Source organism: Streptomyces prunicolor NBRC 13075 (genome assembly GCF_000367365.1).
GTDB classification, from domain to species: Bacteria; Actinomycetota; Actinomycetes; order Streptomycetales; family Streptomycetaceae; genus Streptomyces; species Streptomyces prunicolor.
On record NZ_BARF01000059.1, the window covers coordinates 1 to 54,670 of the forward strand.

Genomic DNA, 54,670 nt, shown 5'->3' on the forward strand with positions numbered 1-54,670 from the left:
GGAACGGGTTCCGGGTGATCCGGGCGACGGTCCGCGGCTCACTGGGTCAGCTACTGATCCACTGGCACATGAGCGTCGGCCCGAACCCGGTGGTGGCGGAGGTGTTGAGGGCGCCGCCGCTGTTCTGCCAAGCGACGAGTTCGACGTAGTCACCGACGCTCAACGCCTGCGAGGTGGATACGCCCCCGCACCAGGAGTTGGAGGCGAACCCCGGGGCCTGGACAACGCCGCCGCGGGCGTTGGCGCCGTTGACGTTGATTCCCAGCTTCCTGTTGCCGGTGGCGCTGGTGGCGATCGCCGCGGTGCCCAGGAGCAGGTAGGTGCCGGCGACCTGGATGGTGTAGCGGGAGGTGTTGGTGCTGGTGCTGTGCCCGTTGTCGCTGTCGTAGTCCTCCGTGTCCAGGGTCAGCGGGATGTCGGCCGTCCCGGTCGCGAGGGACTGAGCGCTGGACGCGTACCCCTTGAACCTCGGCACACCGTTGGTGCCGGAGCCCATGAGGAAATCCATGGTGGCCTTGATCTGCGCGGCCCACAGGGCGCCGGTCAGATAGTTGCCGGGCGCCTCGCTGGCTGAGACTGGCACCGTGCGGGTCACGGGAACCTCCGATGGTCAGTAGGCGAAGGCGATGTTGTCGAACTGGCAGACGGAGTCCCATGTCGTCGGGTCCGTCGTCCCTGCGGGCAGCGGTTCACAGACGGTGTCGCCCGTCGTGTGGGATTTGGTGGTGGCTGCGGTGAGGGTGATGACCGCGGTCGTCCAGCCCGCGCTGGTGGCGGCGACCGACTGCACCGTGACGGTCTCCTGGTTGGCCGTGTTCTGGCCGAGGACGAGCTGCTGACCGGAGGCGAGCTGCGCGGCGAGCGCGTTGGTGTTGTCGTGACTCGCGTTGACCGTGATCGTGGTGACGCCCGAGCTGGGCGACGTCGCCAGCGTGGTGTGCCAGGCGCCGAAAATGCCGTACGGGGTCAGGTCCGCGGGACTGCACTGGAGCGTCTGCGCTGCTTCGTTGTCGTCCCCGAAGTCCCACTGGATGTTCTCGACGAAGCAGTCGACCTGCGTGACAGCGCCTCCGGGCGTCCGGCGCATCAGCCGGACGCGTGTGCCGAGTTCCAGCGACAGGCACACGGGCCACAGCGCGGGAAGCGCCGAGGGATGCAGCTTGACCGAGGTGACGCGCTGCGCGGGCTGCTTGTACCTCGAGATGAGGTAACCGGCCGCGTCCTGGCACTCGTTGGGATCCCCCGAGTTGATCGTGCGCGTCATCGTCCGGGCGAAGTAGCTCGAGAGTGAGGTGTCGTCTGTCGCGTAGAAATTTTGGCTGGTGCCCTCCTGCGTGACCGTGACCTGGTTGGACAGGTGGGTGCTGTCGTAGTCCAGCTCGCAGCTCTCGTACGGCCACTCGCCGGCGTTCTCGCCGAACACGTAGACCGGCGTCGTGGCGTTGTAGCGGGCCGAGCGCGCCTTGAACTGAAGGGCCCCGGCGCGGTCCACAAAGTGGGCGCCATTCTCGGTGTCGACGACGCCCTGGAGCGCGGTCATCGCGTCCTGGCCGTCGATCGCGGCCGGCCCCATGTTCGTGGTGAGACCGGTCTGGAGCCCGTACGCCCCGGAGTATCCCGCGTAGCGGAGGATCCGGGCGTACCGCGCGTCGGACGACTCGCCTGCGCACGCCGATTTCCACGCCGCGTACAAGTTGGTGATCTGGCTGGCGCTCTGGGCGATGTTCGCGAACTCCGCGACGAAGGAAATGTCTCCCTTGAAGTTGTACGTCGTACCGTTACCCACGGTCGCGTCGACGAAGCCGCCTACGTTGTCGCTGATCAGCCCGGTGGGGGTGTTGGTGGACGGCACGCTCCCGATGTACGCGGCGGTGGCGCCGTCTTGCGAGACGAAGACCTGCCCCGTGGCCTGGTTGTAGCCGAACCACAGGAGATGCCAGTCGCCGTCAACGCAGTTCGTGGCGCCCCCGAAGAGGGTCGCTGTGCCTGCGCCCGTCGGGCCCTGGATCCAGAAGTTCGGCTTGCCGGCGGTGTCGAGGTAGACGTAGATGTGGCTGCCCGACGGGCCGCCGCCGGACCGCTGCCGGTCGGTGCACGACCACAGGAACGCGAACACTGTCGGCATCGGCCCCGTGTACCGGAACGCGATGACCCTGGACCAGGACGTCGGGTCGGCCGGGCCGACGATGCCGGCGGTGGACAGCCGGATGAACGTCGCGCCACCGGTGATCAGGTTGGTTCCGGGGTTGGAGTTGTTGATCGTGGCGACCGTGCCGCTCGACCCGGTGTAGACGCCAGTGGCGTCCGTTGCGGTGATCGCATTCCCGAACGTCAGTGAGCCAGCGCCGTATTTGCTGATGCCGAGCTGGGCAGGCGGATTGGTTCCGGTCCAGTCGGTCACCGTCGTGGAGTCGGCGGGGTCGTCCAGGCGGTACACGAACCGCGGGCTCAGGCTGTTGATCTCCTGGGTGAGGGAGTCCTGCAGCTGCTGCTGGGAGAGCAGGCTGAACGTGTCCACGGCCGTGGGCTGCACGGTCCCGTAGGTTCCGCTGTCGTCCCATTGCGAGGGCCAGCGCTCCGTCCAGCCCGCGTAGACGGGGTACCAGACTCCTGGTGCCTGCCACGTGGTGGCGGTAGAGCCCTTCTCCAACTGCCAGGCGTCGACCTGCACGCTGCAGGTGGCCGCAGCGGTAGCGGCGACAGCGGCACCCACATCCATACCCGCCGCGTTGGCCGGTGCGGTCGCCGTCAGGGTGAGGAGGGTCCAGCCGGCTGTTGTCGAGCCCGTGAGCGCCGTCGAGGTGCCGTAGTTGAACGAGGTGGGCGTCGCGCCGCCTCCGGCGGTGTACCAGCCGAAGAAGGCGTAGACCGACAGGCTCGTCGCGGCCGTGACGTCCCGGATGCGCAGCTGCACCGTGTATGTACGCCCCGGGATCACACTCCAGCGGGGCGTGTGGCAGATCCGCGTCGTCGCGACAGTGGCGGAGGGGACCGCGAACTGCATGACGGTCGCGCCCTGCCACGCCGTCGCGGAAGAGACGAAGGAACCTCCGGAGCCATCGGTGCTGGAGAAAATGTCGCTGGTCGCCGAGCTGATGGTGCCGCTGAATCCGCCCAGGTCGCCTCCGGTGGCCATGACCTGGTCCAGCACGTTGCGGGTGGGCGGCCACTGCGCGCGCCGCCGGTAGGGCTGGTACGGGGCGATGTGCCCGGCCCAGGGGCCGCCGGCGTTCGTGGGGTCGAGAGCGGAGTCGGTGTCGTCCAGGGTCAGCGACGCCTCTCCCGTCCGGACCTGGTCGGTTTCGTACTGGCGGCCGCGGCCGACGGACATCGTGCCGCGGGTCCGGTCCGTGACCTCGACATACCTGTCGGTCGGCTGCGTGCCTCCGTTCGCGTTCCAGAACGCACCCCAACCGTCCTCGATCACGGGCCAGTTGAGATTCAGCTGGCCGTACGCCGACGTGAGGGTGTTGACGTGGTCGATGTACGCGGAGGACGCGGCTTCGGTGCCGGTGTAGCCGGAGGTGAACTGGAACGTCACGCCGGTCGCCGACCAGCTGTAGGCGATCGTGGCGCGGGTGGTCCACGTGTAGCCGTCCGGCGACGTCGCGAACACGAAGCTGCCGGACACCTCCGTGATCCGCCACCACGCATACGAGTAGGCGTCGTACGCCGCCCAGTTCGCGGCGATCGTCGTGGTGGTGCTGACGCCCGCGTTGACGACCCGGGCCCGGAACACACCGCCCGAGAGGTAGAGGCTGGCCTTGTTGGTGGAGTTCAGGACGACCTCGAAAAAGGTCTCCGTCCCACCGTTCCCCAGCGGGGCGGGCACGACCCGGGCGTACACGCCGTTAGGGCTTGCCGTGTTGCTGCTCGTGGCGTCCCAGGTGGTCGAGCCGAGGGCGTAGTACGAGGTCGTGCACGACACCGCGACCCGGTCCAGCGCCGTGTCGAGGGTGACGTTCGGCGACCCGGAAGACGCGTTCCACAGCGCCGTGTTGAGAGCTGTCCCGCCGAAGAAGTCCCCGAGGTTGGACAGCTTCGGGCTCGGCACCAGGCACCACCTATCCGGCGCCCGGCGGCGCCCTCACTCTCATCGACTGGTCAGCGGTTGTACGGCGGGTACGTCAGGGGGTTGCGCATGCCGCGCTGCAGGAACGACTTCTCGACGTCCTTCGCCAGGCCGTCCACCGTGGCCACGCTGCCCTGGACCTGAAAGTGGAAGTGGTTGTGGGTGACGGCCCCACCCCCTCCGGCGCCGGCCAGACCCAGGCCGGCGCCGGTGAACTGGCCCGCGCCGGTGACCGATCCGGCGAGGCGTCGCACGGCGCCGGCGGCGTGGTGCGCGTTGCGGTCGACACCCGCCGCGAGGCCTTTGGGGATCCACTGGCCGATGGACGCGAACACCTGCGAGGGCGACTTGATCTTGAGAGCCCGTTTGATCGCTGCGGCCATGACCTTGGCGATCCGAGTCATCTGCTTCTCGATCGCCTTTTCCTGGCTCTGGAGCCCCCTGACCAGTCCTTGCGCCGATTTGATGCCGGCCGAGTACATCGAGTCGGCGACCGCCTTGCCCGCCGACGTCGCTGCGGACTGGGTGGTCTTCTGCAGGGAGTTGATCTGCTGGATCTGCCCCTTCGACGCCCCCGCCAGGGCGGCCGCCGTCGCGCCGCCCGAGTCGACGCCGGCACTCGCGATCTGCTCGATCAGGGACGCGGACAGGCCCTTCTTCTTCAACGCCTGCAGCTGCGCGGCGAACTGCGTCGCTTTCTGCATCTGGTCGCGCATCTTGTTGACCACGTCGGCGGCCGTGAGCGCGAACCCCTCCTGCGGGGCGTCCGTCACGATGGAGAAGCCCTGCATCACACCGGAGGCGACGTTCTTTACCTCGTCCGACCAGGACTTCTGCAACGCGGCGAGCTTCGACTGGGCGCTCTTGAGCTTCGCGGCGACCGAATCACGCTTGGCCGCGAGCCCTCGCATCAGGGAGTCTTCCTTGCGAGCGTACGACTCGAGGCGCTTGAGGGTCTTCTCGTGGGACTTCACCCACTTGCTGCTGACGCCCTTGGTGCCCTTGAGGTCGGCGACCCGGTTGTAGGTCTGGGTCAGCAGCGACTCGACCCTCCGCGTCGCCGCCTTCACCCGGGCCGTCGACCCGGTGAGCCCGTCGACCAGGCCCTCGTTGACGTAGATGCCGAGCTGCCTGAACACCTTCGACGGCGAAGCGATTCCGAGGGTCCGCGCGAAACCGTCCGACGTCGCCTTGGCCGCCCCCTGCATGGTGGCCACGGCGCCCGGCGACCCGGCACGGATACCCTGGGCCAGGCCGTCCATCAGCGCATGACCGGAGTGCAGCGTCCACCCGCTGCCGGAGAACGGGCCCCATTCGGCCGGGCTGTGGGGGAACAGTCCGGAGACGTGGGACAGGACGCTGTGGGCCGCGTCGGCCACCGGGCCGAGCATCGATTTGATGCCGTTGAGGAAGCCCTTCAGCAGAGACCGGCCCGCCGAGTACAGGTAGGAGCCGAGCTGGCCGAGCGCCGCCTTGGCCCTACCCGGCAGGCTGCGGACCCACGTCACGGCTTCCATGGCCTTGGAGACCGTCGACGTCTTGAAGGAACGCCAGGCAGAAGCCGCCCGGGATGCGAGCCCGCTTCCGAGGCCGGCGAGCCAGTGGTAGATCCGCCCCGGCAGCCCCGCAACCCAGTTGACCAGGCTCGTCAGGACGTTGACGGTTCCGTGATACATCGACGACGCACCGGACTTGATCTTGTCCCAGTGCTTGACGATGTACAGGACCGCAAGCCCGATCGGCCCGGTCAGGATCGCCAGCAGCAGCGGCCAGTGGCCCTTGACCCAGTCGACGACCCAGCCGACCGCGTCAGCGATGCCCTTGAACGCCGTCTTGCAGAGATCCCGGAACCAGGCGACGTGGTTGTAGGCGTAGATCAGGCCCACCACCAGCGCCGCAATAGCCAGAACAACCAGGCCGAGCGGGCTGGCGGCCTGGGCCGCGTTGAGGAGCCACTGACCGATCGCAGCCGCCTTCTCGGCGATCGCCGCCCCGATCAGCTTCGCCTTCTCGATGGTCCAGGCGATCGCCGAGCGTGCTGCCGCGAGCGTGGCCCGGGCGACGTTCCGGGCGAGAGTGAGCGCGGCCCGGCCCGCCACCTTCATCGCGTTCCCAGCGGCCGTGACACCGCGGGCCATGCCCGCCCAAGCGGCACGCCCGGCCTTCGCTGCGGCCCCCGCGACGCTCCTGCCCATCCTGACGGCGGCCCGGCCCGTCGCGCTCAGCGCTCTGCCCGCGGCCCGGACGCTGCGGGTGAGGCCGGACATCGTGGCCCGGCCTGCCTTGGCCACCGCGCTCCCGATGCTCCGGCCGACGCCGGCGATGCCCCGGCCGGCCGCCTTGATGCCACGCACGGAGCCGTCGAAGCCCTTACGCAGAGCGCCCCCGAAGCTCCCGGCCTTCCCGGAGAACGCCGAGCCGGCTACCTGCGCGGACCTGAAGCCCTGAACGACCCGGGCGGCACCCTTGGCGGCTCCCACGCCCATCTTCCCGAAGGCCACAACGGTCTTCCCGGCACTCATGGCGAGCTTCGCCGCGTAGGCGACCACCGAAAGGGCCAGGATGCCGCCGATGACCCCGGCGAGAGCGGTAGCAGCGGTCTTGTGCTTCCCGAACCAGTCGACGATCTTGATGACGACGGGGAGGAGCTTCGTGCCGATCTCGATCGCCAGCACGGAGATGGTCTGCTTCGCCTTGGCCAGCCGGACGTTGAACAGCTTCTGAGTGGCGTCCCAGCCCTCCACGTCTTTGCTGGCGTGGTTGAACGATCCACTGACCTTCTTGACGCGATCCTTGAAACCCTCGGTGTTCTCACCTGTCAACTGCAGGGTCGTATTCAGGCCGATGGCGCCACCGGTGAGCTTTTTAACCGCTTCAGTGTATGTCTGGGCGCTCGGTCCACCCTTTTTCAATTCAGCCGAAAAACCCTTGGTTTTATTTTGAAGGGTGGCGTACTGCGACAAAAGGTTCGCCTGGTCCGGCGGGAGCGCCTTGAGCGCCTTGCGCCAGTCGCCGACACTAAGACTTCCCTTGGAATAGGACTGGGCCAGGCCCTGAATACTTTTGGGCATGCTCTTGACCATCAGGTCCGCGTCTTTCGCGGCCTGCTTGGTTTTGTTGAAAGCCGAGAGGAGGACGGTGCCGGACTTTCCCATCTTCGACAGCACGGTCTGCGAAAGAAGGTCAAGCGTGCCGGTCAGGCCACGCTTGCCAAGGTGCGTGGACACGTCCGTCGAGGACAGGCCCAACCGCTGCATTTCTTGGATCGCGACATTATTCGGGGCCGCCAGCTGCCTGATGGTGGAAGCGAGTTCCTGAGTTCCTTCACGCGCCGAGGTACCGTGCTGCGTGAGCGTGGCCAGCGCGCCGCCGACCTCGCCGAACGAAATCTTGTTCGCTGAGGCAATAGGCAGCACCGTAGACAAGGAAGAGGCGAATTCTTCCATCGTCATTTTGCCCTCGCCCGCAGCAGTTTTCATTCCATTCATTACGCGAACGGATTCTGTTGCCTTGAGGTGATAGCTCGCCATAACGCTGGTCATGGCGTTAGTGACCGAGTCAAGCGACGCGTTTTCCTCGCGCGCTCCCTGCGCCGCCGCTTTCAGAACCTTCAGGCCGTCCGCACCGCGATACCCGGCCTTTTCGACCTGGTACATGCCCTCGGTCAAGTTGTGCCAGTCGGTGCCGGTGCCCTTGGCGATGTCGAGAATGCCCGCACGGACCGTGGCCAGGCCCTTGACGGTCTCCCCGGCCGCCGTGTGCAGGACCATCGTCTGGGCCTCGAAGTCCCCGGCCATCTTCACCGAGGCAACGGCAACGCCAGCGCCGATGAGAGAGACGGATTTGCCCATACGGGCCATGCCCGCGAAGGCCGTGGCCCCCGCCGCTTTCATGCCTGCGGCGGTCCCGTTGACCTGGGCTCGGGCCTCGCGCATCGTGGCGCGGAGCTGGGTGATGTCACCCAGGAACCGCGCGACAACAGGAGGAAGAAGCCCTCCTCCGCCACCACCGCCACCGCTCACGGCACACCGCCTTTCGGGCACAGCGAGCAGCCCCTGCGCACGCGCCGGAGCGCCGAGCGAGGGGCTGTCGGGGATGGTCAGTGAGCGAGTGCTGCTGCCCAGGCGAGGTGATAGGTGCGGGAGATCGTGCCGGTGACAACCAGCTGCTCGAACGCGGGCTGTACGTACGGGCGCGGGGGTAGCTGGACGCCGCGGCCTGCGGTGCCGCCGAGCTCCTGGACGCGCCCGTACACGGCGGTTGGGCCGACCTCGGCGAGCCAGCGGCCGAAACCTGCGGGGACCGGTCCGACGACCTTGATGGAGCGGCGCAGGGTGCCGGTGATCAGGGAGGGCGGGTCACCGGGCGAGGAGGGTGTGGGTGTGCCCTTGGGGTGGCTCGAGGTCGACAGCATCTGTTTGATGGCGCCCTCGGCCAGGTGCGCGGCCTGCGCGGTCGCCACGCGTGTGGCGCGTTGCAGGTCCCGCTCGAGCGCTATGAGGGCGCCGTTGAGCTCGGAGAGCCCGGTGATCTGCACGCCTCCAGTCACCGGACCCGCCCCCTCTTCGGTGTGAGCGGGTCAGCGGCGGGCTTTGCGCTCGGCGTCGCGCTCGGCCTTCTCCCGTGCGTCCTCGCGGAGTTCGTCGAAGAGGTCCGCGAGGGCGGGGATGGTGTTGTCGAGCCATGCCGGCAGTTCATCGACGACGGACGGCGCCCACCCGTAGCGCTCGGCGTACCAGACGTAGTCGAGGGCCCGGTCCCAGTCCGTCGCCGGGAACCTGCCGGGAGGCTCACGTCCCTCCAGCCGGGCTTTTACTCGGCGGAGGGCTCGGTAGGGGACAGCGGGTCCGCCACCTGCTGCTCTGTCCGGGCCGGCTGCTCCGGGAAGAGCACCTTGTGCGCTTCCTTGATCGTCTCGTTCTCCTCGAGGAAGTTGCCGTCCTCCATCGACAGCAGCTCGAGGGACTCTGCGGTCACCGGCAGCGGCAGGGCGTACGACCACGCCGTGATCATCACGGCGAGGACGCCGTCTGCCATCTCGACCTGCGTGGCCATGGACAGGTCGACGTCCTCGCCGATCGGCACCATCTTCAGTGCCCGCTTCTTGTCGCCGCGGCGCAGCGTTGCAGGGTCGCGGAGTTCGACCCATTCTCCGGATGGCAGGGCGATACGGGACATGTCTTCTCCTGGTGAGGGTGTGAGGGTGGGAAGGGCTACTGCGGCCATAGGTGAGTGGCCGGAGGGATCAGTAGGTGCCGGGGGTGACGTTGCAGGTGACGGAGACCTTGCAGGGGCTGTACGAGCCGGACCCGCCCGCGTTCGTCGTGTTCAGCACCGCCTTGAAGGTGTTGCTGTACTCGACGGCCGTCTTCGACCCGTCGGACTCGGCCTCCGTGAAGGCGGCCTGGGCGAAGTCGAACTGCACAGCGCCGTAGTTGACGCCGGCCAGGCCGTTGGAGATCAGCAACTGCAGCTGTGGCTGCGTGTTGTTGAGCATGTACAGCAGCGGGCTCTCCGACGCGGCAACGAAGTTCAGCTTGCCGTCGACGGTGAGTCCCGCGCGCTGGATGATGTACGGGGTCTGGACCCCGTTGCCGGTGAAATACGGGTTGATGTCCCTCTTCAGGTTGATCTCGCCGTCCGTCACCGTCGGGATGAGCGTGCCGCCGCTCGCGGGGCCCCCGATGCCCACCGCCATACGCCAGGACGCCATCGGCGCGACCGTGCCGGGGTTGGCGACCGGAGCCGACCCGAGAGGCACTGACGGCCATGAGGTGGCCTTCGCGTCGAACGTGAACAGGTCCGACTCGCTGTTCCACTTGAAGCCCACCTCCGAGAACACCGCACCCGGGTACTGACGGGCACCACTGGTCGCGGTCGGGCCGAGCATGTGAGTCAGCGTGTGGGACAGCGGCTGCCCGCTGCCGGAGTTGAGGAGCGCCCAGGCATACGTGTACGGGCCGGTCACGGGCTGGACGGCCTGAGCCGAGGCGTGCGTGTACGCCAGGCCGCCGGACGGCGTCGACAGCGGGATCGTGTACGGCCCCGACCCGGTCGGCGTGCCGGTGGTGAAGACTTCGGCTGTGGCACCGGTGCCGATCTGCACGACCGTGGAGGCCGGGATGCTCGCCACGGTGGAGATGCTCGAGGCCCCGGCGGTGGCCTGTGCGGAGAGCGTCGTCCCGCCGCTGCCGGTGGACGTGCCCGTGGTGGACAGGTCCCCCATCAGGTTCCGCAGGAAAAACCCGAGCCCGTCGATGAACACCGGTCCGCCCATGTCCGCCTCGGCGGTGGCCACTCCGGGGATCTGAGCGAAGGAGTCGGTGGCCATGGCGCCGCGCCATGCCTTGTCCTCCAGGAACTTCGGGCCGTCCTTCGGCTTGAAGTTGTCCAGGAGCAGGGTGGCGGTCATGGCGACCGCAGTGCCCTGGCTGACCTCGGTTGCGACGCCGACGAATTGCTTCGCCGGCGCGTAAGTCGTGGGTGTGGGCACCGGCTTACTCCTTGCCGTTCAGGAGGCCGCCGGAGTTGTCCGCGACCTGGTTGGGGGTCTTCTCCGTCGGCGCCCAACGGCCGTCCGCCGGCGGCCCGTCCAGCCACTCGAAGACCGTGGCTGCCTGCTCGGGAATCTCCGGCCTCGTCTCTGTCGCCTCGACCACCGGGTGGAAGGCACGGCAGGTGAGCGGGACGTGCGGATACACGCAGCCGATACCGGCGACGTACTCGTACACACCCGGCGGCAGCTGCTCCGGACCCGTGTCCGGCTCCTCGGCAACCGGCTCTGGCACCTCGGTCTGGTCCGGGGTATCCGGTGCGGGCGCAGCGGCCGGCGATTCTTCGGCCGGCGGCGCTGGCGAAGCGGCTGCGGGCTGCTCATCGGCCGCCGGGGTGTTGTCGGAGCCGTCGTCTCGTGCAGGCTTGCTGGGGGTCTTGGCCATGTGGCCCTCCGGTCCGGGAGAAACGGAAGACCCCTGCACCCGCGATGGGTGAAGGGGTCTGAAGGGGAAAGAAGGGGTCAGGCCTCGACGAACTCGACGGCCGCGAACCGCACTTCGAAGTAGCCCTTGGTGAGGTTGGCGGCCGTGGCCGGCTCGGAGTACTCGACGTCGATGCCGTCGCCGCCAGACTCGGTGATGTGCTCACCGGCCTGGAACACGGCCTCGCCGAGCGTCCTATCGCGACGCATCCACTCCACCAGGGCGTCGCGCAGGGCGTAGGCGTCGTCCTGCGCGTCTTCGGCGTAGGAGGTGGTGCTGCGGAGGAAGACCCGAAGGATCACCTCGTACACGATCTGCTTGAGGCCGGAGTGCTCGCCGCCCAGAGCCCGGCGGTACTCGTGCTGCCTGGGGACGTGGACGAGGATCACGCTGCCCGTACGCGCGCCCGGGTCCATCCCGAGGAAGTAATCGGCGGCCTTGTCGTCCTTGGGTTTCCCCCGGCGGACCACACCGACCCCGGAGACGGGTGAGCTGCGGTAGGTACGCGTGTCGGGGTCGTACTCGCCGCCGAAGTAGCGGCAGATGCCGTCGAGGACTTCGGTGATCGCCACGGTCAGCTCACCACCGTCTCCGACATCAGGATGCGGCGGGCTTCCTTCACCAGGCCGAGGCCGGTGGGACGGGAGTCCTTGGACCGGGTCGACGAGGCGTTGTTGTCAGGGAACTCGTCCTCGCTCGCGGTGTCCGGGCGCATGAGGAGGCTCGCGCCGTAGGAGGTGATCGCCAGTCTCACGTCGGGCGTCATCCCGGCGAAGGAGAAGCCCGGGCTGTGGGCGTAGCGGGTGGGCGACGTGAGCGGCACGGTGACGGGATCGGGGGCCGTCGACGGCGTGGGAGGTACGAAGTCGTCGGCGACGATGACCGTCTCTTCCACGCCGGGTTCCCACAGCCGGTACGACTCGCCGGGCAGGACCCCCGTCGGGTCGGTCACGGTCAGGGACGAAGCGGCCTGGTCCGCCGCGTCGTTGACCTGGGTCGCGACGCGGCCGGCGACGAACGTCCAGCGGACGTAGTAGCCGGGGCCCGACGTCGAGCGGGGAAGCCCGACGGGCACCTTGACGAGCCGGTTCTGCTCCGTCCACACCCCGGACAGGTCCGCCACGTCCACCAGCGCGGTCGGACGCAGCCCGTACGCGACCGACGCAACCGCGAGGACCGGGAAGTGGTTGGCGACCAGCTGGAGGTTGCCCTCCTGGTCCACGCGTGCCCGCTGATTCCGTGTCACCAGGTGGGCGCCGAGCGGCTGATTGCATTCGCTGTCCGCCCAGGCGGAGGCCATGAGCAGGATGTTCGTCAGCTCTGCGGTCTGCGCGGCCGGGTCGGTGTTGTCCTGGCGGAGGTTGCCCAGGGCGAGGTACGTGGGGTGCGCCTCGAACTCGGCCGCGGTCACATAAGGGATGGCGGGCATCCGTCGCCTCCTTCCGGCGCAGGCGCCCTACTTGGCCGGCTTGGAGGCCGTCTTCTTCGCGGACGTCTTCTTCGCAGGCGCCGTGGCGTCGCCCTGGTCGCCGCCGTCGCCCGGGTCTCCGTCCCCCGCGTCGCCGGGGTCCTCGGCCTTCCCCTGGTCGCCGCCGACGCCAGACGGCGCGGGCGCCACCTGGGCCGCAGCCTTGCCGCTGGCGGCAGCGACGAGCATCTCCACGGCCTCCAGCAACGTCGCCGGGTCCTTGCGCCGCTCCAGTTCCTCGGCCATCAGCCGGCTCTGGCGCTCGATGTCGGTCTCCCAGGCCGGCCTGCCGTCGACGTGGAACCGGTGCAGCTTGTCGCTGACTTCGTTGGGGAAGTCGAAGCCGCCCTGGTCGTCGGCTTCGAAGTGGCCGTAGTCGGGGTCATCGAGCGCGCTCGCGCCCGTGAGGGTGTACAGACGCATGCCTGCTGCTCCTTGAGGTACTTGGGAAACACGAGAGGCCGAGAGCAAGGAGCTCCCGGCCTCTCGATCGTTTTCCGGCTCTAACTGCGATGATGTTTCTCGATGTACTCGGCAGCCGCCCGCAGCCGCTCCGGGTCGTCCTTGAAAAGACCAAGCCCCGAATTACAGAGGCCGCACAGCAGCTCTCGAACCCGCTGAGCCGTATGGCAGTGGTCAACCACGAGTTCAGCGGGGAGCGAGCAGACCGCGCATCGGCCCTCCTGAGCGAGCACCATCTCGTCCCACTGCTCAAGCGTCACGCCGTAGAAGTACTGAAGCCACCACTTGCGGTGACCCCGCGGGTTGTTCTTCCGCCACCGCGCATACCGCGCTCGCTGCTTCTCCCGGAACTCAGGGTCTGCCTGCCGCGCCCGTAGCTTCTCGAGGTTCGCCTCGTGGTTCCGGTACCAGCCCTCGCGCTTCTGCCCGAGGATGCGCTCGCGTTGGGGGCCTTCTCTGCGCGCTTTGCGGTTGGCCTTGTACTTGTCGGTCTGACGGTATTTCCGGTCTGCCTCGCGCTTGGCCTCGGGGTTGTCCAGTGCTCTCTGGCGGGCGGCCGAGATGGCGCAGGGCTTGCACCGGTACTGCCGCCCGTCAGGGGACTTCGACGCCTTGTGGAACTCGTCCAGCGGCTTTGCGATCTTGCATGCCTGACAGGTCTTCACCTGTCGAGGCTAGCCGTAATCGCGCACCCGTATTGGCTATTTAGCCCACATTCTGCAAAGATCCCATCGCCACTGGAGCGCGGTTCAGGAACGCTCCGACGCTGCGGATTTCGAACTCCTTGCGCGGGCCGCCGCCTGCGGTGTTGGCGACGCGGCCGGTGCCGTAGTCGAACTGCGCGGTGTCCCTCAGGCTGCGGTACTCCAGCACGGAGCTGATGTTGGCCTGCGGGAACGGGACGCGGTCGGTGCGGGCGAGGATGGTGCCCGGGGGCACGGAGACGTGGACCTCGATCGGCACGGTGACGCCGCCCGCGGGGGCGTTGACGATCTCGCCGACCCGGCCGCCCGCGGTGACGTTGATGCGGCCGGACGAGTCGGTGTTGAGGAACGTCGTGGCTCCGGCCGACCCGAGGACGAGGTTGGCGATCTTCTGGGCCTGGACCGCGTTGACCATGATCGCGGTCGGGGAGCACTTGACGGCCTGCCACAGCGCCAGGAACAGGTAGTTCTCGATCTCGGCGACGCTGCCGCCGTCGAGGGTGAGGGTGGCGCCGTCGAGGCTGGCGTTGACCGACGGGTTGGCGGTGCCCGTGCCCGGCTGCACCCACTGGCCGGAGCCGTTGTAGTCGCCGGTCAGGCTGGCCAGGAAGCCGTCGTAGTCGTTCGCGTTGGCGGAGCCGTTGTCGGCCGCGGTGTTGATGGTCGGGACCGTGTTCGCGGTGCCGAGCCACGACGTCGACATGTCCGGCGTCACCGAGGCGGCCGGCAGCGCGTTGTTGGCGCTGATCGTCGCCGTGATGGTGACGGTGTTGGTCGTGGTGGTCGTGTAGTAGTACCAGGTGCTCCCGTTGGCGCTGTAGAACCAGTCGTAGGCGACCGCGCCACGGACCGATGCCACGGTGGCCGTGATCTTGTTCGTCGTGCCGGAACCGAACGTGGTGCTCGCGCTGTTACCGCGGCTGTTGCCGGAGCCGTAGTAGTAGCCGCTGCCGGTCCGGGCTGCGACGCCCACGTAGGCGGTGACGGCGCCGATCGTGCCGCCCGAGGATGCCTGGGTGAGGGTCGGCGCGGCCGGGCGTGCGAGCGCGAACGACTGGCCACCGAGCAACTTGCGGTCGTCGCCGATCAAGACCTGGTTGAGGACCTGGAAGGTGGCGATGGCGTAGGGGTCGCCGTAGCCCTTGGCCAGGTCGTACGCGTCCTGCGTGACGAGGCCGGCGAGGCCGGTCGGCTTGTACCGGGCCTGGAAGTCCTGCTCGTTGAAGACGGTCTCGTTGGCCGCGTAGTCGAAGCCCATCGCCGGGTCCGGCTGCGAGTTGGTGGCGTTCATGAAGGCGCGCCACACCGCGTACGGGTTGCCGTCAGGGCTCATCTTGCGGGAGACGTGGTCACGGAACGGCGTGACCACGGGGATCAGGGACACGAGGTCGCTGAGGTCGTAGGAGTAGACGCCGGTGCCGGTGAGGATGCCGGTGGACTGCGCCTTGGTGATGGCGTCCAGCGTCTCCTCGGTCATTTCCTGCATTGCGTTCATGTGCGGTGTCCGTTTCTGCGCATGCGAAAGCCCCCGGGACGCGATGCGTCAGCGGGGGCTTGAAAGGGCTGGGGTGAGCGCTGTTTAGCGGGCGCCGCCGCTGTGGATCTCCTGGAGCCGGGCGATCGCCCGGCCCTGCATGTCGTCGGCGATCAGCTTCTGCGCCGTGGCGTCGGGGGCCGCGTACAGGCCCTTCTTCATCTCCACGGCAGCTGCGGTGTCGACAGCAGTACCAGCGCCTCGGTCCTGGCCGCGAAGCTGGCTCTTCGGCGGGACGGCTCCGTTGGTGAACACCTTCGGTACGGCGGGCTGCTCTTCCAACGCCTTGACCAGCTCCTTCAGCGACTCCACCTCCTTCGCCAGCTCAGCGAGGCCGGTCGCCTGCTTGGCGACGGCCTCCTCCTGAGTGGCGCTGTAGTCGGCGAGTACCGCTGTGGCTGCTTCCTTGGCGATGCTCTTGAGCTCGTCGTCCGGCGTGGGAACGCCGGTGGTGATCTCGGTGGACTTGTTGACGTCGTCGGGTACGGCGTCGGCGGGGGTCCCTGCCTCGGCCGGCGGGGCCGGGACGAGGTCGGGAGTCTCGGCGGGAGCGGCCGGGTCTTCGGGGGCCGGCTCGGGCTCGGTGTCAGGCTCGGCCTGGGCGATCATGACGATGTCGCCGGGGTCGACGATGCCGACGAGGTTGCCGCCCTGGTCGTACACGGCGACCTGCGGGATTTTGTCGGCCTTCGTCACCGGGGCGTCGACGCCCTTCGCCAGATCCTCGCCTACCGGCGTTCCGGCGTCCGCGACGGCGGTAGCCGGAGAGGTGGTGGTGGGCATGGGCTCCTCCTGCTTGGCGACCGGCTGGCCGCCCTCCTCGGTGGGTTCGGGGGCGGCCGGTGCGGCGGGCAGCGACGCCAGGACCTTCTGGAGCTGCTCGACGGCTCCGCGGATCGCGGCCTCGTTCGAGGTGGACAGGACGCGGCCCGCCTTGGTGACCTGGGCGAAGGCTTCGATGGTGGCCAGGGGTCCGTCGCAGTCGGTGAGGGACTTCCCGACGGCGGCCATCAGGTCGGTGCCGCAGTCCGCTTCCGCCTGCTCGGCGACGGCGAACGGCGCGAGGACGCTGATGGCGTAGTCGATGGCGCAGCAGGCGTCCTGGAGGTTGAAGGCGTTGTCGATGTCGTCCGGGTCGGCGGAGGCGGCCTCGAGCATCTCCCGCTCGGCGAGAACGTCGATGGCGTTCTTCGCGCGCGCCAGGATGCTGGTCCACTTCTGGGCGGTGGCCGCGTCGATCGCCTCCCATGCCGGTGTGCCCGGGGTGGCCGGGTCGCCGGGGGCTTCCTCGGCGGGGGCGGCGAGTACGACCGTGGGGTCCAGGCCGTCGGCGCTGTCGTCCGGGTCCATCGTGTTGTTCTCCTTGTCCTTGGCCTTCGCGACGGCGGCCTGGTGGATGAGCTTGGCGATCGCCGCGGGGCTGCCCGTCACGGTGACGTCGTCCCGGGCGTCGGGGGTCGTCTCGGGTTCCGACTTGGCGATCAGCTCGCGTACGAACTCGGGGTCGAGGAGGCCCCCTTGCTGCTTGGCGAGGAGGAAGGGGAGGCCGTTGGCGGCCTTGTCGACCAGGTCGACGCGCGGGATGGTGGCGTCGGTGAGCTCGGTGAACTCGGTGTCTGCGGGGGTCGTCATCAGCTGCTCCGGTGCGTGATGCGGCGGGCCTGTCCTTGCGGGCTCCATCCGGTGATGCGGCCGGCCTTGTAGAGCTGCCAGGCGCGCTCGTCGAGGACGGCGCCGATGAGCCAGTCCCCGGACTTGACGACGATGTCGTCGCCGAGGTGCCAGTCCGGGCCGCGGTAGACGTAGCTCTCCACGACGGTCGCCGCGCCTTCGGTGCCGTCCGCGTGGAAGAGGCCGACAGACGGCCCGTCACGGAGGAAGCCCCACGCCGCTTTTTCCAGCTCTTCGGGGCTGAAATAGTCGCGGCCGCCGTCGGCTCCGCGCTGGATGCGCGGGTCGGGGCCGGCCTGGTAGGCGACTCCGAGGACGTAGCGCTGCTCGGGGATCGGCACGGGCTCACCTCCTAAGACGTCGTCACGGGCAGCAGGGCGCAGCGGCATGAGGGGTGGGCCGGTGGGAGCTGGTCGCCGCTGGGGAAGGAGTCGTTCAGGTCGAGTTCGCCGGCGGACTCGTTGTCGACGCAGCGATCGCAGACCCGTGTGTCGGGCGAGACGAGCCACATCTTCTGCCGTACGCCGTTGGCCCGGTACGTGTTGAGGGTGGCGGTGGAGACGGCGCGGGCGATCTCGGTGACCGCGACGCGTTCGGCCCAGGCGGGGTCGGTCATCAGGTGGCTGATCGATACGGAGAGGGTGTCGGCGCTGTCGCCGCGGGCCAGTGCGTCGGACAGGACGTTGGCGAGCCGGTCCATGCGGGTGGCGGCCACGGAACGGATCGTCAGGCCGGCGTCGTCCAGGAGGTCCTGGAGGCCGTTGGTGGCGCCCCGGGCGGTGACCAGCCGGGCGGCGTCAGGGTCGCCGGGTGTCCATCCCGACCAGTCGACGGTGGAGTGGCCGGCCAGGACCGCGGTGGCCGTCCGTTCACCGATGACGTATCCGTCGACCCGCATGTCGTGGATGATCATCAGGGCGTCGATGAGCTGCGGGTCCTGTGCGGCGAGCCACGCCAGCGCGTTCGCCACCTGGTCAGGGTCGCGTCGTGCCGCCTTGGCCAACGTGCGTTGGGCGAGCCACTGTTCGGCGAGCGCGTGCGGGTCCAGGGCGTCCCGCATGGCGTTGATCAGCAGTGGTTTCCAGTAGGCGACGGCCTTGAGGTCCTGGTGCCAGCCGGGCCAGCGTGCCCCGTCAGGGGCGTCCCCTTTTGGGCCGGTGGCCGCCTTGGCGATCCGGCGCATCTTGTCGCTGACCGTCTCCAGGTCGGCGTCGTGCCCCATCGAGCCGTCGGCGTGCTCCCAGCCGTTCGCCTCGTCGTAGCGGACCGGCGTCCCGCAGGGGCACGTCGACTCGTAGACGCCCTCCGCGGTGACGGTCACATCGGCAACACCCTGGAGCGCCCCTTCGCAGGGCACCGGCCCGGACCCCCCGAGCTGGCTGCCGGAGGCGTCGCAGTGGAGGCATTCGCAGCCGTTGCCGTGCTCCCCACTCCCCTCGCAGCAGGGGCAGGCGGCGATCGCCTGCAGCACCGGCCCTAGGGCGTCGAGGAGTTCGGGCCGCACTGCCGGGTTGCCGACCAGCTGCGCGGGGTCCCACCAGGCGAGGGCCTCGATCATGTCGCCGTCGGGGTCATCAGGGTTGGTGACGGCGTCGCGGCTGGTGAGGTCAAGGAGGGTCTCGGACGGGATGTCGTAGACGAAGCCCTGATAGATGCCGTGGGTCCAGCTCCGGCCGTTGCCGAAGGCGAGGGCGGCAACGACGTCGGGGACGAAGGGGAGGACGCAGCCGGTCTCCTCCTGCCACTCCCGGCAGGCGGCAGTCATCGGCCGCTCATCGCCTTCCATGTGACCGCCTGGGAACTCCCACATCCCGGACGCGGGATCGGTCGGGTCCAGGGCCCGCTGGAGCATGAGGACGCGGCCGGTATCGGATGCGCGTACGGCGAGCCCGGCGACGGCGATCTCGCCGGCGTCCTTGCGGACCGCGAGACGGCCGGCGTCGTTGAGCCGGTGCGCCTGCACGGGGCCGACGGTGCGGAACTCGAAGTCACGCCATACCCGGTTGCGGCGGCGCGCCTGACGGAACCGGCGGAACGCGGCCAGCTCCCGTTTGAGGAGGTCCTCGGGCCGGTCGGCGACGTCCTCGCAGCCCTCCTGCCCCTCTTCCTCGTCGTGGTTCTTGTTACGGCCGACCAGGTCGTAGCCGGTCAGCCCCGTGCCGGCGGTGATGCCCGGCGCGGGCGCTCCGGCGTCCTTGGCCAACTGCGCGGGCCCCTGGGCGATTTGCCGCGCCTGAGTCTGGTAGGCGTCCTCCGCCGCGCGCGCGGCTGCCGCGTCGGCGGTTCCCGGTGCGGGCACGGTGGCGGGCGCCGCCACGAACGGCTGCGGGAGCGCGGGCTGGTCCTCGGCCGGGCCGAAGGTCTCCGGGTCGATACGTCCGGCGACACCCTGGATGGACAGCAGCGGGACCGGCCCGAGCCGGGAAGTCGAGTAGAACCGGGGCGTGGGCCGGTGCGGGTCCCCCGGCAAGCCGAGGAGTTTCTCGCGGCCCTCGTCGGGGCTGGCCATACCGGTATCGATGTAGACCTGCCACGCCTGGGCGAGTTCGAGGCGGTCCTCCTGCTCCTGCCCGGTGTCGAACGCGAACTGCAGGGGCAGCTCGAGGTCGTGGCGCAGAAAGTAGCTGAGGGCGCCCTGGATGTAGGAGATGAGGGGCAGGTCTCCGACGCGGTGCTGGACATCGGCCTGCGTCTCCCCGGAGGACCGGTTGACGGACTCTGTGAATCCAAGGTCGCTCGGCACGATGTGGTACGCCGCGCAGGTCTTCCGCATCAGGAACAGGGAGAAAGCGTCGGAAAACTCTTTCTCGTTCGACCACTCGATCTTCCCGCCGCCCGGCATCCACCGGATCTGGCTCTGGATCGACTGGTCGCCCAGCATGAGGGCGTCCCACTGCACCTGGAACTGATCGATCTGCTCCGGGGTCCAGCCCTCCGGGGCACTCGCGAAGGCACGCGGGATGTTGCCGTCGGTGAACCGCTGAAGGAAGTACTGCTGGAACCTCAAGTCCGTGTTCGCGTTGAGGAGGATGCTCTCCAAGGGCGCGGTGCCGTACGGGGAGCTGGTGCGCGGCCTAAACGGCTCATAGATGAGGTCGGAGCGGGTCAGCCAGTTCCACGGCAGACCGTTGACGTACTGGACATAGGCCTCGGCCGGGTCCTCCGGGCTGTTGCCCCAGTAGTCCAGGAGCGGCGCGATGGTGGTCCCGTCCACGGTCCGCAGCCCGATCGCGCGGCCGCCGCGGTTCCGCAGCCGGTACAGGCAGCCGGCGTCGAACGCCAACACGTCGTACAACCACTTGGCCAGCCACGTCGCGAACGGCGTCTGCCGGTCCGGCTTCTCGAGAACCTTCATCCCGAGGTCGATCGCCGCCTGCGCGTCCCCCCTGAATCCGGGCGCGGGGACGAGGGACCACTCCAGCGCACGGATCGAGTCGATCCGGTGCCAGATGCACATCTGCGCCACGTCGTAGGCGTCGACGAGGCCCTTGAGCGTCTCGAAGCTGACGCGCTCGTGGGACTTCGGGCGGGCGCTGATGTTGTAGCCGGTGACGAAATCATGGGTTCGCGGGGTGCGGGAGTAGCCGTCGTAGGGGCCGATCGGGGTGCCGGGTGAGAAGGGGCTCGCCGGGGTCATCTGAGCCGCTGCTTCGGCGGCCTGTGTCTCGGCCGGTACGCGGTTGGCGAAGACCTTGGCGAGGGTGGATCGGAGACCCATGTGGCGGAGCCTCCTATCTGAGGTTGGTGTGTGCGCGGAAGGCGGCGTTCCGGGCTCGTTGGCGAGCGGTGGCCGGGTCCTCAGCGGGGGCAGGAGCGGGCTGGGGCGTGGTCGGTTCGTCAGCGGACTCGGTGGCCGCGTCCTGTTCCGGCGCGGCGCTCTGCTCGGCATCGGTCTGGGTCTGGGCTTGGACGAGGGCTTCGGCCTTGCGGCGGACGTAGTCGATCCAGGCCTGTGCGCCGGTGCCGTCGAGGAGCATCTGGGAGAGGGCCTGGCTGGTGGCGTCGACCTGGTCGTCGTGGGCCCCGTTCGGGAATTCCGCGGCCTCGTTGATGAGCTTGTCCGGCTCGAACAGGGCGATCTCCCCCGTCGGCAGGAAGACGTTGCCGGCCTCAATGAGCGGGGCGACGGCGTTGGCCCGGGCGTACTTGCTCTCGGTCGGGGTGACCTCGACGATGCCGGGGATCTTCGATTTGAGGGTGTTGATGACGGCGGTGCCGTTGGCCTTGTCCTCGACGTACTTCGCCGTGGCCTGGGGCCAGCGCGCCACCATCGCCTTGAACGCGGTCAAGGTCTCGGTGAAGGTGAGGCGCTTGCGGATCTGGTCCAGGAGGTAGACGTTCGCGCCGCGCCGCGCCCAGACCTGGCCCACCACGAAGTCCGAGCTCTTCGTGTCCTTGAAGGCCATGTCCCACGACATGACGAGCCCATCGGACTCCTCGACGCGGTAGGCGCCCGGGACGGTCGGGTGCTGGGACCACAGCGGCACGCTGTAGCGGCGCCACCACTGACGTCGCCACACGTCACCGGCGTCGGGCGACGGCCGCCCCTGGTACAAGGCGTTGAAGACTCGCGTACCCGCTGTGATCCGGATCGCTTCCCACTGCGCAGTGGTGCGGCCCCGGGCCGACTTGAGCCACTCCCCAGGCGACCGGCCGAGTGCGTCGGTCTGTCCCTTTTCGGGGTCGTGGTCGGCGAGGGCAGGAATGTTGATGACCCGCCAGCGGTGCCCGTCCTCGGCGGCGATAAGACGGCCTGCGAGGTCGTCCTCGTGCCACCGGGTCAGGATCACGATCACGGGCGCGCCGCTTGAGAGGCGCGTCGACCCGACGCTCTGCCACCAGCCCCAGACACGGTCGCGGTAGTACGCGCTGTCCGCCTGCTCCTTGTCGGCGAACGGGTCGTCGATCACGAGTGCGTCGACTCGACGGCCCGTCAGGGAGCCCTTGAGGCCTACACAGATGACGCCGCCGCGGTGGCCGGCGAGCTGCCAGCGGGACGCGGCGCCGTTGTCCCGCGCGATCCGCAGGCCCAGGTCGAGGCTGCCTTCGTCGCCGTTGTAGGTGGTGACCCAGTTGCGGATGTCCCTGCCGAATTCCTCGGCCAGCGGTTTGTTGTAGGAGACGATCCCGATCTTCAAGTCGCGGTTGCGGTGCAGAGCCCACAGCGACCCGGTCTTGGTGACGCGCTGGCTCTTTCCCTCCTGCGGAGGCATCGAGACGATCAACCGGGAGTCGGGCGTGCTGTACGCCCACGCGACTGCCTCGTCGACCAGGTCGAGCGCCAGCGTCTGCAGCGTGTCCGGCTCGACGGCCTTGGCCAGCGCGCCAGGGGTTGGCCACCGGTCGGCGTCGGGCCGGGGTTCGAATGAGCGGGCTGCGTATTCGGCCCAGTTGAGTGTGGCGGCCATGGGCAGCCGCCTCCCTCAGCTCACGAGGCCAGAGCGCGAAGGTGCCGGGGCACGATCTGCGGGACCCGCTCCTGCTGCTCGGCAGTGAGCTCCAGGTCGTTGAGGATCGCCCGGATCACCTGAGCCACGAGGGCGCCGTGCTGCTCGGCCATGCGGACCTTGCGCTCCTCGATGCCCGCGCTGATGGCCGCTGTGCAGACCTTGAGCAGGTGCGCGCGTTCGGCCTGGTAGAGGCGCAGCCAGATGTTCGGGGCTGCTTCCCAGGTGGTTCCGCGGTCCTCGCCGCCGACCTTCTGGCGTGTGACGCCCCAGACCAGCGAGGACCGGCGGTCGCGGCGCCGGCCGTAAGCCGCGCCCTCCTCGTCGTCCTCATCGTCCTCGTCGTCGTGATCGTCTGTTTCGGCCTGGTTCTCGATCTGCTGGACGCGGTCGCGCAGATACGCCACGTGGCCCGCGGTCCACTGCACGTCCTCGAGCAGCGCCTCGGAGGCGGTCGTCTCGATCTTGCACCCGTACATCTGGACCAGCTCGAGGGCCCGTTCCTCGGCCACTCGCCGCTTCCCGGCCTTCAGGTTCTGGGGTGCCTTCCCTCCGTGGACGCGGCACACCTTCTGGCCCTTGAGGGCCCAGGCACCGCAGCGATCCCCCTTCGCACCGTCGGTGCCCTTCTTGTGGGCGGTGCAGCGGCGCTTCTCGGTAGGTGTGACGAGGTTCTTCGTGTGGTTGGCCATCACTGGCCACCCGTCACCCAGTGCGCCGGGAGCTCCCAGCCCTGCTCCTCCTCGGCCGGTGCGACGGGCCGGGGTTCCGGTGTGCAGTCGCAGCCCGGGAGGTCGGCCTCGTTGGGCGCGGTGCAGCAGGAGGCGTGGATGAGGGCGGCTGCCTCGAGGCTGATGGCGTGGGCGCCGCAGGCGTGGACGATGCGGGTGGTGTCGACGGCGTTGGGCAGCGGGGGGAAAACGGGGGCCGGCTTCTGGACGTCGGCGAGTTTCAGCGCCTGCACCCGGCGGTTCGTCTCGGCTCGGAGGATCTCGTCGAGTTCGTCGCACGTCGGCCTGCGCTGCCAGTGCACCTTGGCCGGGGCCCCGCACGCCGAGCAGCCACGGCCGGCTGGAATCCCGGGAACAGGCATCGGCGCGGTGGTTGCGGCAACCGGGGCGAGGGCGTTCTCGGCGGGGACGGGGAAGTGCGCGGGTTCGGGCGGGGTGAGGGGGTCCACGCCGGTCTCCGTTCTGTCAGGTGACGGTGAGCTGCCCGACCGGGATGACGGGCTGCTCCGGGCTGTCGGTGACGCGGATGTAGACCGCGTACCTGCCGGGGTCGAGGGTGGGACCACTGCTGGACGGGCCAACGAGGACCTGGGCGCGGTAGGCGGTGGTGCCGGGGATCGGCTGGCTGCCGTCCCACCCGCCCTCGTACCAGGTCGCCGGGCGTCCGCCGATGGGAGGGAAGGCGAACGCGACGACGTCGCCGGTGGGGTTGTAGGGCTGGCCCTGGACGGTGACGGTCACCTCGGCGCCGACGTACTCGCGTGACTCCCGCTGGATCGTCTGCACAGGGCGCTCCCTACTCGTCGATGTCCCAGCGGGAGCCCGTCAGCCAGGACCGCCAGCGTGGAGGGCCCTGTCCGGCCTGCCAGCGGCTGTAGGGGCCGGTGGCAGTGATGAACAGGCGGCGGAGGTTGCCGCGTACCGCCGTGACCGTGCCGGTAAGGCCGGTGAGAGCGTGGAGGACGACCTCGAAGTAGCGGCCCGAGACGATGCCGGCCACGGCCAGGACTGCCGCCTGGTGGAGGACGGTGATGCTGCGGCGGACGCCGGGCACCCCGGTGAGGGCCGCAGCCCGGTGGAGGCTGGTGCTCCGGCGGGTGGCAGGCCCTGCGGTGAGTACGGCCTGGAGCAGGAGCCCCAGCGCGGCCCGCGCGGTCGCCGCCGCGGTGGTCGTTGCCGTGGCCCTCTGCCCGATGACCCGGCGCGCGTCCGCGGCCGTCGCTCCTACGACGGTGCGGGCGAGGGCTGCACGGCGGCTGGTGGCCGCGCCGAGGGCCAGGGCTGCCTCGAGGACGATGACGATCGCACCCTGGATGGTGGAGGCAGCGCTCGTGGCTGCTGTGGCTGCCGCGGCCTGGCCGATGAGCCTGCGGGTGGCGGCGGACACGGTGACCGCCACCGTCAAGAGGGTGTCGAGGCGGCGGCCGGCAGCAGCGGTGCACGCGCTGGTGGCAGCCGCATACAAGTGCGGGATGCGGGTGAGCTGGGCGCTGACGGCAGCCGTCGCGGCTTGGGCGATCCCGGTGGTGCGTCGTGCCGCGGCGGTTACGGATACGGGAGCCGAGCGCAGCAGACCGGTGGACCGGCTTGTTGCGGGGGCGGCGGTCGCGGTCCCGCCGATGGCGAGGAGACCGGTGCGGGCCGCCGCTCCCTGGAGTGCCAGCGTGGCCTGGCCGGACAAGGCGGTCGCGCGGGCCGCGGTCCCCGCCAGTACGGCGGTGGCAGCGACCCGGAGACTTGTGGCCCGGGTGAGGGCGCCGGTGGTGGCCACGCTCGCGGCCAGGATGACGCCCCGGGCGATCTGGCTGATCGTTGCCGCCGCGGTGGTGGTGACCACGGCGGCGAGCTGCTGCACGAACGCCTGCCCGCTCTCCATGGTGCTCGTGAGCGCGAGTGTCGCCACCCTCGCCAGAGCGGTACGCCGCACGGTGCCGCCCGCGGTGGCCGCGTCGGCGGCGATCGGGAGGCCCGCTGTGCGCCGGGTTGTGGTGGTGGTCGTCAGGAGCGCGGCCAGCATCGTGCCCAGGGTGCGGGCGACGCCTGCTGTCGGGGTCACGGTGGCGGCCTGGGTGGTCGCCAGGTTCCTGCGGCACGCGACTGCGAGCGTCACGACCGCGGCCCGGGCCAGGGCCGTCGCGCGGGCGACGCTCGTGGAGACGGTGACGGTCACACCGCGGAGCAGGCGGCCCGTGCGCACCAGGCTGGGGGCCGCGACGGTGGTGGCGGCCCGGGCGAGGACGGCCGTCGAGGCCCGGCCTGCAGCCGCAACCATGGTCACGGCGCGGGGCAGCCCGACAGCACGGGCCACACCGGCGGGGGTTGTGAGAACGGCCTGGAGGGCCAGGGCGACCAGGTGGCCCAGGGTGACGCCACCGGTGAGCGTCACCACGCCGGGGGCAGCAAGAGCGCCCCGGCGTTGTACGGCCGGTGCGGTGGTGAGGAGGGCCGGGAGGGCGCCGAGTCCGGTGGCGCGGCTCAGGCCGCTGAGGGTGGCGGTGGTGGCCGCGCGGGCCAGGGCCGCGGCGCGGCCGCAGCGCCCGGTGGTGGATGTGATGGCGGCCAGGACGACGGCCAGCAGACGCCCGGCCGCGGCTGCGGGGGTGACGGTGGTGGTGCGGGCCAGCAGTGTGGTGCGGCCAGTGGATGCGGCGCAGGAGATGGCCACAGACCGCGTGAGATACGCGGAGCGGGCCGCCCCGGGTGTGGAGGAGATGGCCGCTGCACGTGCGAGGGAACTGGCGCGGGCTGTCCCCGCGGTCAGGATGGCGGTCGCGGACCTCGTGAGGAAGCCGGTGCGGCCGGCGGCGGCCGTGGAGGTGGTGGTCGCGGCCCATAGCAGGCCCGTCGTGCGGCGGCTGCTGCCGGTGAGCGAAACGATCGCAGCGAGTACGGCGAGGACGATCAGCCGCGCGGACGCCGCGGTGCAGGTGAGCGTTGCCGTCCGGCCGAGCCCCGCGAGGCGCCCGGTCCCGGCGTTCAGGGCTGCCGTTGCGCCGGCGCTGATGTTGTAGACGGCAGGGCCCGTGGCCCGGACGGGCGGGATGGTGATCGGGGCGTGCGGCCTGCCGCGCCCGAAGCGTGACATCGGCTACTCCGTGAATCCCATGTAGGCGACGCAGCCGGGGGTGACGCTGGCGGCGGTGGTGTAGCGCAGGCCGAGACGGGCGCCGGAGGTGATGGCGCCGACTTCCCGGTCCAGGACCTCCTGCAGGGCCAGCAGGCCGCCGAACGGGGAGACCATCCAGGAGCGGAGGATCGTCACCGACGTCGGCTCGGTGCTGAGTGCGGTCAGCGCTGTCGCCGTCGCCGCGGGAGTGCTGTCGTCGGTGAGCTTGGCGGGCGTGGCGCTGGATCCGGCCGGCGATCCGAGGGTGGCGACGCGGTACAGGTCGATCTGGACACCCGTCAGTGCGGAGGACCCGTCGAAGCTGACCCCGAGTTCCGTCAGCCTGAGTCCGGGTGTGCCCGGGGCGAGGAGGATGAGGGACTTCGTCGCCGACGCCGTCAGCGTGATCTTCGCCGTGGTGACGGTGTAGGCGTAGTTACCCGGCACGGGTGTCTCCTATCTCAGGGCAGCGCGCGCCACGGCCTGGCGCAGGAACGTCAGGTGCGGCGGTGCCGCGGGCACGTATTCGACGAGGAGCCACAGGGTGCTGACGCGGCGGGTCGTGGACTGGGAGATATCGCCGCGGTAACCGATCTGCGCGGTGTCCAGGAGCCCCGGTGTCCAGGAGCCTCCGGCCTGCGGGTCGGTGTAGGAGGTCAGCTGGTAGGGCCGGATGGCGTTGTTGACGTGCGTGCACCAGCCGTTGAGCGCGACGGTCACCGACGCCGACTCCACCACGGTGCCCGACGCCTGGGACTTGAGGCGGTAGACGATGCTCGCGGCTGTCGTCGCGGTGCTGCCGACGCGACCGCCGACTGCGACCAGGGCGATCGCGTCCGCGGCGCCGATACCGGCCGAGGCAGAGGACGCCAAGTTGAGATCGTCGGTGGTCGTCGTGCCGGTGGCCGTGGTGGCGTTGTACGAGGTCGCGTCATCGGGGGTGACCTCGTTGACACGGGTGAAGTTGTTCGCGACGCCTGCGGTACCGCCGACGACGGTTGCCCAGGCGTTGGCGTCGCCGGCGGAGTCCGGTTTCATGTGGACGACGTTGCCCGCCCCGGGGAGGCTGTTCTGGGCGGTGCCGGTGCTGTCGTTGACGGCGATGTCGTCGATGTACAGGTCACAGGTGGTGGACCCGGCAACGACGTCGGTGAACGCGCCCACGCGGATGGCAGAGGTCTGGAACCCGGTGAAGCCCGCTCCGGCCACGGCACCGGAGAAGTCGGTGCCGTCGAGGTAGACGTGCTGGATGTCGGTGGACGGGTCGTAGTCCAGCTCCACCCGGTACCACTGCCCGGTGCTCAGCGTCGCCGAGGAGCCGCCGACGTAGGTATGGGTGGTACCGGACCCGGTGGAACTGCGCAGGGTGCCGTTGGTCTGCAGGAACAGGCGCGGCGTGCGGCCCGGGGAGCCCAGGCCGTCGCAGTTCGCCATGATGATCGTGTCGACGTTCGGCATCGTCGCCACGTACAGGTACATGCGGACGAAGATGTGGGTGGAGGCCGAGGTCGACGCGTACTCGTGGCCGACGTACTGGACGGTGGCCGACGGGTTGAAGCGCATCGACGCCCCGCCGGCACGCTTGATGCTGGTGGAGATCGTCGGCGCGCTCGTCGATACCTCGGAGACCTCGACTCCGCCGGTGGCTGATTGCAGTTCGAAGCCGCATGTCCACAATCGCGCCACGAGGACCCTCCGGTCAGGTCAGGAGGTCAGGAGAACTTCGTGGTGAGCGTGTAAGAGACCTGGTCGCCGGTGGACAGGTTCTGCGCGCCGTGGTCGGCCTTGAAGAACACGGTGCCGTTGGTGACGTTGGAGACGCCGGGGATGTTGCCGCCGGTCACGACGTCGTTCAGCGCGATCGTGGAGATCGCCGTGGACCCGTTCTGCGCCCGGGTCACGGTCAGGGTGTTCGTCGAGATCGCGGTGATCTTCAGGACCTCGGTGCGGATCTGGATGTACTGGTTGACCGAGAAACTCGCGCCGCTGGCGACGATCAGGTTCGTCGACGAGTTCGACCCGATCACGCCCGACGACGTCTGGACCGCGTCCACAGCGGTCGGCTTCGACGAGGTGTCCGAGAGCGCGACCTCGGCGATCGACTGTGTCGACCCGGACGTGAACGTGCCCGTGACCTGGTAGGTGTCGGACGGCGTGGTCGTGGTGACGATCGACGACGTCCCCGCCACCCGGGACTCGCTCGCCTCCTTGAACGGGGCGACGTCGGTGGCCGCCGCGGTGAGGCCGGCCGGGTTGTTGCCCCAGGCCAGGTTCAGCGGCTCCGCCTGCGTGGGCGACGAGCCACGCATACGGCCCGCGATGACCTCGCGGCCCTTGGATGTGATGACGGCTCCCATCAGGCAGCCCTCCTTCGTCTGCGGTTGGAACGGGCGATACGACGATTCGCGAGCAGCCGGCCCACCGCCTGCCACCAGGCCGCGCGCAACGGGCTCGTGTAGTGGGCGGCGACGACACCGTGGTCCTCGACCGTGCCGTCCGCGCGTGTGATGACCATGCGGAGCTCGCTGGAGTGGGGCACATCAGCCCGAGCGCGGCTCACGGCTCCGCCTGCCCCGTCTGGTCACCGCGCTCGGCGGCCCACTCGGCTCGGACCTCGGCCAGGCACACCGCGTAGGGCTTGCCGGTGGCGGCCTTCCGCTCCCGGGCGAGTGACTTCTCCCCCATGCTGCCTTTCTTGGGCATCTGGGGCTCCTGGGGATTCGCTGCTCGGGCGCGGGCCCGGGCGGCGGCTTTCGCCTGCCCGCACACCGGCGTCCGTGGGGGGCCGTCGAGGACCTGCTTGATCACCTGGCGTTGGCGGGTACGGCGCTGCTGCCGGTTCAACTTCGGCTTCGGCTCGGCCATCAGTACCTCCGGCGCCCGTCCAGCCGGGCCTGCTCGGCGGCGCCGCGAGCAATGCCGCGCGCGAACGCCCCGTCGTCTGGTCGGGCGCGGGTGACGTTCACGATGACGCTCGCCTGGGTGGCGACCGCGGCCTCCCCGGGCGCCGGCTGGCAGTCGCCGGCCGGAGGGGGCGGATGCTCGGCTGCGCAGTGGGCTTTCAGCGGTTCGGTGTCAATGGTCAGGCCGACCACCAGGCGGCCGCCCACCTTCCTATGGGGCCCGGCGGACAGCGGCAGGTCGAACGGCGCGGCGCAGATCGGGCACGGGACGGCGACGGTGCTGGGGAGGGCTGCCATGTCAGACTCCTGCCGGGCGTGCGGGCCACGCCCAAGTGCCGTCGCTGGTACCGCTGGCGACCTGCTGGACCCAGAACGTGTCGGGACCGTCCAGGGCGACCTGCAGGTTGCACGGGGCGTCGGAACCGTCGCCCGAGACGCGGACGATGACGGCCGGGCACACGTCACCGGCGCGGACCGCAGCTCCTCGCACATGCGCGGCCACGCGCTGGCGGTGGATGGCGCGGACATTCGCGTGGTCCAGGCGGTAGTGGACACGGGCGCCAAGCTGTGGGACGGGCGGCGGCCAGGGGAACGGCCATGCCTCGGGCTCCGGCTCGGGGGCGGCGTCGGTCGTGTCCTTCGGGGATGAGGACATGGGCGGGTCTCCTGCGGGTGTGCGGCCGTCGGCGGCAGGGGCGCGGGTGAACGCGATCAGCTCGGTGACCTGGAGCAGCCCGGTGCGGGAGGGGTGGGGGTCGTGGGACATGCGGCCGCCGGCCCAGCAGACGGCGTGCCGCACACCGCGCTCGGACGGCCCCCAGGCCATCCCATAGGCGCAATGCTGGTCGACGGGCTGCGTCTGCAACTGGTAGCCGCGGGCGCTGCAGAAGGCGACCATCCGCTCAAGCCAGTCGGGCCCTTCCGCTACGAAGTGCGGCACCGACTGGAGAGGCAACTCGAGGAGGCTCGCAACCGCGGCTTGGAGGCAGTTGCCCGGGCGTCCCTCGGGGTCGTCGTGAAGGATCGACTGCGTCACCGGCCGCACAACCGCACCCCCTGTCGCTTCAAGTCGTCGGCGGTCAGGGCTGCTTGGGTGCGCAGTGGTGACTGACGCACCAGGCTTCGCCCTCGGCGACGAAGTGGACGTGCTTGCCTTCGGCGACGAGGTGCTGCGCGGCTTCCCAGGCCGGGCCACGGTCGGGGGTATCGGGCATGAGGGTTTCCGATCTTGGGGCGGAGGTCATGCCCCGCGCGCGCTCAGGGGGCGCTGCACCGAACGCGCGCGGGGGGTGTTCGGCCGGCCCCGGCGGAGCACGTGGCGCCGGGGCCGGTGCGGTCCTCGCGGATACCGCGTGTCGCGCCCGGCCGTCAGGCATTCCGGGGCTGCCCCGGCGCTCTGCAACGGCTGGCGTACGACGCATCCGTCCCCACGGCGCCAGGCAGGGAGCCGCTGGCGTGGTGAGGAGTTGAACCGCTGCCCGGGGTGAGCCTCTGTCCCGAAAGGATCACGGCGCCCCGCCCGGGCGCATGGTCCGGGCAGCGGAGTTGGTGGTGGACCAGCACCAGGTGGTGGTCCCTCAGACGGTTGCGAGATCCGCGACGCTCCCCTGGACCGCCTTCACCGTCACCTCGTACACCGTCTCGAGCTCCTTGCCGTCCGGGTCGACGTCGGACATGACCCATGTGCTCGCCACTGCGGAGTCCGCACGGTCGGCTGCCACCAGAAGGGCCCGGAGATCGGCGATGGGCGTGGCGTCGTCGGCCCTTTCCACGGACACAAGGTGGTCGTCGCGGACGGTGAAGACAGCCTGATTGTCCGAGTTCTTGAAGGTGGTGAAGCCGGCCACGGTCCTGTAGTACGCGGCTTCGATGCGGTGGGCGTTGAGTGTGGGCAGTGCGCCGGTGTTCACGATGAAGACGTGCATGGCCGCCTTGGACATGGTGATGCTCCAGATGCTGGTGATGGTGGTGGTTGTGCTGCAGACGCGGCAACGGCCCCGCCCCGGCAGTGGAGTTGGTGGACCGCCGTCGAATCGGCGACCCTCAGCGCCGCCCGGCGGCGGTCTCTTCCCTCCGGCCGCGGCTGGCGTGCCACAGCGGAGAGCCTTGGTGGTGCGGGACGGTTATGGGGCGGCTGGTCAGGCATAAGTGGCGACGGGCGCGGTGTAGGTGCGGCGGGCGCGGCGGCGGGTGGCGGCTTCGGCGCGGATCACGTCGACGGCTCGGAAGAGTGGCTGGCCGGCAAGGTTGCTGATGGGCTTGCCGGCATCGTTGCGGGCCTGCTTGAGGTGTCCCCGGTACTTCCAGTTCCGTACGACGTTGGGGTCGACGCCCGCTGCCTCGGCGGCTTCGGCAGCAGTCCAGAGTGTCTGCTGGAGGTCACCGGTGAGGTCCATGGCCACCTCCGAGGTGTACGGGTCCGGGAACGAAAAAAGGCCCCGCGTTGTCGCGAGGCATTCCTGCGTGTGGACACAGTGATCCGCGCTCAGCATCATGCGTGATGTGCAGCGCGTCAAGCAGCGGTTTCTTCCGGCGCGCCGTCCGGGTGAACCGGCGCACGCCGCGCCGCGGTCTCCTGGTCGGCGAGGTCTTTGACGTAGCGCCGGTACTCGGCGTGGGTGAACAGGGCGCGGCAGTCGGCGTCCTGGCATTCGATGTAGGGCTCGTCGTCGACGAGGCGGAGGTCGCGGGATTCGGTGAGCCAGGGGCCGCCGCAGCGCTTGCAGGGGGCGAATCGTTTCGTCTCGGGGGCTTTGTCACGGCCGGTGAAGCGCGTTGCGGCGCGGTGCCATGCGGCGATCTGCGCGGCCGGGTTGGTCGACGGGACGAGCAACGGGCCGAGACGCGCGGCCTCATGGGACTCGGCGGCCAGAGGGTGTTGCTGCAGGAGCCAGTCGACGTGCGCGGTGAGTAGCCGGGTCGTGCGGCCGATCCACTCCCCTTCCCGCACGCCGGGCTCGTGGACCGGGTGCTCGCCGAGGCCTCGGAGACGTCGTACGTCGGCGGCGACTTCGGCGAGTCCGCCGGCGATGTGGTCGGTCATCAGCCGAGCGGCCTGACCGGGCCACGGTGTGGTGTCGGTGGGCGCACTGGTCGTCGAAGCGGTGGGGGCGCCGCGTGTGCCGTGGAGGGGTTCGAGGCTGATGGCGACGAGGAGTTCGGGGAGCTCGGCCAGGTGCCGGCGCGCGCGGTCGACGCAGGCGTCGCAGTGCAGCGGGTCGCCCCAGGTGACGGGGATGTCGTGCGGGACGTTGTCGGTGCGGCGCTGGTGTTCTGCGCGGCGCCAGGCGGTGTTGCAGACGCCGAGGCAGGGAGCGGGAGTTGGCATGCGGGGCCTCCCCGGAAGCGGGCGGGACAGCAAGGGGGCGGGTGCGCGAACGGCCCCGCCGAGGCGGGGCCGTTCGTCGTGCAGCGACCTGAACCTGGATGGCACCTGTTCAGGCCTCGATCTTGCCCCACACGCCACACAAGACGCAAGAAAAGGGGTCAAACATGCCCGTTCGGCGAGCGAATCACTCCTGCGGCTCGGGCGTCTCCTCGGTCCAGTCCCACGCCTCGGCAAGGAACTTCAGGCTGCGGCACGGGGCTTCGATCGGATCGCCTGAGCTGTCGCGACAGGTAAGGCAGACCTTCGGGCTGTCGCGGCATTCGCCCTCGCAGAAGGCGGGGCACTTCTCGCCGTAGGAGTGGCTGAACCTGCCGTGATCGGGAACCGGGATGTGCTCGTCGTGCTGCTTCCGGTCAGCGGCGATCCGGAGCAGGACGGCGGCTGGGGAGTTGCGGGCGATGTGCCGGGCGTCTGCGAGCCGTACACCACCTCCGTTGTCGTGGCTGCCGGCAACGACGTCGCAGTCCAGGGGGCGGGTGCCGATGACCGCGGCGAAGTCGTAGCCGTAGGGGTAGTCAGTGACGTGCCACGGCCCGGGAGTCGCCCCTTCCGCATCGGCCTGCGCCGCGGCCAGCGTCTCCCGCAGCCACGACACCATTCGGTCCGTGCCCGTCACGACGCCCGCCCTGCGCGCCACACGACGTATCGAATCTCAGCGCGGCGCATCCATCCCCGCCGGTTGAACAGCAGCCAGTCCACGATCCGCTCCCACCGTCCAGCTGAGTCGCAGGCCGCACACCGGTACACGCCGTCCCGGCCCCGCCGGAGACGCGGCGGATGCGTCTTGTGGGCCTCCAGAGCGGCGAAGTACGCCGCTTCCAGCACGGCCAGCTCGCCCGTCACCGCTACTCCTCCCCGCTTCGGCCCCAGCCCTTGGCGAGCAGGAGTACGCGCCGTGCCACGCGTGTGTCCCGGCCGCAATCGCAGGGCTTGCCGAGCCTGGAGTCGTCACACGTCTCACCGCCATCCCGCTCCTCTGTGGCAGCGGCGCAGGTGTACCAGCAGTCTCCCTCGACGACTTGGTGCTTCTCGCCGAGCAAGTCGTCGAGGAGTTTCCGGTCGGCGGCGATCCGACGCAGCACGGCGGCCGGATCGTTGTCGGCCATGAACGTGCCGGGCGCCGGGTCGAGGTAATCGACCTCGGCCACCATGAACCCAGGCGTGCCCGTGGCGTTGAGGCTGCCGTGCGCGTGATGTTCCCACTCGGCGCTGCCCGTCTCCGTCGCAGCCGCTTGTGCTCGCTGCGTGGCCGCGTTCATGGCCTCCCGCAGCCACACCACCAGGTGGTCGGTGTCGGTCACGGCGTCCACCTCGGGCTCGGCTTGAGCGCGTCCCGGATCATGCCGGGGGTCACGATCATCCGGCGCCCGAGTTCCTGCATGCGAGTCTCCATGGCGCTCAGCAGCATGTACTTCTCGTGCAACTCGCTGAGCGCGTCCCGCTGATCGCAGTGCCACAGCCAGTGCATCGCCCGGTCGGCCGCCACGGCGACCGTTTCGGGGGGTGCGTCGGCTTCGATGTCGAGGCGGGTGCGCCAGTCGAGGCGGGTGCGCTCGGGGGCTCCGTAGTCGTCGCCGATACCGAATGCCAGTCGTCCGTCGACCAGGTGCCAGGACAGCCAGAACTCGGAGAACTGCATGGCGTGGCCGGTGCTGGGGTCGGGGAAGGTCATCTTGATCTCAACGTCGGTGACGTACTCCGGATCCCAACCCAGGGCTCCGAGCCGATCGCTAAGCGCCTGGGTCGTCTCGCCTGGAAGGGGCACGTAGGGGTTGTCCGGCATCAGTAGCAGCCTCGGTTCATGTCGCCGATGCAGGTGGTGTTGGCGCGGACGAGGCGGATGATGTTCTGCGCCCGCTCGGCCGTGTCCGTGGTCTGGCCGGTGGGGTCGACGATCGCCGCGATCAACGGGACCAGTTGCTCGTCAGGGAGCACGCCGTAGCCCGGCAGGGTGCTGTACCGATACGGCTCTGAAGCGGTCATGCTGTCTCACCTTCCGGCGTGCGCGGAGTCGGCGAGGCAGCTGGAGCAGACGCCGTCGGTCATGGGCACGTCGTGGGTTTCGCAGGTCTGGTCGCTGTCGAGTTCGTCGGCGTGCGCGAGGAGGTCGGCGGCCACCGCTCGTGTCTCGTCCGCGGTGAGGTGCGCGACGCCTGCGGCCGGGTCCAGGTCGATGGCCACGTAGTTGTCGCCGAAGCGCTCGATGCTGACGGCCAGCGTCCCGTCGGGCGCGCATCCGCGGCCGAAGGTGTGGAAGGCCACGGCTACCGCTCCTGCGTGATGGTGTACGCCGGCTGCGGCTGATGGCAGGAGTGTGAGCAGCGGCCGACGTAGACGTCGGCGTAGTCCAGGGCCTCGCCGCCGTCGCGGTAGAGGAGTCCGTCGCGGCACTCTGGGTCGCCGGCCCTGGTGCACTCCGCGCAGGGGCGTGGCGTGGCGTCGTGGGTGTACGGCGGCCCTTCCGGAGTGGGAGGGGCGAGGATCGCGTGGATCAACTGCCCTGCGCCTTCAGGGAACATTGGCGACACATCGGTCATGCGGCCAGTATGGCGGCCACGTTGAAATCCGAGCTCGGAATTCCTTGAGCGTGGGGCTTTGCAGGGAGCAGATGCCAGCTGGGGGCAGCGGCGCAGCTCGCGATCGGACATGCTGACACCGGGTCTGAGCCTTGGCCGGTCCGGACCGCGCAGGAGGGGCCGCGGGGTGGTTCCCGCAGCCTGCGGTTCAGCTCCCGTTCGCGATCTTCGCGGCGTCTTTGTCGGCTTTCGCCAAGGCGTTCAGTGCGTCGGAGGCGTCCTTCCGTGTCTTCGCGTTCGGTGCGTCCGGGCTGGTGCCGTCGTTGGCGAACTGGGTGATTGTCGCGTTCGCGACCCCGTTGTCCGAGCGCCACTGCTCGAGGAGATCTGTCGGCTCGTTGTCGGCGGTGAAGAGAGCGTCGGCTTTCGAGAATGCGGTCTGCTTCATGTCGAGGCCGACCACGGCCTTCTGGTACCAGGCCGTGAAGTCCGTTGTGCCGACGGTCGTCTGGCCCTTGGAGAGGAAGGTGCGGAAGTCGGTGTCCTCTTGTGTGAGGATCGCTGCCGCTTTCTTCCGTGCCTGCGCTGTGGGCGGCTTCTTCGCGGCGGTGCCAGTGCTGCCGGCCTTCGCTGGTGCAGCGGTTTTCGTGGGCTTCGCGGAGTGGCTGGCGGTGGCGCTGGAGGTCTTGGCGGAGTGGGTCTTGGTGCTGCCGCTGTTGCATGCGGCCAGGGGGCCGAGCAGGAGGACGGTGGCCGTGATGGTGAGGGTTCGTCGCATGCGGGCGATAGTGAACGTCCGTACAGTTCTTCGGGCAGGGAGTGGCGGAGTTGTGACGGTGTGTTCGGGGGTTCGCACACGCTGAAGCGCCGTCAGGCGGTCGGCGGGGCTTCGACTTCCGTGGACGGACAGAGGCCCTCCGCTACACGCGCGGAGGGCCTCGTCGGTTCCGGGTGTACCCGGAGTGTTAGTTACGCGTCCAGCCTGTCTGTCCTACCCAGACGGTCTGGTTGTTGCGCGTGGGCACCACGTCGTACCGGGCTACGTACTGGTAGTAGCCGGCCCGGCCGCTCTTGCAGAAGATGTTCGCGATGATTGTGTTCTTCTGCCCGAGTCCGACCCTGCCGTAGACCAGATCGTCGCCCCAGTCCCAGTTGGTGCTCCAGTAGTCCGTGTACGCCTGGATGCCGGTCACCGTGCCGTTGGTGCAGTTTCCCAGCCATTTGGGAAAGGCGATGTAGACCCAGCCGGTGCTGGCCGCCTGCGCCGTTCCTTCCGTGGCAGCGACCCCGCTCATGGCCAGGCCGAGCGCGGACAGGGTCACGGCGAGCTTCTTGAACTTCGCCTTAAGCATGTGCCCCCTCAACTTGCAGATGTGCGGTCTCCCTGCGTCGGCCGAAGAGCTAGGCACGACGCTGGAGTGCCGATCATGTCCGGTGGATGCTCGGTGTGAACGCGCGAGGGAAGCGCGATGCCTATACGTAACATCAGGTTCTATTACCCGTCCCATCAGCGGTGCGCTGTCGCGAATCTGTTCGCATGAGGCCCGCTGTCGGCCGCTTTACCAGGCAGCCACGCAGCGAGACGCAGACCTCCCGGGAACACCCGACTGGAAGTCACACGGCGGCGTGGGGGGCGATCAGGGGCAGCCGGTCCCGGGCCGACTGGGCGTAGACGGCGGACTGTTCGATGCCGATGAAGCCACGGTCCTCGAGGAGCGCGGCGGCATCGGTCGTGCCTGACCCGGCGAATATGTCGAGGACCGTGCCGCCCTGGGGGACGATGCGCACGAGTTGCTGCATGACCTCGACGGGTTTCTGCGTGATGTGGACGCGAGTGTTGCCGCGGGGCTGGCTGCCGGGGAAGTGGCCGGGCAGGTAGACGGGTTGGTTGCCGGGGACCATGGCGCCGTTGCTGCCCCAGAGGATGAACTCGCACTCCTGGCGGAGGCGGCCGGGCTGGGGGCGGGCGATGGGCTTGTGCCAGACGGCGACGCCGCGCCAGGTGTAGCCGGCGGCCTGGAGGGCGTCGGCGGTGGAGCCGATCTGCCGCCAGTCGGAGAAGACGAGGGCCGCTACTACGCCTACATCGCTGCGTGGCACGGCTGGCGGATCGTCCGATCTGACGACCGGCTGAACGATGAGGAGCTGGCCGCCAAGTACGACGTCGTCGAGGAGTACGTCCGGCGCCGCGCCGAGTTGCCCACCGCATGACGACGGCCCCGTCCTGGCCTGGGACGGGGCCGCGCTACGATCTGTCTACCGCGCCATAGACGCTGGCGTGGGTGCTCCGCAGGGCGCGCTGACCGTAGTTGACCGTCAGGGTTCGTCGACGGCGACCGGGTTGTCGCCGAGCCAGCCGATGCGGGCGTCCACGTTCACCTCGGCCTCGCGCTGGCGCGGCGTGTGGGCCTGCTCTGCGGCCCGTCCGGTCTTCGTACGGCAGGGCTCGCCGCTGCCGGCCTCGCATCGTTCGCACTCGATCCGCAGGACCTCCTGCGCGATCGCCGCGTCCCGTTCCCGGGCCCGACGTTGTTGGGCGGTCTTCGATTCCCACGACTTCAACAGCGAGCCAGGGACACCGTCCATGCCTTCCGGGTACGTCAGCGTGGTGCTGGCCCAGGCACCGGTGCCGGCGAGGTGCAGCAGCTGGTTGGCGGTGGGAATGACGGCCGGACCGCCGAAGTCCTCCCGGTCCGTGTCCAACGCGGACGCGCCCCACTTGTCGCCGCTCGTGAACCCGGCGGCGAGGGGGATGTCGCCATCGATGATGCGCGCCACCTTGTGCAAGCGCTCGGCGCGCTCCCGGAGCGCGCGTGCTTCGCGGCGCAGGGCCTCGATGTCGTCGGCGAGTTCGACCGGGGTGTCGGGGGTCTCGGCGGCGCGGGCGAGCTGGTCGATCCATACGGCGGCTGCGGAGCAGTGGACGGCGAGTTCATCGATCGTGATCCGGGGGCCGGCCATCAGGTGGCTGGTGGAGTCCTCAGCAGCGCCCTGCTGGCCGGGCAACGGGTGTTCGGGGGCGTCGACGACGGCGGAGAGCTGCTCGCCGCCGTCGCGGGTAAGACGCCGGCGCGGACTGCCGTGGTAGCCGAGCGCGGTGGCAGTCTTCTCCCAGACGAGCTGGGCGGCGTCGCGGTCGGCGGACAGAACGATGATCTCGGCTTGACCATCGTCCGGCAGAGGGCGGCTGGTGTCGGTGTGGTTCAACGTTGGTACTCCTGGTTGCGGCGGTGGTCAGTCGTCCGGGGCGGTGCAGCCGGCGTCCAGCTGCAGATAGGTGCGGCCGCCGTCGTAAGCGCGGGCCGATGTGGTGGTGAAGGCGGCGCGGAGGACGTCGAGGACGACCTGGGTGGTGGCTTCGTCAGCCATGATCCGGATGTCGGCGATGCCAGGGAGGTGCTGGCGCTCCTCGCGCTCCCGGCGCGGCCGGGATGTCCTGGGCATCAGTGGCTCCCTTCGCGGGTGTTGCGGATGAGGTGGTCGGTGTGGTGGGCGCCTGCGATGCAGCCCGGTTCGTCGCAGGTGCGCCAGACGCGGCCCTGGGGGTCGCGGCCGTGGTGTTTCCGGAAGGCGACGTGGCGGGCGTTGTGCCTGCGTCCGGCGGCCAGGAGGTCCGCGCTCCGGCCGCTGCGCGGTCCCGTCCACAGCACGTGTCCGCGTGCCGTGTCCTGGGCGTACAGGGCGAAGGCCTCGTCGACGGTGCGCCGCTGGCCGGCCTGCTTGTCGTAGGAGGGGACGGGAATCCGGTGGCGTTTCCGCAGGTGGGAGATGCGGTTGGGGCTGAGCCGGAACTTGCTGCGGACCGCCTGGTACGAGGCGCCGCCTTGGAGTATGGCCACGGCCTGGTCCTCGAGGACGTCGAGTTCCGCCCGGGTGCGTTTGGCCCGCTCGGGCGGTACGGGGATGTGCCGCTCGGTGCGCACGCGCCGGATCCGGACGTAGCCGACGTTCAGCTCCTGCGCGACGGCGTCACAGGTCGCGCCGGCCTGGAGCATGGCGGCGATCCGGTCTTCGAGTTCCTGTTTCCAGTCCACTGGGCCGCCTGTCACTGGGAGCGGAAGGGGTTGGGGAGGTCTCCTGCCGCGATTGAGTGGACGATCGCGGCGACCTCACGGGCGCCGTCCGGGGTGTCGGGCGCGTGGATGGTGAAGACGCGGGTGCGCGGGTTGTTGACCATCAGTTCCCAGCCGCTGTCCGCGTAGAGGGCGACGGCCAGGCCTGCCGCGTTGTCCCAGCCCCACCGGGGGCCGCCTTCGAGGGGCTCCACGGCCACGCCCATGCGGACGTGGGAGCCGGTGATGGTGAGCCCGGCCTCGGTGAATGCCTGCGTCAACGCGCGGTGGAGCTCGTTGATTTCGTCGAGCTGGCGGTTCGTCGTGGGCCGCCGGTACTTGTCGGCGGTGGCCTCGGCGGCTGCGGTGATGAGGCCACCGAGTCGGCCCAGGCGGTCTTCTCGGGGATGCCCGTGCGCGGCGGCGGTCTCGTGGAGGGCGTCGAGGAGGTGTGCGGCCTCGGCGATGACGCTCGGCACGTACAGGGCGCGCAGGCCCGCGTACCAGGTGGTGATCTTGTTGGTGGAGTGCTCGGTGGGTGGTGCTTGCACGGTGGTGGTCCTCTGGTCAGGTCGCCTTGATGATCAAGGCGATGACGATGACTGCGATCACCACGACGAGGATCCGGGCCTGTGCCAGGTCGAGCTGGTACGGCACCGGCTTGATGATCTCGCCGTAGGGGTGGTCGCCACCGTGCTGCTCATCGCGATGCTGCTGCCCGTGCCGCTCGGCTGCGACTTCGAGTGCGTACGGGCGCGAATCGGCCCGGCAGACGGGGCAGCTGTACAGGTGCGGCATTGCGTCCTGCTCTCAGGGTCGGGTGCAGGTGGTAGATAGAGCACGGTAGACGACCGGTAGATATGGGCGGTAGATGTCGTTTGACCTGGGCTTCTACCCCCTTCCAGGAGAGGCCGGAGCAGGGTTGGGAGGAGGGGTGTGACCGGGGGTGCGGGTGGGGCCTCTGCGGCCCGCGAGCCAGGCGCCCAGGAGCCGCTCGAACGGGACCCCCTTCCGGGGGCCGGCGGGGGCCTCCTCCGCCCGGCCGGGGGCCACTCCCGCCACCGGCCCGGGGGCCCCCTCGGGCGATGCCTCGGGGAGGCTCTCCGTGGGAGGCACCGGGAGTACCCCGGGAGCGGGCTCTGGCGCGTGGTTCTGTGAGGCCTCGGCGAGCAGCTGGGCGACGCTGTTGGTCGCGGCGGTCAGCGGCGCCCCGAGAGCGGCCACGAGTTCGTCGGCGTGGACCCCATGGGTCGGTCCCCGGCCGCTCCCTCGGATCTGCATCGTCTTGACGGGGATACCGAGACGGGCGCAGTGCTCCCGCAGCGCCTCCACCGTCCACGCCTCGGGGACCGCCCCCTCATCGATGAGCGTCGCCAAGTGAACGCCCCTACGCCCCTCCGTCACGGCGGCAGAGACCCGGGCGCAGACGAGGTGCAGCAGCCACAGGCCGGCCGCGCGGACCTGCGCCGTGTCCGGCGCGGCGGACCGCGCTTCCCCGGCCTGCGGCCCTGTTTCCCCACCGGCCGCCGGCTCCGTGCTGGCCGTGCGTCGGCCGTTCTTGTCGTACTGGGCGGTCAGCCACGCGGCCACGGCCCACCACACGGCCACCCACGGCAGCAGGGCGGCGAGATCCGGAGCCACGGCGTGCCAGCCGCGCTCGATGGGCCGGTGAGTGAAGCAGTAGACGACCCAGGCGGCGAACGCCACGCCGATCAACTTGTTGGGTGCCAGCAGCGCCGCCGCAGTCCAGCTGTTCTTCTTGCCGCCCTTGGCCTTCGCGGTGGCCGGCTTCCCCTGCTCCCCGTCTGCCGGCTTCCCTCCTGGAACACCAGCCCCGGCCAGCATGTCTCCTTCCCCGACCGCGCTGCTCTTCGCCGGCTTGTTCTTCTCCTTGCCCTTCCCGCTGCTCTTGGCCGACGCGCGCCCGGGTAGATGCCGCGCGCCCTGGCACGCCCGCTGCACACCGCCCACGAGGCGGCGCGCCAGCAGGCCGCTACCACGCACTTCGTCCCCGACGAGGACCACCAGGGCGCGCCAGACACTGATCGTGATCTTCATCAGTTGCCGGTCCAGTGAGAGATGGTGATCCGGAACGCGTTGAGGACGACTGCGCAGACACCGCCGGCTTCCACCAGAGAGGCCGAGGCCATGAGCGCGAGGACCGCGGTGAGTCCCTTGCGGTTCCCCAGAGGGTGGAAGTAGGCGGTGAGTCCCAGGCAGGCGCCGAGGCCGGCCGGTCCGAGTGCTGGGATGCCGGCGCCGTCGAGGGCCGATGACGGAATCGTGCCGATCCCGGTGATGACATCGGCCCAGCTGTTCCCGGCGGCGAGGAACATCGTGCCGGTGAGGATGCCGAAGACCGCGATGCGTTCCTTGGTGTTGATCTTGACGTGGTTTCCCACGCCCAGCCACAAGAGCACGCCCATCACGGCAGCGATCCCGGACAGAGTCCAGGAACCGGCCCAGTTGCCCTTGGCCAGGTCAGCGGTGGGAGAAGCGAGGGTGTACATCGTGGGGCCTTTCAGCGCGGGCCAGGGCCGTACCAGGCGACGGCGACAAGAGCGGATGCCAGGGGAACGCGGACGAACCAGCGCACGAGCGCCGGTGAGGCCTTGAAACGCCTGTCGATCAGCCAGTACAGGCCCCCGCAGATCGCGGCCGACGTCGACAGGAGCGCGATGCCGGAGGCGTCCAGGCCGGCATAGGCGCCGTACTGGTTGAGGATCTGCACCCCGTCCGGCGCCAGCCCGGGCGCCACGTACGCGGCGAACACTGAGGCCACGACGCGGCCGATGATCCCGCCGGGCAGATACCGGACGACGCCCTGCACACCGAGGACGCGCCAGGTGCCGTAGCCGCCGGCGCAGGCGAGGGTCAGGCCGATGGCGTCGGTGGCTTGGTGGTCGGCGGCCGGGAGGAACGCGCCGATCGCGTCGACCAGGCCGATGACGTACCCGAAAGCGCCGGCGGACGCGGTGAACAGGAGCGGCTTGACGTAGCTCCGGCTCGGGGTCGCCTGCAGTGTGGGTGTTTTGCCGGACGGTGTCTTCTTCCGGCCGCCCGGACGCCCGGGTTTGCTCGGTGCGGCCGGGCGGCTGCTGGGCACTTCGGCGTCCAGGTCGGGGATGTCGAGTTGCTCGTCGCAGTCCAGGCAGATCGACGCGACGTGCTCCCCGGTGGGCTGGGCGTGGACGGGCACGGTGCGCGCGTGTGGGCAGTCCGGCGGCTCTGTCTGTTCCGGCTGTGCAGGCCTGTTGAGCCTTTTCCGCCACCACTCGGGGAGCAGGTCGGCCCCTCGCAGACGCAGAGGATCCACGTCGTCCTCCTCCTGGTCGTCATCGTCGTCCGGTATCTGAGCGGCGGTGGCTGCCGGTGCCGTAGGAGGTGCGGGCTGTGCGGGAGGCATGGGCGGTGCGGCAGGTGCGGTCGGTGCCCGGAAGCCGGGAGGGCTGCTGAGCATGGTGGGCGCGGGCGGTGTGGCAGGCGCGGGCGGCATCGGCGGGGCGCTGGGTGCCGGGGGTGTGCTGGGCGCAGGCGGTGGCTTGTTGGGCACCGTGGGTGTACTGGGTGCCGGCAGCGGCCGGTACCCCAGGAAGTCCATCCACCAGTCGTCCGGATCCGGTGCACCAGGCTGCGCGCTGCCACTCACCACGGAACCCCCAAGCCCAGCCCGTAGGTGACCAGCAGGAGTTCGGCGACTGCGTACCCGGCGCAGTAGAGCAGGTCGCGGAGGTTGTGATTGCCTGCGGCCCGCGCGGCGTGGCCGATGGCGCAGGCGCCCAGGCCCGCTGCGAGCAGGAAGCCAAAGATTTGGGTGAAGGGCGGCATGGCGTGTCCTTAGTGCAGGAGTGTGGCGGCGGTGGTGCAGGCTGCCGCGGTAGCGGAGAGGGTGGCTGCCGTACGGGCGCGTCCGCGCGCGCAGGCCAGCAGTGCGAGGGCGATGGCCGCACCGTCGGTGCATACGGCGGCCTGAGGAGTCGTCAGGCCGGCCAGTACGCACCAGTGCCAGCCCTCGCAGACCAGCGCCACGACGTTCTTGTCGGGCTCGGCCTCCGGCGGCGTCATTGCGGGGTCCAGCAGACGACGGCAAGGACCATCGCGGCGATGACCGCGACGAGGGCGTACTGCCGCAGCGCGCCGCTGCGCGTGTCCAGGGCGACGAGGCCCGCGGCCGGAATGACGTAGGACATTCAGGGGCTTCCGGGTTGCGGGGCCGCGGTGCACGCCCCGGTGTGCAGGTCAGGTAGGGCATGGCACGGCCAGTTCGGGGCGCGGCAGCGTGTAGCCCCCGGCAATGAGGTCCGCGGCTTCCTTACGGCGCTCGGAGGCGGTGGAGACGGACACTCCGAGAGCACCGGCGATGACGTCCAGCTGGATCGCGTCTGGGTCCCCGGCACCGTCGGTGAGGATCATGCGGGCGACCCTGCGGGCGTCCCGCTCGCGCGGGGTGAGGCGGGCGTGGTCTTCCATTTCGACCGCGAGAGCCTCGGCTTCGGCAACCCGGCGGCGCATTCCGACCGCGTCGAGCCGGACCGTCTCCGCGGCGGCCGCTTCCTCGGCCGCACGCCGTTCCGCGAGGGCCGCTTCCTCGCTGATCTTGGCCCTACGGCGGCGCGCTTCGGCGTTGGCCAGCTCCGCTTCGACCGCACGACGGTCCGTTTCGGCAGCAGCCGCTCGCGTTCCGGCCGCGCGCCTTTCCATTTCGGCCGCAGCCTCCAGACGCCGGCTGTTCTCGACCGATTGGTCGGCGGCCTGACGCTGTTCGGCGGCGAGCTGCTGCTCCGTTCCGAGGGCACGCTGGCGCGTTCCGAGGGCAGCGGCCCGCGCATCGGCAGCTTCCTTCTCCCGTCGGGCGGCCTCGACCTCGAGGCGCTCCGTTTCGGCCAGCGCTACGGCGGTCTCCTCGTCGGCCAGGGCCGCCATGTGGCGGTCGGCAGCAGCCGCGGCCTCGAGCTGCTCGGCTTGCTGCGCCTTGGTCGCGGCGGCGAGCCGGTCCTCGGCGGCCTGGAGCTGGGCTGCGGCGGCGGTCGCCGACTCGAGAGCCTCCGCCTCCTGGACAGCGACGCGTTCCTCGGCTTCGGCCACAGCGGTGGCCTTGGCGTACGCGGAGCGGGCAGCGACCGAAGCGACCGACTTCCGGGCATCGAGCCCTTCCTCGGCCTCGGCAACCTCGGCCTGCTTCGCGAGGAGCAGGATCCTGGCGTCCGCGGTCCGGATCTGGGCGGCGAGCGCCTCCTGCTCCTGGCGCTCCTCCTGCTCCCGCTCGCGCTGCTGCTCGGCGGCGCGGGCCTGCTCGGGGATGGCGAGGGCCTCGTCGACGGTCAGCCCGTACGGCGCCATGATCATGGGGAGGCGGGCCTCCATCGGGGCGCTCTTCCAGCCCTTGGGGTACTGCTTCCCCTTGGGGTAGATGCGGTCGAGTGCAGCCCGGTAGATGAGCTGGTCACGGCGCCTGTCTACCGCCTCGTCGTACGACCGGATCCCCAGGAGGACCATCCGCCGGTGGAGGCTGAAGGAGCCGGCCGGATCGAGGATCCAGCGCTCGAGAGGGATGCCGTCGCGGCGGGTGCCGGCGGCGACGTCCTCGGCGCGGGTGACCTGGATGATGACCCGCCGGGCAGCCTCGACCGCGGTCACGAACATGACCGGGATGACCGCGTGCATCCCGACACCGACAGGGTCCGCGCTCAGCGGGCGGCCACCGGACGCGGCGTTGAAGACGATCGTCGCGACCGTGAAGCCGTGCGCTGCGAGGCGGAGGATGGGCCAGCGGATCCGGCGGTGGGTGAGGACGAGGTCCAGGGCGTAGAGGACGACGATGCCGACGTCGACACCGACCGGGAAGACCTGCGCGAACTCGCCAAAATGGTGCGCCTCGCCCAGCTTCACGAGGGACCGGTAGGAGCCGGTGAAGCCGATCCCGGCGAGGACCAGGCCGCCGATGACCGCGAACACGTTGAGGCCCCTGCGGGCTGCTCCCGAAACAGCGTCCGACGTACCCGGAACGCCGGGGGCCGTCGTCGGAACGGCACCCGGCGCCTCCGGAACGGCCACCTCTTTCCCACGCTCGACGCGCGGTTGGAAGCGCGCGACGGGGACCTTGGGGCGGCCGTGGCCGGGCGCGGCCGGAACGGATTCCGGCGCGCTCGGAACGCTGCGGTGCGGGGTCGGAACGGCCGCCTGCGTCCTCGGAACAGAGCCGCCGCGCCAGAGTGTGAGGCGTGTGAGGAGAGTCATGGAAGGCCCTTCCGATGAACGAGGACGCAGGGAATGGGAACGGTCAGCAGCCGGCTTGTTCGTCAGCGCGCTGCGACGGCATCAGCCGCCGGGCCTGTGCCGTCGCGGTCTCCGCGTCGGGCCAGCAGTACAGCTCCGAGTCGGAGAGGAGGGCTGAGAAGCGCCAACCGTCCGGAGTCCAGGCCCGGCGTCCACGCACCGCGTAGGAGTTCGCCTCGACCACGGCGAACTGGCGACCGCCGGATGGCCGGCGCACGTACAGGCCGTAGCCCGGCTCCCACAGCCGCAGTTCCGTCAAGGAGTCGACGAGCGCCTGCAGTTCGGCGATCCGGGCTCCAAGCTCGTCGGGAGTGGACTCGCCTGCGTTCGGCTGGCTGCCGCCGCTGGTGTCCTTCTCGTCGCCCGGGCCGAGGTCGATCTCGTCGAGTGCCGGCAGACCGATATCGATGAACTCGACGTCGGGGTGGATGTAGTCGGCGCTCCACGTCGACCAGCCCTTGGCCCCTCCGACGGTGCGGATCTTCGCCGCCCATGCACGCAGGACGTCGTCCGTGGCGGCCTTGATCAGTTCCTCGGCCGGAGCATCGTTGATCTCCTGCGCAACGATGGCAGCCAGCCGCTCACGGGGAGTCCATCGGTCTGGATCCCATTGGCCGGCGGTCACTGGCTCTCACCGCCCTCGGCGAGGCGGGCGCCGATCCAGCGGGCGGCGGCGGTGACGGTGCGCAGCGGGTTGCCGCCGCGGCCGCGGCCGTCGTTGGCGTGCAACCAGTGGAGGCGCTGTCCGGCGCCGTACTGGCCGTCGGGGTGGGGCACGGCGAGCGCCGTCCACACGACGCCGCCCTGCGCTCCACGGCTCTGCGTGATCTCCCCGACCACCACGTCCGCGGTGACCCTCTTGACCTTGAGTGCGGTGACGACGAAGTCGTACGGCTCCGGATCATGAGCACGGCCGACGCCGAACCACGGCTGCGCGGGCCACAGAAGCAGCCCGGCCTTCTGACGCGGGGGCAGACCGTACGCCACCCACCTGGTGTCCGTGAGCGTGGTGCCGGTGTCGTCGGTCTTCTCACCGTAGATCACCTGGGCCGCGCCGCAGGAGTGGCACACGATGCGCACAACCGTCTGGGCGAAGCTGCTGCGGTGCGAGCAGAACTCATCCGAGCAGCCGTGCTTGACGACAGCGCCCATGTGGCCACCCGAGCGGGCCACGTCCTCGTCGGTGCGGACCCCGATGTCCCACGCAGGCCGCTTACAGCCACGCTGGTGCTGGGGCGTCTCCCAGCCCAGGTAGGTATCGAGTGCGCTCTTCACAGGCCACCGTCCTGGACCTCGTCGACGTCGCCACGCTCGTCCGCAACATCGGCGTCCCGCGCCTCGCCCATCTGCAGGACGTACTCGTCGGACGCACCGTGCCCATACCGGGCGTCGAGGTCGTCGGCCTCCAGGCAGATCGGGTGTCGGGCCTCAGTGGGTTCATCCCACGGGGCAGTCAGCTCGATGCCGAAGATGGTCCGCAACTCGTCCTGCGACACCAGGTCCTGCGAGATGAGAGCCGGGGTACGGCCACGCTCCCATCGCTGCCCGGACCGGAGCCGGACAACGAGCGCCGCGCGCTGCCCCTCCGACTCGGCGACCCGAGCTCGCGCCTCGCGCGCCTTCTCACACATCGCCATGCCCCGCTGGACCGCCTGCTTGTGCAGGCCGTCCAGCTCGGTAACCCGGTTGATGAGCCACTCCACAGCAGGAGTCAGCGTTTCCCCCAACTCCATGGGGACCTTGCTCGCCTCCCCGTTCGGCGAGAGCGCGCCGCGCATGTTCAGCGCATCGTTCTGAAGGGCTACGAGACGGGCATGGCGCCGATCGCGCTGCGCCTCCAGGCGGCGGATCTCCGCCACCAGCGCGGGCACGTCGTCCCCCGCCAGCCGGTTCCACTCGTCAGCAGTGGCGTCGCCGCCGAACTCGTACAGATGGGCCCCACGCTCCTCAGCCTCCGCGAGACGCCCTGCCGACAGCGCCTGCGGCTCCTGGCCCACGGGCATCGGCAGCGCACCCAACGCGAGCACTGCGGCCTCAGTGGTCTTGAGTGGTTCGGTCACAGTCCACCGTCCAGTTCGGCACGGTGGTCGGCTGCGGCGAGTTCGTCACCGGCGCGGGCGAGCGCGTTGGAGACGCACATCGGGGTGCAGTACCAGCTCGGTTGGTCCCCGGTGCCGGCGACTTCCAGGCGCGCCCACGCGAAGAGGGCCGGGTCGCTGGCGTCGCAGTCATCGGTGGTGCCGCACCCCGGGGTGGAGCACTTCGCGTACGGGTCGCGGAGCTCCATGTCCAGGAGGGAGGCGAGCTTGATCCGCTGTTCGCCCTTGACGACCAGGTCGACGGTGACGCCCTGGAAGGCGTGGCTGCAGTCGATGACGGCTTTCTGGGTGAGGTCGCTGCCGTCCGGGTACGACACGCTCCCGGCCCAGTCCAGGGTGATCGTGAGCGGGTCGGAGTCCAGCGCCCATTCGCGCAGGAGATCAACGGCGTTGCCGCGGCCCGGGTCGCACTCGTAGTCCTGGGGCAGCGCGGTGATCTTGTCGGCGGCGTGGGTGAGGATGCCGAACCTGACCGCGGCTGCGATCGTCCGCCGCATCTCCTGCTGAGGTTCGGTGAGTTCGGTGTCGGGTGTGTGGTTCACAGGCGTGGTGCTCCCTGGTGAGGGTCAGATGTGGTCGCCGACGCGGGTACGGCTCCACCGGGTGTGGGTCACGCACAGGGGCCGGCCACTGGACAGCCGCAGCTCCCAGCAGGCGGCGGCGTGGTGCGAGACGTGGCGGGTGCCGGCGCGGACGTCGCGGCACGTCGTGGTGGTGCGGGTCTTCTTGCCGCTGCGCCGGGTCTTCGTCTTGCACACGTGCCGGTAGCGGGTCTGCGTCGTCCAGGTCGTGCGCGCCGCCTGGTAGGTCTTGGCAACGACTTGGCCGTGCACGGGGCGGCTCACCGTGGTGGTGCCGCAGGCGGTGAGCGCGAGGGCGACGGCGGTGAGGACTGCGCCGAGCGCGGCGAGGGTGCGGCTCATGCCGAGTACTGCTTCGCGAGCTGGAGGAGCTGGTCGCGGCTGCCGGCGTTGTCGAGTTCGTTGACGGCGGTGATCGCCCAGTCGCTGCCGGTGCGCTGCGCGCGGGCCATGACGCACGCGTTGTTGTGGGAGTCGATGTCCGGCATGTATTCGCCGAGCTTCCGGCCGCCCGGGGCGCCGTCGTAGACGTTGAGGGTGATGCCCTCGATGTTGGCGAAGCTGACGCCGGGCTTGAAGGCGGAGACGATGAAGACGAGGGTGTTGATGCTGGCGGGGAGGTCGGTCAGGCGGGCGATGATGGTCTCGTCGTCTCCGGTGGCCTTCCCGGTGCGGTTGTCGCCGAGGGTGACCAGGGAGCCGTTGTCGAAGGCGTCCTCGTTGTCGAACCAGCACAGCCGCTTCGGGCGCCCGTCCTCCAGGGCGACGGCGACCAGGTCGAGGTCGGTACCGACCGCACGGCGCAGGCGCCCCATGAGGCCCTTCTGTCCTCCGCCGGACGTCTTCCACGCGACTCCGACCCTCAGGACGGTGACGCCGGTGAGGCCTTCGGTCTGGTTCTTCAGCAGGCTGAGCACGTTGTTCTCCGAACGGTTGGTGAGTACGGCGCTGGGTGCGCCTGGTGGAGGGGGCGGGGTGGGGGTCAGCGGCGTAGGACGGCGAGTTGGAGCGTGTCCTCGGTCCGGGGGTCGAGCAGCTGCGCGGTGGGCAGCGCAGCCGTGGCGTCGGACTCGGGCACTGGTACGGGCTCCAGGCGCGCCGTGTCGGCGGTGTGCTCGCCACGGGCGGTGCCGGTCCCGGTGGCGCGGCGGGTGCCGGTGCCGCGGAGGCGGATGCGGATCATGGACAGCGGGATCACGACGAAGGCCGTGGCGCCTCCAGCCCACAGGAGCGGGTTGCCGAGGAGGCCGCCCGCGAGGCTGACGAGGGTTCCCGCGGCCGCGCCGACGAGCGCCAGGCCCCGGCGGCGTTCCCGCGTCATGGGGCTGATGACGGTCTTGCGCCCGCTGCGGCCGGTCCACGCCGTGTAGTGGCGTCCCAGCAGCCACTCGCGGAGCATCGACCGCGTGTACAGGTACTTGTTGTAGAAGTTCAGCAGCGTGTACGGCACGAAGCCGAGCGCGGCTTTCTTCCAGCCGACGACGCGGGAGACCAGGTACATGGTCAGCGCGGTGTGGCCGGCGAACCAGTAGCCCATGTACCGGAACATCGACAGGTGCTGCCAGGTCGCCAGGTTGTAGACCACGACGACGGCCCACCACCACAACGTGACCAGGTCGAACATCGCGGTACCGACAGTGAGGAGGGAGCGCCAGTTGAACATCAGGCGCCGGTAGCGGGCGACGTTCTGGAAGTAGCCGGCCGCCCACCGGGGCATCTGCGCCGTGTACTCGGCCCAGGTCTCCGGGTCGATCGTGAGCGTCAGGGCATCCGCGGTGTACCAGGCCTTGTAGCCGCCTTCGTGGAGCTTCCAGGTGATGTCCATGTCGGCGCTGATGAGCCCGTTGGGAAACCCGCCGACCGCACGGACGACGTCCGTGCGGAAGGCGTACGAGGCGCCGGTGAGGACCTGGAGGCGGCCGACCTGGCGCTGGCACAGCCGCCACCACTGGCTGCCGAGGCTGTACGCGAACCGCCGCGCTTCGATGAAGAAGCCGGTGTCCTGCATGGGAAGGATCGACGAGCAGGTGGCGTCGTAGCCGCGCTCGATGTCGGCGACCATCAGCGGGATGCAGTCGGGCTCCGGCTTCGAATCGCCGTCGAACCCCACGATCACATCCGCCGTGATGTACGGCAGCGCATGGTTCTGGTTCGCCGCCTTGTCCGCGAACCTCGTCTCCAAAACCAGCGACGCACCCGCCTCACGGGCAACCTGCGCGGTGCGGTCCGTGCAGGAGTCCGCGACCACGATCAGCTGGGCGACTGGGTAGGGCTGGTCCAGGCATGCCCGGACCAGCTCCCCGATCGTCGCCTCTTCCTGGTGGGCGGGAATGAGGACGGCGATCGTCAGACTCAGCCCCGGCCTCTCCTTCCGAGGAAGCGCAGGGCGCTCCCGGTGGCCCCCATCGCCAGGGACACCCCGGTCAGGAGCATCGCTCCGAACCCGGTGTGAGCCAGTCCGTTGTACATGTGAGTTCCTCCTATGAGTCACGGCCGTCACAGCCGCTCGATGTGCGAGGCGACAGGCATGACGCCCCGCGTGTCCAGCACGAAGTTCGCCTGGTCGGCGACGCGCTGGAGGTCAAAGGCCGAGTGCGCGGTGAGCAGCACGACCGCGTCGAAGTGCCCGCAGTTCAAACCGCTGGCGACGGCGAGCGGGATCTCGCAGAGAACGTCGAGGTCTTCCTTGGGGAAGAACGGGTCAACGGCGACGACGTAGGCGCCCGCCTCCCGCAGGAGCTCGACGACCTCGGCAGCCGGCGACTGCCGCATGTCAGCGGTGTCCGCCTTGTACGCCTGCCCCAGGGCGAGGATCCGCGCCCCCTTCAACGCCTGCCCGCGCACGTTCAACGCGTCCTGGAGGCGCCGGGCCACGTACTCGGGCTGCGACTCGTTGATGTCCTGCGCAAGCTCGACAAGGCGAAACGGCTGCCCGTGCGCAGTGCGCAGGTGGTGCGCCAGGTAGACCGGGTCGACCGGCAGGCAGTGCCCACCTACCCCCGGGCCGGGCACGAACTGCATGAACCCGAACGGCTTCGTGCCAGCGAGCCCGAGAGTGCGCCAGACGTCCACACCCAACGTGTGCGCCATGCGCGACAGTTCGTTGACGAGGGCGATGTTGACGTGCCGGAAGGTGTTCTCGAAAACCTTCGCCAGCTCCGCCTCCTCCAGCGACCCGGCGACGACGATGTTCTGCGTGATCCCGGTGTAGAACTTGTCGACCTGGTCCAGGCAGCCAGCGGTGAGCCCGGAGACGATCTTCGGGGTGTTCGTGAACCGCCACTCCTCGTTGCCCGGGTCGATGCGCTCCGGGCTGAACCCGACGTGGAAGTCCTCCCCGGCCTTCCAGCCGGTGGCCTCCTCCAGGATCGGGACCAGAACGTCGCGGGTCGTACCCGGGTGGGTGGTCGATTCCAGGATCACGGTGGCGTCGGCCTTGAGACGCGCGCCGAGAACCTCGGCGGCCTCCCGGACGTAACTCAGGTCGGGCTGCCGATCCTTGAGCGGCGTCGGCACCGCGATGACCGCGACGTCGAAGTCCTCGATCCGGGTCTCACTGCGCGTCGGCTGGTACCGCCCCGACTCCAGAGCAGCCGCGAGAGTGTCGTCGGAGACGTCCTCGACGTACGAGGACCCGAAGTGCAGCCGCTCATACCGGTGTTGGTCCGGCTCGAAGCCGACAACCTGATGGCCGGCCTCAACGGCAGCCATGGCCAGGGGAAGGCCGACATAGCCCTGCCCCATGACAACGAGTTTCACGTGAAGGATTCCCTTCCAGGGACGTGCATTCAGAAGTGGCTTGGAGCCGGGCCCGCGGCTGGGGGAGGCACACGGGCCCGGCGTATTTGGGGGCGGCTACCAGGGCCAGCGCGGCTTCTTGCCGCCACCACCCCTGAGCTCCGCGCGGTGCCGGGCACGGCGGTCGGCTGCCTCACGGGCCTCGCGCTGTTGCTTGCGGGCGGCCTTGTCCCGGTCCGCAATGCCCGGATTCGACGCGTACGGGTTGGCGGCCTTCAACCGCCGCTCAAGCCAGCCCATCAAGCGGCCGCACGCATCAACGGCAACTGCTCACGGGAGCCGAACTTCGCCAGGCCCTCATACCAGTCGGTGAACACCTCGACCGGGCCCACACCGTCCACCAGAACCGTGACGGTGATCTCCTCCTCCACCACCACACTGCTGTCGCAGTAGGTCCGCTGGACGGGGCGGATGGTCACCGTGCCGCCGAGCCGCTCGTACAGGCTGTTCAGCTCAAGCTGCGACCAGACGGACACACGGGTGAGGGACTCACCCAACTCAGGAACGGGCTTCCAATGGCCGGCGAACCCGAGGGCCGTCCGGACCTTGGCGAGCAGCTGCTCGTCCGGGACTGCGGGCGGTGGGAGTTCGACGAGGTTGAGAGGGTCGGTAGTCTCGGGCATTGCCTGCCCTTTCGTCGCAGTCAGGGTGGGTGCCCTCGTCCCATACGGCGTTCCAGCGCCGGGACGAGGGCCTTTTTGCAGAGCAGCCAGCGGGCTACTTGCGGCTGACTGTATGGGACCCATACAGTCAGCCGCAAGTAGCCCGCCTGAATTGGAAGGCGCGGGCGTGACTCACGAAGACGAGGTGCTGCGGGTGTCAGAAGCCCTCAACGCTGTGGAGCGCATCCCTGACCCCGAGGAGCGCGTCAAGGCGATGAGCCAGGTCATGGCCGACCAGGTGAAACGCAACGGGGATTGGGCCAAGCAGCGACGCGAGATGGTCCAGAAACTCAAGGGCGAAGGGCTTTCGATCCGGAAGATCGCGGCCCGGGTCGGTACGTCACCCAGCACGGTGCAGAGCATCCTGAGCGGCTTCACCGACTCGGGCAAGCACCGGCCGCCGACGAAGCCGGACGATCCTGCACCCCCAGCCGACGCAGCCCAAGGAACAGACAATGGCGCCGGCCCAGGCACCTGACCCATCGCCGAATACACCAGCGCGGGGCGCCGCGGTATACCGGCTGCGCGGCGACGCCGGCGAGCTGCTCTACATCGGCTCGGCATACGACCCGGAGCAGCGCTGCAGGGCGCACGAGGCCGAACCCTGGTGGCCACAGGTCGCGGCACGTGACGACGAGTGGCACCCAACGCGTGGGCACGCCTACCACGCCGAGATGGTGGCGATCGGCACTGATGGGCCGGAGTTCAACGTCATGGGGACGCCGGCATACCGAGAGGAGTGCAGCAGACGGGCACACGAAGATCCGGCCCATCGCGCACGAATCAGGGCCGGGTCCGCGGCGGCAAACGGTGCGCCGCGAGAGATCGTGCAAGCCATCTTGCGCGGAGACCTGAAGTCGTACGGAAGGCGCAGCGGCCCCGTGCACTTCGACTCACCGCAGGAACGGGAGCACTTCGCGATGGCGCGCCGACCAGCGCGGCCCGAGTCTGAAGGAGCGGTTAGTGAGAGGCGTGGATGATCTCGCGCATGGGGTGTTGCCGCGGTGCTCGTTCTACGAGCGCACGCCCGTCGAGGGCGGATACCGCTACGAGAAGATCAGCATCAAGAGTCCGCGCGGCGACACGCATATGGTGACGGGCCACCCGCCACTTGTTGGAGACCTGATCTACCTGCGGGACATGGTCAAGGAGCGTGGCGGCCAGTTTCGTGTGATCGATCGGTCGTGGCTGCATTCCAGTTGGGGCTCGACCAGCTGGCCGTACGACCAGCCCGCCTCCTCAGTCGGGCCGCTGCTCGACATCGTGGTGGAGGCCACGGAAGGACCGTTCGTGAACGAAGTTCCGGGTGTGGAAGAGGAGTCGTCGGATGGATGAGCTGGCGCGTTGGCTCGGTGAGCAGCTGGCCACAGACGATCGGATTGCCCGGGCTGCAACCGAGGGGCCGTGGTCAGTCGACAGCAAGTCGTATGCCGAGTCGATCAGTGCTCCGGACGGCACTCAGGTCGTGGCGGGTGGCCGATGGGGTGGGGAGGCGTCCGTCTTCGAGTCGACGGAGGATGCGCTGCACATCGCTGAGTGGGATCCGGCTCGGGTGCTGCGCGAGGTCGAGAGCAAGCGGGGCATGGTCGTTCGGATCGGCGCCAACGCCACGATCATGGGCTGGGATGAGGTGCACGGCGACCTGCTGCGCCTGCTCGCGGCTCCGTATGCGGATCGGCCTGGATACCAGGAGGCGTGGCGACCGTAGCCCGTACGACGAGTAGCCCCACCTCGGGCGAGGTGGGGCTCTGTCGTGTTCAGCGCCGTTTCCCGTGAGCCGAGCGCGGCGGTGACGAGCGGCGCCGGTGGGCGGGTTGTACGGGTGATGGGTTCTGGTGTGTCGGGTTCGGGTTGTGGGGTGTGGGTGTCGCGGTGGGTTGCCTCTCGCGCTACATTCGAACATGTGAGCGAACCTTCTGTGCCGCGTGTGACTGTCACTCTCCCTGGCGGGCGTACCACTCCTGGGCGGCTGAATACCCGTCGGCGGGATGCTGATGGCCGGTGGTGGTACGAGGTGGTGATCGCGGTGCCTGCTGCGGCGGTGCAGCCCGTTGATGGCGAGGACTATGCCCAGGTCCCCACCGAGTGTGCTCCCGTGAAGGAGTGGGTCCTTCAGTCGTTCCCTTCCGGCCAGTCCGAGCGGCGTGCCGTGGTTCTCCATAGGGCCGGTTGCTGGGCTGCGAAGAGGAATCTTGAGGCCGTCGACAGCGATATGGCCGCGGT

67 protein-coding genes and 1 pseudogene (1 of these 68 cut by a window edge) are annotated in these 54,670 nt (G+C 69.7%); 4 read left to right on the plus strand and 64 right to left on the minus strand.

Annotated features, from left to right (window positions below; genetic code table 11):
- Nucleotides 1-46: 46 nt before the first annotated feature.
- The 64 genes and pseudogenes from SPR02S_RS25980 to SPR02S_RS26300 all read right to left on the minus strand — a co-directional run bounded on the left by SPR02S_RS25980 (nucleotide 47) and on the right by SPR02S_RS26300 (nucleotide 52,408).
- The gene (locus SPR02S_RS25980; RefSeq protein WP_019059935.1) at nucleotides 47-595 is read right to left on the minus strand and encodes a hypothetical protein; all 549 of its coding nucleotides are present in this window, start codon (nucleotides 593-595) and stop codon (nucleotides 47-49) included.
- Nucleotides 596-610: 15 nt separating this feature from the next.
- Nucleotides 611-4,054, minus strand: a complete 3,444-nt coding sequence (locus SPR02S_RS25985; RefSeq protein WP_019059936.1) for a hypothetical protein — start codon at nucleotides 4,052-4,054, stop codon at nucleotides 611-613.
- A gap of 50 nt (nucleotides 4,055-4,104) precedes the next feature.
- A complete protein-coding gene (locus SPR02S_RS25990) occupies nucleotides 4,105-8,094 on the minus strand; it encodes a phage tail tape measure protein (RefSeq protein ID WP_158697869.1) in 3,990 nt (1,329 codons plus the stop codon).
- A 77-nt stretch (nucleotides 8,095-8,171) separates the two neighbouring features.
- Nucleotides 8,172-8,621, minus strand: coding sequence for a phage virion morphogenesis protein (locus SPR02S_RS25995; RefSeq protein WP_158697870.1), 450 nt, complete (start codon nucleotides 8,619-8,621; stop codon nucleotides 8,172-8,174).
- 263 nt (nucleotides 8,622-8,884) lie between these two features.
- Nucleotides 8,885-9,250, minus strand: coding sequence for a hypothetical protein (locus SPR02S_RS26000; protein WP_019059938.1), 366 nt, complete (start codon nucleotides 9,248-9,250; stop codon nucleotides 8,885-8,887).
- A 67-nt stretch (nucleotides 9,251-9,317) separates the two neighbouring features.
- A complete protein-coding gene (locus tag SPR02S_RS26005; RefSeq protein ID WP_019059939.1) occupies nucleotides 9,318-10,565 on the minus strand; it encodes a phage tail tube protein in 1,248 nt (415 codons plus the stop codon).
- A 4-nt stretch (nucleotides 10,566-10,569) separates the two neighbouring features.
- Entirely contained in the window at nucleotides 10,570-11,010 is a 441-nt protein-coding gene (locus SPR02S_RS59020) for a hypothetical protein (RefSeq protein WP_019059940.1), read from the minus strand.
- A gap of 77 nt (nucleotides 11,011-11,087) precedes the next feature.
- Nucleotides 11,088-11,621, minus strand: a complete 534-nt coding sequence (locus tag SPR02S_RS26015; protein WP_019059941.1) for a hypothetical protein — start codon at nucleotides 11,619-11,621, stop codon at nucleotides 11,088-11,090.
- A gap of 2 nt (nucleotides 11,622-11,623) precedes the next feature.
- On the minus strand, nucleotides 11,624-12,478 hold the full coding sequence (locus SPR02S_RS26020) for a hypothetical protein (protein ID WP_019059942.1): 855 nt from the start codon (nucleotides 12,476-12,478) through the stop codon (nucleotides 11,624-11,626).
- A 27-nt stretch (nucleotides 12,479-12,505) separates the two neighbouring features.
- Nucleotides 12,506-12,940, minus strand: a complete 435-nt coding sequence (locus tag SPR02S_RS26025; protein ID WP_019059943.1) for a hypothetical protein — start codon at nucleotides 12,938-12,940, stop codon at nucleotides 12,506-12,508.
- A gap of 80 nt (nucleotides 12,941-13,020) precedes the next feature.
- Entirely contained in the window at nucleotides 13,021-13,644 is a 624-nt protein-coding gene (locus SPR02S_RS64520) for an endonuclease VII domain-containing protein (protein ID WP_019059944.1), read from the minus strand.
- Nucleotides 13,645-13,684: 40 nt separating this feature from the next.
- On the minus strand, nucleotides 13,685-15,178 hold the full coding sequence (locus tag SPR02S_RS26040) for a hypothetical protein (RefSeq protein ID WP_158697871.1): 1,494 nt from the start codon (nucleotides 15,176-15,178) through the stop codon (nucleotides 13,685-13,687).
- An 84-nt stretch (nucleotides 15,179-15,262) separates the two neighbouring features.
- Entirely contained in the window at nucleotides 15,263-16,849 is a 1,587-nt protein-coding gene (locus SPR02S_RS65745) for a hypothetical protein (protein ID WP_020684212.1), read from the minus strand.
- A complete protein-coding gene (locus SPR02S_RS26050; RefSeq protein WP_019059946.1) occupies nucleotides 16,849-17,229 on the minus strand; it encodes an XkdF-like putative serine protease domain-containing protein in 381 nt (126 codons plus the stop codon). Before SPR02S_RS26050 ends, SPR02S_RS65745 begins: the two co-directional genes overlap by 1 nt.
- Before the next feature lie 11 nt (nucleotides 17,230-17,240).
- On the minus strand, nucleotides 17,241-20,606 hold the full coding sequence (locus SPR02S_RS26055) for a phage portal protein (protein WP_019059947.1): 3,366 nt from the start codon (nucleotides 20,604-20,606) through the stop codon (nucleotides 17,241-17,243).
- Between the two features lie 13 nt (nucleotides 20,607-20,619).
- A complete protein-coding gene (gene terL, locus SPR02S_RS56320) occupies nucleotides 20,620-22,296 on the minus strand; it encodes a phage terminase large subunit (protein WP_019059948.1) in 1,677 nt (558 codons plus the stop codon).
- A 20-nt stretch (nucleotides 22,297-22,316) separates the two neighbouring features.
- Nucleotides 22,317-23,027 carry a hypothetical protein gene (locus tag SPR02S_RS26065; RefSeq protein ID WP_019059949.1) on the minus strand — a complete coding sequence of 237 codons (711 nt, stop codon included), beginning with the start codon at nucleotides 23,025-23,027 and terminating at the stop codon, nucleotides 22,317-22,319.
- Nucleotides 23,027-23,515, minus strand: a complete 489-nt coding sequence (locus SPR02S_RS56325) for a hypothetical protein (RefSeq protein ID WP_019059950.1) — start codon at nucleotides 23,513-23,515, stop codon at nucleotides 23,027-23,029. The genes SPR02S_RS26065 and SPR02S_RS56325 overlap by 1 nt, the downstream gene beginning before the upstream one ends.
- A 16-nt stretch (nucleotides 23,516-23,531) precedes the next feature.
- Nucleotides 23,532-23,852: a hypothetical protein gene (locus SPR02S_RS26075; RefSeq protein WP_019059951.1), complete on the minus strand. Its 321-nt coding sequence runs from the start codon at nucleotides 23,850-23,852 to the stop codon at nucleotides 23,532-23,534.
- Between the two features lie 10 nt (nucleotides 23,853-23,862).
- Nucleotides 23,863-26,151 carry a hypothetical protein gene (locus tag SPR02S_RS26080; protein ID WP_020684213.1) on the minus strand — a complete coding sequence of 763 codons (2,289 nt, stop codon included), beginning with the start codon at nucleotides 26,149-26,151 and terminating at the stop codon, nucleotides 23,863-23,865.
- A gap of 3 nt (nucleotides 26,152-26,154) precedes the next feature.
- Complete coding sequence (locus SPR02S_RS26085; protein WP_019059952.1) at nucleotides 26,155-26,619, minus strand: hypothetical protein; 465 nt, start codon at nucleotides 26,617-26,619, stop codon at nucleotides 26,155-26,157.
- Nucleotides 26,620-26,628: 9 nt separating this feature from the next.
- The gene (locus SPR02S_RS26090) at nucleotides 26,629-27,858 is read right to left on the minus strand and encodes a LamG-like jellyroll fold domain-containing protein (protein ID WP_020684214.1); all 1,230 of its coding nucleotides are present in this window, start codon (nucleotides 27,856-27,858) and stop codon (nucleotides 26,629-26,631) included.
- 26 nt (nucleotides 27,859-27,884) lie between these two features.
- Complete coding sequence (locus SPR02S_RS26095; RefSeq protein ID WP_019059953.1) at nucleotides 27,885-28,529, minus strand: hypothetical protein; 645 nt, start codon at nucleotides 28,527-28,529, stop codon at nucleotides 27,885-27,887.
- The gene (locus SPR02S_RS63245; RefSeq protein ID WP_019059954.1) at nucleotides 28,529-28,687 is read right to left on the minus strand and encodes a hypothetical protein; all 159 of its coding nucleotides are present in this window, start codon (nucleotides 28,685-28,687) and stop codon (nucleotides 28,529-28,531) included. The genes SPR02S_RS26095 and SPR02S_RS63245 overlap by 1 nt, the downstream gene beginning before the upstream one ends.
- 41 nt (nucleotides 28,688-28,728) lie before the next feature.
- Nucleotides 28,729-29,037, minus strand: a complete 309-nt coding sequence (locus tag SPR02S_RS26105; RefSeq protein WP_019059955.1) for a hypothetical protein — start codon at nucleotides 29,035-29,037, stop codon at nucleotides 28,729-28,731.
- Nucleotides 29,037-29,372 carry a hypothetical protein gene (locus tag SPR02S_RS26110; protein WP_019059956.1) on the minus strand — a complete coding sequence of 112 codons (336 nt, stop codon included), beginning with the start codon at nucleotides 29,370-29,372 and terminating at the stop codon, nucleotides 29,037-29,039. The genes SPR02S_RS26105 and SPR02S_RS26110 overlap by 1 nt, the downstream gene beginning before the upstream one ends.
- Before the next feature lies 1 nt (nucleotide 29,373).
- Nucleotides 29,374-30,111 (minus strand): hypothetical protein, encoded by a 738-nt coding sequence (locus tag SPR02S_RS60470; protein WP_019059957.1) that lies wholly within the window; start codon nucleotides 30,109-30,111, stop codon nucleotides 29,374-29,376.
- Nucleotides 30,112-30,154: 43 nt separating this feature from the next.
- Nucleotides 30,155-30,289, minus strand: a complete 135-nt coding sequence (locus SPR02S_RS65750) for a hypothetical protein (protein WP_019059958.1) — start codon at nucleotides 30,287-30,289, stop codon at nucleotides 30,155-30,157.
- Nucleotides 30,290-30,652: 363 nt separating this feature from the next.
- The gene (locus SPR02S_RS26125; RefSeq protein ID WP_019059959.1) at nucleotides 30,653-31,015 is read right to left on the minus strand and encodes a hypothetical protein; all 363 of its coding nucleotides are present in this window, start codon (nucleotides 31,013-31,015) and stop codon (nucleotides 30,653-30,655) included.
- Between the two features lie 198 nt (nucleotides 31,016-31,213).
- The gene (locus SPR02S_RS56340) at nucleotides 31,214-31,471 is read right to left on the minus strand and encodes a hypothetical protein (RefSeq protein WP_106437013.1); all 258 of its coding nucleotides are present in this window, start codon (nucleotides 31,469-31,471) and stop codon (nucleotides 31,214-31,216) included.
- Nucleotides 31,472-31,587: 116 nt separating this feature from the next.
- Nucleotides 31,588-32,403 (minus strand): hypothetical protein, encoded by an 816-nt coding sequence (locus SPR02S_RS26135; protein WP_019059961.1) that lies wholly within the window; start codon nucleotides 32,401-32,403, stop codon nucleotides 31,588-31,590.
- 184 nt (nucleotides 32,404-32,587) lie between these two features.
- Nucleotides 32,588-33,079, minus strand: coding sequence for a DUF6221 family protein (locus tag SPR02S_RS26140; protein ID WP_158697872.1), 492 nt, complete (start codon nucleotides 33,077-33,079; stop codon nucleotides 32,588-32,590).
- Nucleotides 33,076-33,306, minus strand: coding sequence for a hypothetical protein (locus SPR02S_RS26145; RefSeq protein WP_019059963.1), 231 nt, complete (start codon nucleotides 33,304-33,306; stop codon nucleotides 33,076-33,078). Before SPR02S_RS26145 ends, SPR02S_RS26140 begins: the two co-directional genes overlap by 4 nt.
- A 2-nt stretch (nucleotides 33,307-33,308) precedes the next feature.
- Entirely contained in the window at nucleotides 33,309-33,764 is a 456-nt protein-coding gene (locus SPR02S_RS26150; RefSeq protein WP_158697873.1) for a DUF6221 family protein, read from the minus strand.
- Nucleotides 33,761-34,246: a hypothetical protein gene (locus tag SPR02S_RS26155; RefSeq protein ID WP_019059965.1), complete on the minus strand. Its 486-nt coding sequence runs from the start codon at nucleotides 34,244-34,246 to the stop codon at nucleotides 33,761-33,763. Before SPR02S_RS26155 ends, SPR02S_RS26150 begins: the two co-directional genes overlap by 4 nt.
- Nucleotides 34,246-34,446, minus strand: coding sequence for a hypothetical protein (locus SPR02S_RS26160; RefSeq protein ID WP_019059966.1), 201 nt, complete (start codon nucleotides 34,444-34,446; stop codon nucleotides 34,246-34,248). Before SPR02S_RS26160 ends, SPR02S_RS26155 begins: the two co-directional genes overlap by 1 nt.
- A 6-nt stretch (nucleotides 34,447-34,452) precedes the next feature.
- Entirely contained in the window at nucleotides 34,453-34,725 is a 273-nt protein-coding gene (locus SPR02S_RS26165) for a hypothetical protein (RefSeq protein ID WP_019059967.1), read from the minus strand.
- A 2-nt stretch (nucleotides 34,726-34,727) separates the two neighbouring features.
- The gene (locus SPR02S_RS26170) at nucleotides 34,728-35,000 is read right to left on the minus strand and encodes a hypothetical protein (protein ID WP_158697874.1); all 273 of its coding nucleotides are present in this window, start codon (nucleotides 34,998-35,000) and stop codon (nucleotides 34,728-34,730) included.
- Nucleotides 35,001-35,187: 187 nt separating this feature from the next.
- Nucleotides 35,188-35,757 (minus strand): hypothetical protein, encoded by a 570-nt coding sequence (locus tag SPR02S_RS26175; protein ID WP_019059969.1) that lies wholly within the window; start codon nucleotides 35,755-35,757, stop codon nucleotides 35,188-35,190.
- A 187-nt stretch (nucleotides 35,758-35,944) separates the two neighbouring features.
- On the minus strand, nucleotides 35,945-36,331 hold the full coding sequence (locus SPR02S_RS26180; RefSeq protein WP_019059970.1) for a hypothetical protein: 387 nt from the start codon (nucleotides 36,329-36,331) through the stop codon (nucleotides 35,945-35,947).
- Between the two features lie 262 nt (nucleotides 36,332-36,593).
- Nucleotides 36,594-37,049: pseudogene (locus SPR02S_RS56345) on the minus strand (DNA-methyltransferase); the annotation flags it as partial.
- A 246-nt stretch (nucleotides 37,050-37,295) separates the two neighbouring features.
- Nucleotides 37,296-38,186: a zinc finger domain-containing protein gene (locus SPR02S_RS26190; protein ID WP_019059972.1), complete on the minus strand. Its 891-nt coding sequence runs from the start codon at nucleotides 38,184-38,186 to the stop codon at nucleotides 37,296-37,298.
- 27 nt (nucleotides 38,187-38,213) lie between these two features.
- Nucleotides 38,214-38,423 carry a hypothetical protein gene (locus SPR02S_RS26195; RefSeq protein WP_019059973.1) on the minus strand — a complete coding sequence of 70 codons (210 nt, stop codon included), beginning with the start codon at nucleotides 38,421-38,423 and terminating at the stop codon, nucleotides 38,214-38,216.
- Nucleotides 38,423-39,013 carry a hypothetical protein gene (locus tag SPR02S_RS26200; RefSeq protein ID WP_019059974.1) on the minus strand — a complete coding sequence of 197 codons (591 nt, stop codon included), beginning with the start codon at nucleotides 39,011-39,013 and terminating at the stop codon, nucleotides 38,423-38,425. The genes SPR02S_RS26195 and SPR02S_RS26200 overlap by 1 nt, the downstream gene beginning before the upstream one ends.
- Nucleotides 39,014-39,024: 11 nt before the next feature.
- A complete protein-coding gene (locus tag SPR02S_RS26205) occupies nucleotides 39,025-39,582 on the minus strand; it encodes a hypothetical protein (RefSeq protein ID WP_019059975.1) in 558 nt (185 codons plus the stop codon).
- A 16-nt stretch (nucleotides 39,583-39,598) separates the two neighbouring features.
- Nucleotides 39,599-39,829 carry a hypothetical protein gene (locus SPR02S_RS26210; RefSeq protein ID WP_019059976.1) on the minus strand — a complete coding sequence of 77 codons (231 nt, stop codon included), beginning with the start codon at nucleotides 39,827-39,829 and terminating at the stop codon, nucleotides 39,599-39,601.
- Nucleotides 39,830-39,922: 93 nt separating this feature from the next.
- Nucleotides 39,923-41,089 carry a hypothetical protein gene (locus SPR02S_RS26215; RefSeq protein ID WP_019059977.1) on the minus strand — a complete coding sequence of 389 codons (1,167 nt, stop codon included), beginning with the start codon at nucleotides 41,087-41,089 and terminating at the stop codon, nucleotides 39,923-39,925.
- On the minus strand, nucleotides 41,089-41,541 hold the full coding sequence (locus SPR02S_RS26220; RefSeq protein WP_019059978.1) for a hypothetical protein: 453 nt from the start codon (nucleotides 41,539-41,541) through the stop codon (nucleotides 41,089-41,091). The genes SPR02S_RS26215 and SPR02S_RS26220 overlap by 1 nt, the downstream gene beginning before the upstream one ends.
- Nucleotides 41,542-41,552: 11 nt before the next feature.
- Nucleotides 41,553-42,347, minus strand: a complete 795-nt coding sequence (locus tag SPR02S_RS26225) for a hypothetical protein (protein ID WP_158697875.1) — start codon at nucleotides 42,345-42,347, stop codon at nucleotides 41,553-41,555.
- A 19-nt stretch (nucleotides 42,348-42,366) separates the two neighbouring features.
- Nucleotides 42,367-42,636 carry a hypothetical protein gene (locus SPR02S_RS63250; protein WP_158697876.1) on the minus strand — a complete coding sequence of 90 codons (270 nt, stop codon included), beginning with the start codon at nucleotides 42,634-42,636 and terminating at the stop codon, nucleotides 42,367-42,369.
- A 40-nt stretch (nucleotides 42,637-42,676) separates the two neighbouring features.
- Complete coding sequence (locus SPR02S_RS26230; protein ID WP_019059980.1) at nucleotides 42,677-42,859, minus strand: hypothetical protein; 183 nt, start codon at nucleotides 42,857-42,859, stop codon at nucleotides 42,677-42,679.
- Nucleotides 42,860-42,868: 9 nt separating this feature from the next.
- Nucleotides 42,869-43,096: a hypothetical protein gene (locus SPR02S_RS26235; protein WP_019059981.1), complete on the minus strand. Its 228-nt coding sequence runs from the start codon at nucleotides 43,094-43,096 to the stop codon at nucleotides 42,869-42,871.
- Nucleotides 43,093-43,221 (minus strand): hypothetical protein, encoded by a 129-nt coding sequence (locus SPR02S_RS65755; protein WP_019059982.1) that lies wholly within the window; start codon nucleotides 43,219-43,221, stop codon nucleotides 43,093-43,095. The genes SPR02S_RS26235 and SPR02S_RS65755 overlap by 4 nt, the downstream gene beginning before the upstream one ends.
- 49 nt (nucleotides 43,222-43,270) lie before the next feature.
- A complete protein-coding gene (locus tag SPR02S_RS56350; protein ID WP_078622997.1) occupies nucleotides 43,271-45,268 on the minus strand; it encodes a DUF2637 domain-containing protein in 1,998 nt (665 codons plus the stop codon).
- A 43-nt stretch (nucleotides 45,269-45,311) separates the two neighbouring features.
- Nucleotides 45,312-45,932, minus strand: coding sequence for a hypothetical protein (locus SPR02S_RS26250; protein WP_019059983.1), 621 nt, complete (start codon nucleotides 45,930-45,932; stop codon nucleotides 45,312-45,314).
- Nucleotides 45,929-46,582 carry a hypothetical protein gene (locus tag SPR02S_RS56355; RefSeq protein WP_019059984.1) on the minus strand — a complete coding sequence of 218 codons (654 nt, stop codon included), beginning with the start codon at nucleotides 46,580-46,582 and terminating at the stop codon, nucleotides 45,929-45,931. The genes SPR02S_RS26250 and SPR02S_RS56355 overlap by 4 nt, the downstream gene beginning before the upstream one ends.
- Entirely contained in the window at nucleotides 46,579-47,367 is a 789-nt protein-coding gene (locus SPR02S_RS26260) for a hypothetical protein (protein WP_158697877.1), read from the minus strand. Before SPR02S_RS26260 ends, SPR02S_RS56355 begins: the two co-directional genes overlap by 4 nt.
- Nucleotides 47,364-47,948: a hypothetical protein gene (locus SPR02S_RS26265; protein WP_019059986.1), complete on the minus strand. Its 585-nt coding sequence runs from the start codon at nucleotides 47,946-47,948 to the stop codon at nucleotides 47,364-47,366. Before SPR02S_RS26265 ends, SPR02S_RS26260 begins: the two co-directional genes overlap by 4 nt.
- Nucleotides 47,949-47,972: 24 nt before the next feature.
- A complete protein-coding gene (locus SPR02S_RS26270) occupies nucleotides 47,973-48,329 on the minus strand; it encodes a hypothetical protein (RefSeq protein WP_019059987.1) in 357 nt (118 codons plus the stop codon).
- Nucleotides 48,326-48,904 carry a TerD family protein gene (locus tag SPR02S_RS63255; protein WP_019059988.1) on the minus strand — a complete coding sequence of 193 codons (579 nt, stop codon included), beginning with the start codon at nucleotides 48,902-48,904 and terminating at the stop codon, nucleotides 48,326-48,328. The genes SPR02S_RS26270 and SPR02S_RS63255 overlap by 4 nt, the downstream gene beginning before the upstream one ends.
- A 65-nt stretch (nucleotides 48,905-48,969) precedes the next feature.
- Nucleotides 48,970-50,487 carry a glycosyltransferase family 2 protein gene (locus tag SPR02S_RS26280; RefSeq protein WP_078622999.1) on the minus strand — a complete coding sequence of 506 codons (1,518 nt, stop codon included), beginning with the start codon at nucleotides 50,485-50,487 and terminating at the stop codon, nucleotides 48,970-48,972.
- Complete coding sequence (locus tag SPR02S_RS26290) at nucleotides 50,484-51,746, minus strand: nucleotide sugar dehydrogenase (RefSeq protein ID WP_019059991.1); 1,263 nt, start codon at nucleotides 51,744-51,746, stop codon at nucleotides 50,484-50,486. The genes SPR02S_RS26280 and SPR02S_RS26290 overlap by 4 nt, the downstream gene beginning before the upstream one ends.
- Before the next feature lie 96 nt (nucleotides 51,747-51,842).
- Entirely contained in the window at nucleotides 51,843-52,025 is a 183-nt protein-coding gene (locus tag SPR02S_RS26295; protein WP_019059992.1) for a hypothetical protein, read from the minus strand.
- Entirely contained in the window at nucleotides 52,025-52,408 is a 384-nt protein-coding gene (locus SPR02S_RS26300) for a hypothetical protein (RefSeq protein WP_019059993.1), read from the minus strand. The genes SPR02S_RS26295 and SPR02S_RS26300 overlap by 1 nt, the downstream gene beginning before the upstream one ends.
- A gap of 166 nt (nucleotides 52,409-52,574) precedes the next feature.
- On the opposite strand from SPR02S_RS26300, the gene SPR02S_RS56365 reads away from it, so the two are divergent.
- The 4 genes from SPR02S_RS56365 to SPR02S_RS66185 all read left to right on the plus strand — a co-directional run.
- Nucleotides 52,575-52,925, plus strand: a complete 351-nt coding sequence (locus SPR02S_RS56365) for a helix-turn-helix domain-containing protein (protein WP_019059994.1) — start codon at nucleotides 52,575-52,577, stop codon at nucleotides 52,923-52,925.
- Nucleotides 52,926-53,419: 494 nt separating this feature from the next.
- A complete protein-coding gene (locus tag SPR02S_RS26310; RefSeq protein WP_019059995.1) occupies nucleotides 53,420-53,782 on the plus strand; it encodes a hypothetical protein in 363 nt (120 codons plus the stop codon).
- Entirely contained in the window at nucleotides 53,775-54,155 is a 381-nt protein-coding gene (locus SPR02S_RS26315; RefSeq protein ID WP_019059996.1) for a DUF6221 family protein, read from the plus strand. The genes SPR02S_RS26310 and SPR02S_RS26315 overlap by 8 nt, the downstream gene beginning before the upstream one ends.
- A gap of 117 nt (nucleotides 54,156-54,272) precedes the next feature.
- Nucleotides 54,273-54,670, plus strand: partial view of a DUF6233 domain-containing protein gene (locus tag SPR02S_RS66185; protein ID WP_373283336.1) — the 5' portion only. The gene runs 73 nt beyond the window's last position; 398 of the gene's 471 nt are visible here — the first part of the coding sequence; its start codon is at nucleotides 54,273-54,275; its stop codon lies beyond the right edge, outside the window.

Bases quoted from the DNA above. Each gene is read 5' to 3' on its own strand.
- SPR02S_RS56350 (WP_078622997.1), bottom strand. From the start codon at position 45,268: ATGACTCTCCTCACACGCCTCACACTCTGGCGCGGCGGCTCTGTTCCG.
- SPR02S_RS26080 (WP_020684213.1), bottom strand. From the start codon at position 26,151: ATGTCACGCTTCGGGCGCGGCAGGCCGCACGCCCCGATCACCATCCCG.
- SPR02S_RS26155 (WP_019059965.1), bottom strand. From the start codon at position 34,246: ATGCCGGACAACCCCTACGTGCCCCTTCCAGGCGAGACGACCCAGGCG.
- SPR02S_RS26210 (WP_019059976.1), bottom strand. From the start codon at position 39,829: ATGCCGCACCTGTACAGCTGCCCCGTCTGCCGGGCCGATTCGCGCCCG.
- SPR02S_RS56340 (WP_106437013.1), bottom strand. From the start codon at position 31,471: ATGGACCTCACCGGTGACCTCCAGCAGACACTCTGGACTGCTGCCGAA.
- SPR02S_RS26000 (WP_019059938.1), bottom strand. From the start codon at position 9,250: ATGTCCCGTATCGCCCTGCCATCCGGAGAATGGGTCGAACTCCGCGAC.
- SPR02S_RS26315 (WP_019059996.1), top strand. From the start codon at position 53,775: ATGGATGAGCTGGCGCGTTGGCTCGGTGAGCAGCTGGCCACAGACGAT.
- SPR02S_RS26135 (WP_019059961.1), bottom strand. From the start codon at position 32,403: ATGCCAACTCCCGCTCCCTGCCTCGGCGTCTGCAACACCGCCTGGCGC.
- SPR02S_RS26065 (WP_019059949.1), bottom strand. From the start codon at position 23,027: ATGGCCAACCACACGAAGAACCTCGTCACACCTACCGAGAAGCGCCGC.
- SPR02S_RS59020 (WP_019059940.1), bottom strand. From the start codon at position 11,010: ATGGCCAAGACCCCCAGCAAGCCTGCACGAGACGACGGCTCCGACAAC.
- SPR02S_RS26020 (WP_019059942.1), bottom strand. From the start codon at position 12,478: ATGCCCGCCATCCCTTATGTGACCGCGGCCGAGTTCGAGGCGCACCCC.
- SPR02S_RS26215 (WP_019059977.1), bottom strand. From the start codon at position 41,089: ATGAAGATCACGATCAGTGTCTGGCGCGCCCTGGTGGTCCTCGTCGGG.
- SPR02S_RS26110 (WP_019059956.1), bottom strand. From the start codon at position 29,372: ATGGCAGCCCTCCCCAGCACCGTCGCCGTCCCGTGCCCGATCTGCGCC.
- SPR02S_RS26055 (WP_019059947.1), bottom strand. From the start codon at position 20,606: ATGGGTCTCCGATCCACCCTCGCCAAGGTCTTCGCCAACCGCGTACCG.
- SPR02S_RS65750 (WP_019059958.1), bottom strand. From the start codon at position 30,289: ATGCCCGATACCCCCGACCGTGGCCCGGCCTGGGAAGCCGCGCAGCAC.
- SPR02S_RS26180 (WP_019059970.1), bottom strand. From the start codon at position 36,331: ATGCTTAAGGCGAAGTTCAAGAAGCTCGCCGTGACCCTGTCCGCGCTC.
- SPR02S_RS26270 (WP_019059987.1), bottom strand. From the start codon at position 48,329: ATGAGCCGCACCCTCGCCGCGCTCGGCGCAGTCCTCACCGCCGTCGCC.
- SPR02S_RS26300 (WP_019059993.1), bottom strand. From the start codon at position 52,408: ATGCCCGAGACTACCGACCCTCTCAACCTCGTCGAACTCCCACCGCCC.
- SPR02S_RS26105 (WP_019059955.1), bottom strand. From the start codon at position 29,037: ATGGCCGAGCCGAAGCCGAAGTTGAACCGGCAGCAGCGCCGTACCCGC.
- SPR02S_RS26175 (WP_019059969.1), bottom strand. From the start codon at position 35,757: ATGCGACGAACCCTCACCATCACGGCCACCGTCCTCCTGCTCGGCCCC.
- SPR02S_RS26220 (WP_019059978.1), bottom strand. From the start codon at position 41,541: ATGTACACCCTCGCTTCTCCCACCGCTGACCTGGCCAAGGGCAACTGG.
- SPR02S_RS26195 (WP_019059973.1), bottom strand. From the start codon at position 38,423: ATGCCCAGGACATCCCGGCCGCGCCGGGAGCGCGAGGAGCGCCAGCAC.
- SPR02S_RS65755 (WP_019059982.1), bottom strand. From the start codon at position 43,221: ATGTCCTACGTCATTCCGGCCGCGGGCCTCGTCGCCCTGGACACGCGC.
- terL (WP_019059948.1), bottom strand. From the start codon at position 22,296: ATGGCCGCCACACTCAACTGGGCCGAATACGCAGCCCGCTCATTCGAA.
- SPR02S_RS26095 (WP_019059953.1), bottom strand. From the start codon at position 28,529: ATGGGAGCCGTCATCACATCCAAGGGCCGCGAGGTCATCGCGGGCCGT.
- SPR02S_RS63245 (WP_019059954.1), bottom strand. From the start codon at position 28,687: ATGGTCATCACACGCGCGGACGGCACGGTCGAGGACCACGGTGTCGTC.
- SPR02S_RS26235 (WP_019059981.1), bottom strand. From the start codon at position 43,096: ATGACGCCGCCGGAGGCCGAGCCCGACAAGAACGTCGTGGCGCTGGTC.
- SPR02S_RS26125 (WP_019059959.1), bottom strand. From the start codon at position 31,015: ATGTCCAAGGCGGCCATGCACGTCTTCATCGTGAACACCGGCGCACTG.
- SPR02S_RS26040 (WP_158697871.1), bottom strand. From the start codon at position 15,178: ATGAACGCAATGCAGGAAATGACCGAGGAGACGCTGGACGCCATCACC.
- SPR02S_RS26295 (WP_019059992.1), bottom strand. From the start codon at position 52,025: ATGGGCTGGCTTGAGCGGCGGTTGAAGGCCGCCAACCCGTACGCGTCG.
- SPR02S_RS26160 (WP_019059966.1), bottom strand. From the start codon at position 34,446: ATGACCGCTTCAGAGCCGTATCGGTACAGCACCCTGCCGGGCTACGGC.
- SPR02S_RS65745 (WP_020684212.1), bottom strand. From the start codon at position 16,849: ATGACGACCCCCGCAGACACCGAGTTCACCGAGCTCACCGACGCCACC.
- SPR02S_RS26170 (WP_158697874.1), bottom strand. From the start codon at position 35,000: ATGACCGATGTGTCGCCAATGTTCCCTGAAGGCGCAGGGCAGTTGATC.
- SPR02S_RS26025 (WP_019059943.1), bottom strand. From the start codon at position 12,940: ATGCGTCTGTACACCCTCACGGGCGCGAGCGCGCTCGATGACCCCGAC.
- SPR02S_RS26230 (WP_019059980.1), bottom strand. From the start codon at position 42,859: ATGCCGCCCTTCACCCAAATCTTTGGCTTCCTGCTCGCAGCGGGCCTG.